The sequence below is a fragment of the Ruminobacter sp. RM87 genome (genome assembly GCF_000701925.1).
Lineage (GTDB): Bacteria > Pseudomonadota > Gammaproteobacteria > Enterobacterales > Succinivibrionaceae > Ruminobacter > Ruminobacter amylophilus.
On the sequence record NZ_JNKD01000006.1, the window covers coordinates 1 to 57,671 of the forward strand.

Annotated in this window: 41 protein-coding genes (1 of these 41 running past the window's edge); 10 read left to right on the forward strand and 31 right to left on the reverse strand. The window is 42.2% G+C overall.

The genetic code is table 11. The features are described 5' to 3' along the window. Positions 1–518: 518 nt before the first annotated feature. The 3 genes from ettA (at position 519) to T489_RS0102760 (ending at position 3,043) form a co-directional block, all read left to right on the forward strand. On the forward strand, positions 519–2,183 hold the full coding sequence (gene ettA, locus T489_RS0102750; protein ID WP_031578511.1) for an energy-dependent translational throttle protein EttA: 1,665 nt from the start codon (positions 519–521) through the stop codon (positions 2,181–2,183). Positions 2,184–2,449: 266 nt separating this feature from the next. Continuing rightward, positions 2,450–2,638, forward strand: coding sequence for a hypothetical protein (locus tag T489_RS0102755; protein WP_157608039.1), 189 nt, complete (start codon positions 2,450–2,452; stop codon positions 2,636–2,638). 21 nt (positions 2,639–2,659) lie between these two features. After that, positions 2,660–3,043 carry a tetratricopeptide repeat protein gene (locus tag T489_RS0102760; protein ID WP_051621731.1) on the forward strand — a complete coding sequence of 128 codons (384 nt, stop codon included), beginning with the start codon at positions 2,660–2,662 and terminating at the stop codon, positions 3,041–3,043. A gap of 181 nt (positions 3,044–3,224) precedes the next feature. On the opposite strand, the gene purL is transcribed toward T489_RS0102760, so the two are convergent. After that, positions 3,225–7,109 carry a phosphoribosylformylglycinamidine synthase gene (purL, locus tag T489_RS0102765; protein ID WP_031578514.1) on the reverse strand — a complete coding sequence of 1,295 codons (3,885 nt, stop codon included), beginning with the start codon at positions 7,107–7,109 and terminating at the stop codon, positions 3,225–3,227. A gap of 506 nt (positions 7,110–7,615) precedes the next feature. On the opposite strand from purL, the gene T489_RS14850 reads away from it, so the two are divergent. Both T489_RS14850 and gdhA read left to right on the forward strand, forming a co-directional pair. Then, positions 7,616–7,756 carry a hypothetical protein gene (locus tag T489_RS14850; protein WP_157608040.1) on the forward strand — a complete coding sequence of 47 codons (141 nt, stop codon included), beginning with the start codon at positions 7,616–7,618 and terminating at the stop codon, positions 7,754–7,756. 402 nt (positions 7,757–8,158) lie between these two features. Further along, the gene (gene gdhA, locus T489_RS0102780) at positions 8,159–9,496 is read left to right on the forward strand and encodes an NADP-specific glutamate dehydrogenase (protein WP_031578516.1); all 1,338 of its coding nucleotides are present in this window, start codon (positions 8,159–8,161) and stop codon (positions 9,494–9,496) included. Positions 9,497–9,604: 108 nt separating this feature from the next. Here the strand turns inward: gdhA and T489_RS14050 are convergent, their stop codons facing one another. The 24 genes from T489_RS14050 to queA all read right to left on the reverse strand — a co-directional run bounded on the left by T489_RS14050 (position 9,605) and on the right by queA (position 41,309). Further along, positions 9,605–10,099 (reverse strand): YchJ family protein, encoded by a 495-nt coding sequence (locus T489_RS14050; RefSeq protein ID WP_051621732.1) that lies wholly within the window; start codon positions 10,097–10,099, stop codon positions 9,605–9,607. A gap of 86 nt (positions 10,100–10,185) precedes the next feature. Further along, positions 10,186–11,823 (reverse strand): ribosome biogenesis GTPase Der, encoded by a 1,638-nt coding sequence (gene der, locus T489_RS0102790; protein ID WP_031578518.1) that lies wholly within the window; start codon positions 11,821–11,823, stop codon positions 10,186–10,188. Positions 11,824–11,930: 107 nt separating this feature from the next. Further along, a complete protein-coding gene (bamB, locus tag T489_RS0102795; RefSeq protein WP_051621733.1) occupies positions 11,931–13,136 on the reverse strand; it encodes an outer membrane protein assembly factor BamB in 1,206 nt (401 codons plus the stop codon). Positions 13,137–13,192: 56 nt separating this feature from the next. Then, complete coding sequence (locus tag T489_RS0102800) at positions 13,193–13,966, reverse strand: YfgM family protein (RefSeq protein ID WP_031578520.1); 774 nt, start codon at positions 13,964–13,966, stop codon at positions 13,193–13,195. Positions 13,967–13,980: 14 nt separating this feature from the next. After that, positions 13,981–15,249 (reverse strand): histidine--tRNA ligase, encoded by a 1,269-nt coding sequence (gene hisS / locus T489_RS0102805; RefSeq protein WP_031578521.1) that lies wholly within the window; start codon positions 15,247–15,249, stop codon positions 13,981–13,983. Between the two features lie 160 nt (positions 15,250–15,409). After that, positions 15,410–16,498 (reverse strand): flavodoxin-dependent (E)-4-hydroxy-3-methylbut-2-enyl-diphosphate synthase, encoded by a 1,089-nt coding sequence (gene ispG, locus T489_RS0102810; protein WP_031578522.1) that lies wholly within the window; start codon positions 16,496–16,498, stop codon positions 15,410–15,412. Between the two features lie 3 nt (positions 16,499–16,501). After that, positions 16,502–17,797, reverse strand: a complete 1,296-nt coding sequence (locus T489_RS0102815) for a helix-turn-helix domain-containing protein (protein ID WP_031578523.1) — start codon at positions 17,795–17,797, stop codon at positions 16,502–16,504. A 26-nt stretch (positions 17,798–17,823) separates the two neighbouring features. Then, a complete protein-coding gene (locus T489_RS0102820) occupies positions 17,824–18,627 on the reverse strand; it encodes a hypothetical protein (protein WP_031578525.1) in 804 nt (267 codons plus the stop codon). Between the two features lie 22 nt (positions 18,628–18,649). Further along, positions 18,650–19,750 (reverse strand): dual-specificity RNA methyltransferase RlmN, encoded by a 1,101-nt coding sequence (gene rlmN / locus T489_RS0102825; protein WP_031578526.1) that lies wholly within the window; start codon positions 19,748–19,750, stop codon positions 18,650–18,652. Between the two features lie 419 nt (positions 19,751–20,169). After that, a complete protein-coding gene (locus T489_RS0102835; RefSeq protein WP_031578528.1) occupies positions 20,170–20,904 on the reverse strand; it encodes an NAD-dependent deacylase in 735 nt (244 codons plus the stop codon). 169 nt (positions 20,905–21,073) lie between these two features. Next, a complete protein-coding gene (ndk, locus tag T489_RS0102840; RefSeq protein ID WP_031578529.1) occupies positions 21,074–21,505 on the reverse strand; it encodes a nucleoside-diphosphate kinase in 432 nt (143 codons plus the stop codon). 409 nt (positions 21,506–21,914) lie between these two features. Next, entirely contained in the window at positions 21,915–23,228 is a 1,314-nt protein-coding gene (gene pepB, locus T489_RS0102845) for an aminopeptidase PepB (RefSeq protein ID WP_031578530.1), read from the reverse strand. Positions 23,229–23,331: 103 nt separating this feature from the next. Beyond that, on the reverse strand, positions 23,332–24,501 hold the full coding sequence (locus T489_RS0102850; RefSeq protein WP_031578531.1) for an IscS subfamily cysteine desulfurase: 1,170 nt from the start codon (positions 24,499–24,501) through the stop codon (positions 23,332–23,334). A gap of 199 nt (positions 24,502–24,700) precedes the next feature. After that, positions 24,701–26,407, reverse strand: a complete 1,707-nt coding sequence (locus tag T489_RS0102855; protein WP_031578532.1) for an FAD-dependent oxidoreductase — start codon at positions 26,405–26,407, stop codon at positions 24,701–24,703. 180 nt (positions 26,408–26,587) lie between these two features. Then, the gene (locus T489_RS0102860; protein ID WP_031578533.1) at positions 26,588–27,067 is read right to left on the reverse strand and encodes a transcriptional repressor; all 480 of its coding nucleotides are present in this window, start codon (positions 27,065–27,067) and stop codon (positions 26,588–26,590) included. Between the two features lie 38 nt (positions 27,068–27,105). Beyond that, positions 27,106–27,333, reverse strand: a complete 228-nt coding sequence (locus tag T489_RS0102865; protein WP_031578534.1) for a heavy metal translocating P-type ATPase — start codon at positions 27,331–27,333, stop codon at positions 27,106–27,108. Positions 27,334–27,514: 181 nt separating this feature from the next. Continuing rightward, positions 27,515–32,761, reverse strand: a complete 5,247-nt coding sequence (locus T489_RS0102870; protein ID WP_198020402.1) for a PKD domain-containing protein — start codon at positions 32,759–32,761, stop codon at positions 27,515–27,517. Positions 32,762–33,330: 569 nt separating this feature from the next. Then, positions 33,331–34,110 (reverse strand): RNA methyltransferase, encoded by a 780-nt coding sequence (locus tag T489_RS0102880; protein WP_051621735.1) that lies wholly within the window; start codon positions 34,108–34,110, stop codon positions 33,331–33,333. Between the two features lie 139 nt (positions 34,111–34,249). After that, a complete protein-coding gene (locus T489_RS0102885; RefSeq protein WP_031578539.1) occupies positions 34,250–35,215 on the reverse strand; it encodes a hypothetical protein in 966 nt (321 codons plus the stop codon). Between the two features lie 286 nt (positions 35,216–35,501). Further along, positions 35,502–36,449, reverse strand: a complete 948-nt coding sequence (secF, locus tag T489_RS0102890; RefSeq protein ID WP_031578540.1) for a protein translocase subunit SecF — start codon at positions 36,447–36,449, stop codon at positions 35,502–35,504. A gap of 12 nt (positions 36,450–36,461) precedes the next feature. After that, on the reverse strand, positions 36,462–38,312 hold the full coding sequence (secD, locus tag T489_RS0102895; protein ID WP_031578541.1) for a protein translocase subunit SecD: 1,851 nt from the start codon (positions 38,310–38,312) through the stop codon (positions 36,462–36,464). A 63-nt stretch (positions 38,313–38,375) separates the two neighbouring features. Continuing rightward, the gene (gene yajC, locus T489_RS0102900; protein WP_051621736.1) at positions 38,376–38,759 is read right to left on the reverse strand and encodes a preprotein translocase subunit YajC; all 384 of its coding nucleotides are present in this window, start codon (positions 38,757–38,759) and stop codon (positions 38,376–38,378) included. A gap of 349 nt (positions 38,760–39,108) precedes the next feature. Continuing rightward, entirely contained in the window at positions 39,109–40,218 is a 1,110-nt protein-coding gene (tgt, locus tag T489_RS0102905; RefSeq protein ID WP_031578543.1) for a tRNA guanosine(34) transglycosylase Tgt, read from the reverse strand. Positions 40,219–40,220: 2 nt separating this feature from the next. Continuing rightward, positions 40,221–41,309, reverse strand: a complete 1,089-nt coding sequence (queA, locus tag T489_RS0102910; protein ID WP_031578544.1) for a tRNA preQ1(34) S-adenosylmethionine ribosyltransferase-isomerase QueA — start codon at positions 41,307–41,309, stop codon at positions 40,221–40,223. 502 nt (positions 41,310–41,811) lie between these two features. On the opposite strand from queA, the gene T489_RS0102915 reads away from it, so the two are divergent. Next, on the forward strand, positions 41,812–43,338 hold the full coding sequence (locus T489_RS0102915; protein WP_232218273.1) for an ABC transporter substrate-binding protein/permease: 1,527 nt from the start codon (positions 41,812–41,814) through the stop codon (positions 43,336–43,338). Further along, a complete protein-coding gene (locus tag T489_RS0102920; RefSeq protein WP_031578546.1) occupies positions 43,328–44,077 on the forward strand; it encodes an amino acid ABC transporter ATP-binding protein in 750 nt (249 codons plus the stop codon). The genes T489_RS0102915 and T489_RS0102920 overlap by 11 nt, the downstream gene beginning before the upstream one ends. Before the next feature lie 128 nt (positions 44,078–44,205). On the opposite strand, the gene T489_RS0102925 is transcribed toward T489_RS0102920, so the two are convergent. The 5 genes from T489_RS0102925 to malE (T489_RS0102945) all read right to left on the reverse strand — a co-directional run bounded on the left by T489_RS0102925 (position 44,206) and on the right by malE (T489_RS0102945) (position 50,794). Next, the gene (locus T489_RS0102925; protein WP_031578547.1) at positions 44,206–45,342 is read right to left on the reverse strand and encodes an ABC transporter ATP-binding protein; all 1,137 of its coding nucleotides are present in this window, start codon (positions 45,340–45,342) and stop codon (positions 44,206–44,208) included. A 64-nt stretch (positions 45,343–45,406) separates the two neighbouring features. Then, positions 45,407–46,324, reverse strand: coding sequence for a maltose ABC transporter permease MalG (gene malG, locus T489_RS0102930; RefSeq protein ID WP_031578548.1), 918 nt, complete (start codon positions 46,322–46,324; stop codon positions 45,407–45,409). 2 nt (positions 46,325–46,326) lie between these two features. Next, positions 46,327–47,967 (reverse strand): maltose ABC transporter permease MalF, encoded by a 1,641-nt coding sequence (gene malF, locus T489_RS0102935; RefSeq protein ID WP_051621743.1) that lies wholly within the window; start codon positions 47,965–47,967, stop codon positions 46,327–46,329. 219 nt (positions 47,968–48,186) lie between these two features. Then, the gene (gene malE, locus T489_RS0102940) at positions 48,187–49,368 is read right to left on the reverse strand and encodes a maltose/maltodextrin ABC transporter substrate-binding protein MalE (RefSeq protein WP_031578550.1); all 1,182 of its coding nucleotides are present in this window, start codon (positions 49,366–49,368) and stop codon (positions 48,187–48,189) included. Between the two features lie 241 nt (positions 49,369–49,609). Continuing rightward, entirely contained in the window at positions 49,610–50,794 is a 1,185-nt protein-coding gene (malE, locus tag T489_RS0102945; RefSeq protein ID WP_031578551.1) for a maltose/maltodextrin ABC transporter substrate-binding protein MalE, read from the reverse strand. 815 nt (positions 50,795–51,609) lie between these two features. Between malE (T489_RS0102945) and T489_RS0102950 the strand changes: the two genes are divergently transcribed. Continuing rightward, positions 51,610–53,466, forward strand: coding sequence for a DUF3413 domain-containing protein (locus T489_RS0102950; RefSeq protein ID WP_031578552.1), 1,857 nt, complete (start codon positions 51,610–51,612; stop codon positions 53,464–53,466). A gap of 90 nt (positions 53,467–53,556) precedes the next feature. Continuing rightward, positions 53,557–54,408 carry a co-chaperone YbbN gene (locus T489_RS0102955; RefSeq protein ID WP_031578553.1) on the forward strand — a complete coding sequence of 284 codons (852 nt, stop codon included), beginning with the start codon at positions 53,557–53,559 and terminating at the stop codon, positions 54,406–54,408. A 64-nt stretch (positions 54,409–54,472) separates the two neighbouring features. Here the strand turns inward: T489_RS0102955 and T489_RS0102960 are convergent, their stop codons facing one another. Then, the gene (locus tag T489_RS0102960) at positions 54,473–55,918 is read right to left on the reverse strand and encodes a M48 family metalloprotease (protein ID WP_051621737.1); all 1,446 of its coding nucleotides are present in this window, start codon (positions 55,916–55,918) and stop codon (positions 54,473–54,475) included. Positions 55,919–56,345: 427 nt separating this feature from the next. Between T489_RS0102960 and T489_RS14055 the strand changes: the two genes are divergently transcribed. After that, positions 56,346–57,671, forward strand: the 5' portion of a protein-coding gene (locus tag T489_RS14055) for an AI-2E family transporter (RefSeq protein ID WP_051621738.1). 108 nt of this gene lie beyond the right edge of the window; the window shows 1,326 of its 1,434 coding nt (coding positions 1–1,326); it begins with the start codon at positions 56,346–56,348; its stop codon lies beyond the right edge, outside the window.

Sequence of the window (57,671 nt, forward strand, 5' to 3'; positions counted from 1 at the left end):
TATGCTCCAGTAACCCGTGAATACCACTTTAATTACGTTAAGTAATGATGTGACGCAGGTTGAGAGATACCTGGATAAAATAATCTCAAACCCTTAACAATAAAAAAAACAAAACGCGGGGCAGTGTATGAAGTATACATGTTGCATTAAGAAAACCGGCGTGCTTGTTAGACAGTATTTCTAAAGCACAGCAAATGAGCACCCGGTATTAAGGATAATGAAAAATTAATATTGAGGTAGTTTGCTATGATCACATTAAAAAATTCGAAACCAGAAATTCCACTTCCGAGCGAGTCCTCCGGAAAAAGAAACCCACCACCAAAGATTTAATATCACCACCCTCTTGAATTTTATTTAAGAGGGTTTTAAATTTTCTAATCATCTCTGCAGCTGCATAAGCTGTAAAATTCACAGTCCCGTGTCACGACATTCCACAGACACAGCTCTCTTATGGAGGAAACAGACCGTTTATGATAAAATAGGCATGTTTTTTTCATTAACCAACCCATAGGAAAAATATGGCACAATTCATCTATACAATGAACCGCGTAGGCAAGATCGTACCGCCTAAGCGCCACATTTTAAAAGATATATCATTATCATTTTTCCCGGGAGCAAAGATAGGTGTATTAGGTCTTAACGGTGCAGGTAAGTCAACACTGTTAAAGATTATGGCCGGTATTGACACCGACATTGAGGGTGAAGCACGTCCTCAGCCTGGTATCAAGATCGGTTACCTTCCTCAGGAACCACAGCTGGATCCTGAAAAGACAGTTAAGGAAACTGTTGAAGAAGCCCTCGGTGACGTAAAAAAAGCCCTTGCCCGCTTAGACGAAGTATATGCTGCCTATGCGGATCCTGATGCTGACTTTGATGCTCTGGCAGCAGAACAGGCTCAGCTCGAAGCCATTATACAGGCCGGCGACGGACACAACATCGACAACCAGATTGAACAGGCTGCCGATGCTTTAAGATTACCAGATCCTGATGCAAAAATTAAAGTTCTGTCCGGTGGTGAAAGAAGACGTGTAGCCTTATGCCGCCTTCTTCTTGAACATCCTGACATGCTTCTTCTGGACGAACCTACCAATCATCTGGATGCTGAATCAGTAGCATGGCTGGAAAACTTCCTTAACCAGTACAGCGGTACCGTAGTTGCCATTACCCACGACCGTTACTTCCTTGACAATGTAGCCGGCTGGATTCTGGAACTTGACCGCGGTGAAGGTATTCCCTGGGAAGGAAACTATTCCTCATGGCTTGAACAGAAGGAAGCTCGTCTCGCTCATGAACAGGCAAGTGAAAACGCCCGCCAGAAATCAATTCAGAAAGAACTTGAATGGGTCAGACAGTCTCCGAAGGGAAGACATGCCAAATCCAAAGCCCGTCTTGCCCGCTTTGAAGAACTTAACAGCGTTGACTACCAGAAGCGTAATGAAACCAACGAACTGTTCATTCCGCCTGGACCAAGACTCGGTGACAAGGTTCTTGAAGTTACCAATCTTACCAAGGGATATGAAGGCAGAACTCTTATCAACGATTTAAGCTTCACTGTTCCAAAGGGAGCCATCGTCGGTATCATCGGTGCCAACGGTGCCGGTAAGTCTACTCTGTTCAGAATGATCAGCGGTACCGAACAGCCTGATTCAGGCAGCATTACTCTCGGCGAAACCGTGGTTGTTGCCAACGTTGAACAGTTCCGCGACAAGATGGATAACAAGAAGACTGTTTTTGAAGAAATCTCTCAGGGACAGGATATTCTGCGCATCGGTAATTACGAAATTCCAAGCCGTGCATATATCGGACGCTTTAATTTCAAGGGCACCGATCAGCAGAAGCGCGTAGGCGATCTTTCCGGCGGTGAAAGAGGCAGATTACATCTTGCCAAGCTTTTACAGACCGGCGGTAACCTGCTGCTTCTCGACGAACCTACCAACGATCTCGACGTGGAAACACTGCGTGCTCTGGAAAACGCATTACTGGAGTTCCCTGGCTCTGCCATGGTTATTTCCCACGACAGATGGTTCCTTGACCGTATTGCCACCCATATTCTGGACTACCAGGATGACGGCAAGATCACCTTCTTCGACGGAAACTTTACCGAATACGAAGAATGGAAGGTGAAGACCTACGGTGAAGATGCAGTGAAACCTCACCGCAGAAAGTTCAGAAACATTGCCTAACGCGATGATTCATCAGCTTTAATTTCAAACTGCAAAACCTGAATGATCCTCATTCAGGTTTTTTATTCCCAGAAAACCAAAAATTCTTGCACAGCAGTGGCAACATAAGGCTTAATACTTAGCGTCAGCAGTTCAGGAAACTGCAGTATTCCGAACCGGCAACACACCCTGATTATAAAAAACATCGGAGAAGAAACCTCAATGAAATATCGGACTTCCGACAAAAAACATATTGTTTTCATGATGTCATTTCTTGCCCTGCTTATATGTCGTCCTTTGGCGTATATGCTCATGCAAATGAAGCCTGCATCAACGCTTCAGACTGTCGTGAAGTGGTTGACAGCTTTATTGGCAAAAATGATTATGAAGGAGCCTTACCGTACCATGAAAGCGCATGCAGACCTGATGACGGCATGAGTTGTTTTCCTGTGGGCCTTCAGTACGAAACGGGATAAGGCACTGCCCAGAACTATGACATGGCGAGAACATACAACGAAAAAGCCTGTAATCTAAATTTTACCGCAGGTTGCGCAAACCCAGGTTACATGTACACTCAGTGTTTGGGCGTCAGCAAGGATTTATCCATTGCGGAAAAATATTTTGAAAAAGCATTATCCCTTAATGACGACAAAGGCTGCGATAATCTGAGTCAGTATTATTTTGATAAAAAGGAGATGGATAAATTCTTACCGTTTGCAGAAAAATCCTGCCGACTAAACAATGCCAGAGGCTGCCTTAAAGTCGCAGTCACATACAAGTATGGTCTCGGAACAGCAAAGGGTAATGCAAAGGCCCGGGAATATTTCAAAAAAGTCTGCCAACCGGAAGATCATACAGGGTGTAACAGTTCAGAAAGATAAATCACTTCCCGGGTTCAACGGAATTTTATGCCGTTGTTCTTCAGTAACCGCGAACAGATTAAAAATTTCTTCACACACAAAAAAATGTCATACCGACCGGTATGACATTTTTGTTTTTTTATCCTGATGCCGTACTCCCCTTCCGGAAAGCACGGCATAAACATTTCAGAAAAACCCGCGGTTAGCCTAAAGCCTTACGTGCGTTTCTGAATGCTCTCAGCCATGCACTGCCTTCACCCCAGTCATCAGGATGCCAGCTGTTTGCAACAGTTCTCATGCTGCGTTCAGGATGAGGCATCATGATGGTTACACGACCGTCGGTAGTGGTGAGACCGGTAATACCTTCAGGTGAACCATTAGGGTTTGCAGGATAACGTTCAGTAATATTACCGTAGTTATCAATGTAACGAACGGCTACAAGACCGCTTTCTGAAACCTGCTTCAGATGAGCTGCATCGCGGTATTCTGAACGGCCTTCACCGTGAGAAACTGCAATCGGCATATGAGAGCCGGCCATATCAGAGAAGAACAGTGATGGAGACTTCTGAATTTCTACCAGACTGAATCTTGCTTCAAATCTTTCTGATTCGTTACGTACGAAACGAGGCCATAATTCAGCACCAGGAATGATATCTCTTAAGTTTGACATCATCTGACAGCCGTTACAGATACCTAAAGCAAGAGTATCATTACGCTTGAAGAATGATTCGAATTCATCACGTGCACGTGCATTGAACAGAATTGACTTGGCCCAGCCTTCACCGGCACCGAGTACGTCACCGTATGAGAAGCCGCCGCATGCAGCCAGAGCATTGAAGTCCTTGAGTGTTACGCGGGCATTCAGAATATCTGACATGTGAACATCGATACATTCGAATCCGGCACGGTTAAAGGCAGCAGCCATTTCACCCTGTGAGTTAACACCTTCTTCACGAAGGATCGCAATCTTAGGAGCGGCCCCCTTGGCAATGTACGGAGCAGCAACATCTTCATGAACGTCAAAGGTAAGTTTAACATTCAGACCAGGATCCTTATCATCTGACTTAGCCTTGAATTCACTGGCGGCACAGGCAGGATTGTCTCTGAGAGCCTGCATGTGGTAAGTGGTTTCAGCCCAGATTGAACGGAAGTAGGTTCTGGTTTCATTGATTACGTCTGCACCGTTTCTTCTGAAGATGATGCGATCTTCATCGTTCAGAGTACCGATGGTGTAGATGTTATTGGCAAGGCCGTGACCTGACAGAATGTTCTGAACGTCTTCAACCTGATCCTTTCTTACCTGAATTACGGCGCCGAGTTCTTCATTGAAGAGAACAGCGAGGTCATCACTGCCTAAGCTGTCGAGATCAACGGTGATACCGGTATGGCCGGCAAATGACATTTCAGCCAGAGTTGTGAACAGACCGCCGTCTGACTTGTCGTGGTAAGAAATGATATAGCCCTTCTTGTTAAGGAACTGGATTGCTTCAAAGAAGCCCTTGAGCTGTGACGGGCTGTTAACGTCCGGAGTTACATCACCGAGCTGCTTGTAAACCTGAGCCAGTGCTGAACCGCCTAGACGGTTTCTGCCGTTACCCAAATCGATGAAAACAAGTCTGGTTTCACCGAGATCCGTTCTTAACTGAGGGGTCTTGGTTAAACGAATGTCTTCAACGCGGGCAAAAGAGCTGATAATCAGTGAAAGAGGAGCTGTAATTTCACGGTTTTCACCATTCTGAGTCCACTTGGTCTTCATTGACATGGAGTCTTTACCGACAGGCACGGTAATACCGAGAGCCGGACAGAGTTCTTCACCTACAGCCTTTACTGCAGCATATAAGCCAGCGTCTTCGCCGGGGTGACCGGCAGCGGCCATCCAGTTTGCTGACAGCTTGACTCTTTCGATGTCACCGATGTAGGCGGCAGCGATATTGGTAATTGATTCAGCTACAGCCATGCGTGCGGAAGCAGCATAGTCAAGCAGAGCAACAGGAGTTCTTTCACCCATTGCCATGGCTTCACCGTAATAGGTGTCATAGGAAGCTGCTGTTACACCGCAGTCTGCTACAGGAACCTGCCATGGTCCTACCATCTGATCACGTGCAACGAGACCGGTTACAGTACGATCACCGATGGTGATGAGGAAGGTCTTTTCGGCAACTGCAGGAAGACGTAAGATACGTTCAGCTGCTGACTTAGGAGTTACGCCGGTCAGATCCAGCTTCTTACCTTCAGCCTTCAGAGTCTTAACATTCTTGTGCATGCGTGGAGGCTTGCCGAGAAGCACGTCAAGAGGAAGATCAATCGGCTTGTTGTTGAAGTGTTCATCATTGAGAACAAGACGGCGTTCTTCAGTTGCGGTACCTACTACGGCGAAGTTTGCACGTTCGCGCTTACAGATCTTTTCAAAGGTTTCGTACTGTTCGGCACTTACTGCGAGAACATAACGTTCCTGAGATTCATTACACCAGAGTTCATATGGTGACATGCCAGGTTCATCATTAGGAACCTTACGTAATTCAAAGATACCGCCACGATTACCGTCATTTACCAGTTCTGGAAGAGCGTTTGAAAGTCCGCCTGCACCTACGTCATGGATAAAGAGGATAGGGTTATCAGCCCCCATCTGCCAGCATACGTCGATAACTTCCTGACAACGGCGTTCCATTTCAGGATTGTCACGCTGAACAGATGCAAAATCGAGATCTTCTGCTGACTGACCGCTGGTCATTGATGAAGCTGCACCGCCGCCGAGACCGATGTTCATTGCAGGACCGCCGAGAACAATAAGCTTGGCACCTACAGGAATAACACCCTTCTGAATGTGTTCGTTTCTGATGTTACCGAGACCGCCGGCAAGCATGATTGGCTTGTGGTAACCGCGGATTTCACGACCATTATGGCTGTCTACAGATTCTTCATATGTTCTGAAGTAACCATTGATGTTTGGACGGCCAAATTCGTTGTTGAAACCTGCTGCTCCTAAAGGACCGTCAAGCATGATGTCCAGAGCGCTGTCGATACGGTTTGGCTTGCCGAAGTCAGTTTCCCAAGGCTGTTCAAAACCAGGGATACGTAAATTGGATACGCTGAAACCGCACATACCTGCTTTTGGCTTGGAGCCAACACCGGTAGCACCTTCATCACGGATTTCACCGCCTGAACCAGTTGCAGCACCAGGATACGGAGAAATTGCGGTTGGGTGGTTATGGGTTTCAACCTTCATTAAAATCTGAACAGGTTCCTGATGATAACTGTAGGTATGACTTACAGGATCCGGGAAGAATCTTCCGGCAACGGAACCTTCCATTACGGCTGCATTGTCCTTATATGCACTCAGCACGTAATCATGATTCTTTTCATAGGTGTTCTTAATCATCTTGAACAGTGATTTTTCCTGTGGAACACCGTCAATCACCCAGTCTGCATTGAACACTTTGTGACGGCAGTGTTCAGAGTTTGCCTGAGCGAACATGTAAAGTTCAACGTCGTTAGGATTGCGGCCTAAAGCAGTAAAACTCTTTACCAGATAGTCCATTTCATCGTCTGAAAGAGCAAGACCGAGTTCAACGTTTGCCTTTTCAAGAGCTGCTTTACCCTGACCTAAAATATCAACAGAAACAAGAGGCTTTGGTTCCTGAGTGCTGAACAGCTGTTCAGCGTCATTCAGGTTGGTGAACACCTGTTCCATCATGCGGTCATGAATCAGAGGAAGAATTTCTTCCGCACAGTTACTGCTTTCACCTTCGATGTAGTAAGCAATACCTCTTTCAAGTCTGATAACCTTTGATAAAGCACAGTTGTGAGCAATATCGGTTGCCTTTGATGACCATGGAGAAATGGTTCCCAGACGTGGAGTAACCACATAAAGAGTACCCTTGGTTTCACTTTCATTAATATGAGGACCGTAAGTCAGAAGCTTAACCAGAACATCCTTTTCATGATCTGTTAAAGGAGCACTGACATTTGCAAAGTGAACATATTCCGCATATACGGAATTGATCTTTAATCCCTTTTCTGCAAAACCGGATAAAAGCTTTTTGGTACGGAATTCAGAAAGAGCCGGAGCACCGCGTAAAATTTCCATAAGACTTCTCAATTTGAACGTTTACAACAATCTGTGCATGGCACAGATTTTCAGAAAAAAGTTTGTGACAAAAAACAGGGTAATTATAGTGAAAAATGTGATAAAAGTACACTATTGATTTATTTACACACAATATTCATCGCATGCTTTTCCGTGATTATGTTCCGGTTCTGTATTTACGCACACGGAACGTACTGATTTCTTCCTTTTTATCTGATATCAGGCACTATACCGGCATCTCCCGATCGGTAACGGTCTTTACTCTCAACCACTGCCGTATTAAGGCAAACGGTGTAAATTTAGCAATTTTGTTTAACAAATCAGACCATTAGTAGTATACTCTGTCACCATATTTGCAAAGAGACAGCTAAATATCCTTTTCCGAATCTCAAAACAACAGGGATATGGCACAGGCTACAACGGCGAGAGACGAGAGGAAGCATCTTCGTAAGTCAGCCAGTCTTATTTTTTGGTAATAAAGAATAGTCAAAACAAAGGATTACACCATGAAAAGAGGTTTGAAACTCTCAAGATTTACAGCAAGCAGACTGTCCAAGCACAGAGTTCCATCACTTGTTGCCAAGCGCAGAAACAGACAGCGCCGACATGTGCTTTATACCATTCATTTTGAAAAAACCGAGGTTTAATGTTTTTTCTGAAAACAGCGCATCTCATATCATATACGGAACCGGAAAATTTTAAGTTTTCCGGTTTCTTGTTTTCACCTCTGATTCTTACAGGAAAACAGAAAAAAAAAGCCTTGATTCTGCTGTATATTATTCAACCACCGGTGTATAAATATTCATATTTACGCATAATTATTCATTTTTCAAATTTCAGTATTTTCAAGTAATATCAAGGCTTCTCCATCATTTTAGCTCAGAATTTAAACAGAAAAATTATCGATTTTTAATTATAAATTCTTGACATTTTTACCGTTTAAAAAAATAATATGTATTTGCGTGTATTTTGGTTATTGCCAGATGTTGTTGCACACAAATTTTAGGTATTAACAAAATCCAGATAAATAACTTTTAGGATAACAAAATATGAAATTATTAAAGCCTGTAATGGATAGCGTATTAGCTCGCAATCCAAACCAGCCTGAATTCCACCAGGCAGTTCAGGAAGTTTTAGAAACTCTTGAACCAGTTTTAGAAAGACACCCTGAATGGGTAAAGGCTGGCATCATGGACCGTTTAGTTGAACCTGAACGTCAGATCATGTTCCGTGTACCTTGGGTTGATGACAACGGTAATGTACAGGTTAACCGCGGTTTCCGTGTTCAGTTCAACAGCGCTATCGGACCATACAAGGGTGGTATCCGTTTCCATCCTTCAGTAAACTTAAGTATCATCAAGTTCTTAGGTTTCGAACAGATTTTCAAGAACAGCCTTACCACTCTTCCTATCGGTGGCGGTAAGGGTGGTTCAGACTTTGATCCAAAGGGCAAGTCTGACCGTGAAATCATGGCTTTCTGCCAGAGCTTTATGACCGAATTATCAAAGCACATCGGTGCTGATACCGACGTTCCAGCTGGTGATATCGGTGTTGGTGGTCGTGAAATCGGCTTCATGTACGGCCAGTACAAGCGTTTACGCAATGAATTCACCGGCGTATTAACCGGTAAGGGCCTCGGCTGGGGTGGTTCTCTTGCTCGTACCGAAGCTACCGGTTTCGGTCTCTGCTACTTCATGAGAGAAGCTCTCGCTGCCAACGGTAAGAGCTTCAAGGATGCTACCACCGTTATTTCTGGTTCAGGTAACGTAGCTATCTACGCTGCTGAAAAGGCTACTGAATTCGGCGCTAAGGTTGTAGCTATGAGTGACTCAAACGGTTACATCTACGATGCTAACGGTATTGACCTCAAGTTAATCCACGAACTCAAGGAAGTTAAGCGTGCTCGTATCAAGGAATACGTAACTGTTCATCCTGAAGCTAAGTACGTTGAAGGCTGCCGTAACATTTGGGACGTTAAGTGTGATATCGCACTCCCATGTGCTACTCAGAACGAAATTGACGAAGAAAGCGCCAAGAAGCTCATCGCTAACGGTACTTGGGCTGTTGGTGAAGGTGCTAACATGCCTTCTACCAACCAGGCTATCGCTGTTTACCAGAACGCTAAGATCATCTTCGGACCAGCTAAGGCTGCTAACGCAGGTGGTGTAGCTACTTCTGCTCTCGAAATGAGCCAGAACTCACAGCGTCTTGAATGGACCTTCGAAGAAGTTGACGCTAAGCTCCAGCAGATCATGAAGAGCATCTACAACGCTGCTGCTTCTGCTGCTGAAGAATACACCGGTGATAAGAACAACCTCGTTGCTGGTGCTAACATCGCTGGCTTCGTTAAGGTTGCTAAGGCTATGTACGCTCAGGGTATCGTTTAATACCTAGTTCATACATGGTGCTTTAGTCATCATAAGCAGAAAGAAGGCCTCACATTTTTGTGAGGCCTTCTTCTTTATCTGCATTCTGAAAAATCATAAGTGTTTCAGTTACGCCTTAATACCGATAGCAGCAAGTTCACGAAGCACTGAATCCTTAGAATCAAGTTCTCCGGGTAGCTGATTATTATCTGCTGAATCCACTTCATCCGTGTAGAACCATTTTCCATCTTCGTATACGAAGCTGGATATACAGATGCTTCTGCATACGCCTCCGGCATCTCTGAATGTCAGCTCATACTTTATCATGGCTCTGGTACGATCCTCGTTTAACCATACACCAAGAACCTGAAGCTTTAGCCATTTACCTCCGTTTTTGATTTCTCTGCTGAATTTCTTGGCTGAAATATCAGGTCTGAAATCTTTATGCCAGGTTTTCAGGAGATAGTCAGCTTTACCTTCACAGAACGCGCTGTAACGGGTCATTAGTACCTCAAGCGGAGATTTTTCCGTATCCTTAACACCTGTATGATATCTTCCGCAGCAGTTTCCATAGTCTTTACCGGACAGCCCGCAGTGACATATATTATTCTTTCCGACAGCCATATAAACATCCCAATTGTCATACGTAATCGCTGGTGCAAAAAAAGTCCCGACTCAAAAGTCAGGACTCTCATTCAGTTGCTCAGGACCTACTTCTTCTTTTTACGGTCTCTCTTAGCCTTCTTAACAAAGTCCATCATGCGCTTGCGCTTTCTGATCTGGCTTTGCGTAAGCTTGTTCTTCTTACCTTCAAACGGATTTTCACTGTCATGGAATTCCAGACTGATAGGAGTACCGATAATATGCAGACTCTTACGGTAGTAGTTATTCAGATAACGCTTATACGCATCCGTAAGATCACCGGTCTTGTTTCCGTGAATAATGATGCGTGGAGGATTGTAACCACCGGCATGAGCATACTTAAGCTTAACACGTCTGCCGTTTGAAAGTGGAGGCTGAAGCTCCTGAGTAGCCATGGTTAAGATACGGTTGAGCTTGGAAGTGCTTACTCTGGTGGTTGCTGAGCGGTAGGCACTCAGAATTGATTCAAACAGGTGACCTACTCCGGTACCGTGAAGTGCGGAAATAAAGTGAATTTCAGCAAAATCCACAAAGCCGAGACGGAGTTCAAGATCCTGCTTAACCTTTTCCTTCACCTCTTTATCCAGCCCATCCCACTTGTTAACAGCTATAACCAGAGAACGACCGCTCTGAATAATAAAGCTTAACAGACTTAAATCCTGATCGGTAACACCTGCATTGGCATCAATAACCAAAATGGTTACGTTACTGTCTTCTATCGCCTGCAGAGTCTTAACAACAGAAAACTTTTCAACAGCTTCATTAACCTTCTTGCGCTTACGCACACCGGCGGTATCGATAACAATATATTCCTGATCATCTTTCTTGAGCGGAATATAAATGGAATCTCTGGTTGTACCAGGCATGTCGTAAACGATAACGCGGTCTTCACCCAGGAGGCGGTTTGTTAAGGTTGACTTACCCACATTAGGACGACCTACGATCGCAAACTTTACCGGAAGATCAGAGAATGAACCGTCATGTTCCTTTTCACTGTTGTCAGCAGTTTTCTTTTCTGAGGCTTCTTCAGAACCTTCGGCTGACTCAGAATTCTCATCCTTATTCTGATGACGCTTTTTCCAGGCATGCCAATCAAAGCCGCCGGCCTCCTTGTCCATCGGAACGTTTTCCAGAAAGTCAAAGCCCTTTTCCCACGCAATAACGTCAGGATCATCGAAAGGACCTGCTTCAGGAAGAAGATGTTCCTCACCGTCAGATAAAACAGGAGCCAGAACCTCGTCCAGAAGAGAGCTTAAGCCACGGCCGTGACTTGCAGAAATAGGATATACCGCGCTGATGCCGAGTGCATACAGTTCAGCCGTTGCCACGTCTGAATCCAGGCCGTCAATCTTGTTTGCTACAAGGACGGTCTTTTTCTGATGGCGGCGTACATAATCAGCAATCATGTAATCACCGGAGGTCAGACCGCTGCGGGCATCAACCAGGAAAAACACAAGATCAGCTTCATCTATTGCCAGCAGAGACTGTTCGGCCATATGAGTTTCAATACCTTCCTCACTGCCGTCAATACCGCCGGTATCAATCAGAATATACTCGCTGTCATTATACATGGCGCGACCGTATTTTCTGTCTCGGGTAAGTCCCGGAAAATCCGCAACCAAAGCGTCCCTCGTTTTGGTCAAACGATTAAACAGTGTGGACTTACCCACATTAGGACGCCCTACTAAAGCAACAACCTTGGACACAATTCAGTTCCTCTTAATAATCAAAAAACAGGCTTATCCTCAGGATAAGCCGGTTCGGTTAATTCATTAACGGAATCAGCACTGACGGCACACGGGTATCGGCAGTACTAATCCTCTTTATTTTCATCATCAATGTCTACGGCATAGAGAGTTCCGTCTCTTGACTGGAAATACAGATAGTTATCATCTGTCACCGCAGCAGTATACATGCCGCTGCTGTCAAGCTCACGCATTGACTTAATCTCTCCGGTAGCATCATCCAGGAAATAGATAAATCCTTCATAGTCGCCCACAACCACATGACGTTTGAAGTACGTAGGAGCAGTTACATTGCGATATGTCAGCTGGGTATTTGCCCATCTCTGTGTTCCGTCGACTCTTATAATCGCATAAATATGACTGGACACGTCAGTCAGTGCAATATCAGTAGAGTCGCTGGCAAGATCAAGACATGAAGAATACTGTCTCTTCCACATGGAGCTGAATTCAGGAATTAAAAATCCCTGCAGATTACCGTTGAAAGCAACAGAATACACCTCGTTCATAATACTCAGCGGAGTACTGTTAACATCATTCAGACGGGCAATTCTGGTAGCACCGCTGGAAACATTGACATTGAGCTGATGTATCAGCACACCTGTTTCCTGAGAAACAATATTGATTTTGCCGTTGGCGGTACCGTAAATCACAACCTTGTCGGCAATGGCCACGGGATTACTGTCTCCGCGAAGCGATATCATGTTACCGTCATTACCGTTGGCCCACACCTTTTCTCCGTTATCTGAATTAAAGGCGAACATCTGACCGCTGATTGTAAGAACAAACACCTTATCGTAACCTACGGCAGGAGTTGCAAGAACTTCCTGACCTACATTGGCCTTCCATTTCAGTGTTCCCTCTTCTGCATCAATGGCATACAGATACCCGTTTTCACTGGCAACATACAGCACACCGTACTGAAGCACAAGTCCTCCGGACAAACGGGTGGAACGACGATCATCATTCTCATCCTCGTCATCCAGATCCAGATGCCACTCACGTGATCCGTCATCCTTGTTCATGGCATACACATCACCGTTTCTTGACGCGGCATAAACCTTTACTTCATCAACAACCGGAGAAAGACGGGTGAAGTAATTTCCAACGCCGGAACCTACAGAACGGCTCCATACAACCTTGGTAGCCACACTGTTTATAACCTGAGGAGAACTCACGGGCTGATATACGTCCACATCATTGGAACAGCCGTTCAGTAATACTGATACGGCCAGGGCCATTCCTGAAATTAGCTGCTTCTTGCAAAAGCTGAACATCGACAAATCTCTTTACTGTAAAACCATGCTATGAACAGAATACATGTTTATTTATGCTATTTAGCTGCAGATTCTTCCGCTGCTACGGTTTTAGCAGCAATATCTTCAGCCTTCACTGCTTCTTCAGCCTTAACATCAGCTGCAGGCTGCTGTGAAGCGCCTTCCTGCTTTTCAGCTGCCTTTACCGCAGTCACACCCTTAACGGTTTTAAGAGAATCTCTCTTCATCTTAACCACATTGGTATCATCGTCAGCCTTTGCTGATGAAAGAGCTTCCTCATAGAACTTAAGAGCAGCCGCATTATCCTTATTGGCATATGCCGCATCACCCTTGAGTGAAGCAACTTCAAACTTGAATGCTTCCCTGTTGGTAATGGCATCTAAAACAGCATTGGCTTCATCAAACTTCTTTAACTCAATATTGAGTCTTGCCACTCTCAGACGGATTACGTCATCAAGAATATTGTCACGTGATGCACCGATACTGGCCTTTAAGAGATCGGCAGCCTCCTGGTACTTCTTTTCGGCAACATACTGCTTGGCAAGTGAAAGAGATGCAAGCTGACTGTACACGTCACTGCTGTGGTCACCGATGAATTTCTTAACGTCATTAACACTGTTGGCGTCAGACAGGTCACTGTTCATTACAATGGCATAGAAATCAACAGCATTCTGATACTTCACTTTTTTAGTATAGTCTCTGTACATGAAAACCACTGTAATAATGGCAATTGCCAGAACAATTCCCATAACAATGCTTTTCCAGTTTTCCTGCCACCATCTGTGAAGTTCTTCTTCTCTCTGTTGTGCATCAGCCTCAAAAACGTCCATTTATTTCACTCCTGTTAAAATACGCTCTTAAAATAAGCAGCTGCTGCCGCCATTTCTATGGTCTGCTGTTCACCTGAACGCAGATCCTTAACACTTAATACATTGTTGCTGATTTCGTCATCACCAATAATCACGGCAAAGCGTGCACCAGACTTATCAGCATGAGCCATCTGCTTCTTGAATTTGCCACCGCCACAGTGAGTCATGATTCCGAGACCCGGCAATGCTCTTCTGAGTTCAAGAGCAAGCTTGAGCTGCTGACGTTCAGGTTCTTCACCCATGGCGCAGATCATAATATCCACTGCAGGCTTGCGCTGAACCAGCTGAAGAGTCTCAAGAAGAAGAATCATTCTTTCCAGACCGACTGCAAAACCAATGGCAGGAGTACTCTGACCGCCAAGCTGTTCAACAAGACCGTCGTAACGTCCGCCGCCACAGACAGTTCCCTGTGAACCAAGAGCATCTGTAACCCATTCAAAAACCGTGAGATTGTAATAATCAAGACCACGAACCAGACGACTGTTCAGTTCATACTTTATTCCAAGTCCTTCAAGACGTGAACAGAGGCCGGCAAAATGAGCTTTTGTTTCTTCCCCGAAGTAATCACTCAACTTAGGAGCATCCTTCAGAACTGCAATAATGTCTTCATTCTTGGTGTCAAGAACACGGAGAGGATTGGTATACATCCTTCTCCTGCAGTCTTCATCAAGAACATCCTGATGCTGTTCCAGAAATGCAACCAGAGCATCTCTGTAGGCTGCTCTCTCTTCAGATGAACCGAGAGAATTCAGCTGCAGGGTAACATGTTCTGTAAGACCGAGCTTTGCCAGAACTTCAGCGGTGAATGCAATGATTTCAGCATCAATGTCAGGTCCCTTTAAACCGAACACCTCACAGCCGAACTGATGGAACTGACGATAACGTCCCTTCTGAGGTCTTTCGTGACGGAACATCGGACCGGTATACCAGAGTCTCTGTTCCTGTCCGTGGATAAGTGAATTTTCCAGACATGCTCTTACGCATCCTGCGGTACCTTCAGGTCTTAAAGACAGAGAGTCTCCGTCACGATCATTAAAGGTATACATTTCCTTTTCCACAACATCGGTAACTTCACCGATGGCTCTGCAGAACAAACCGGTCTTTTCCACTACCGGAAAACGGATTTCACTGAAACCAAAAGAGGCTGCGGTTGACTTGAGAACCGCTTCTACCTGCTGCCACATACTGCTGTCCTGAGGGAGCAGGTCATTCATACCTCTGATTGCGTTAATTTTAACCGCCACTTTATTTAGCTTCCTTAAAAAAACATTAACTTAAAAACAAAAACACCGACCGTCACATCAGCACTGACATGCTGTCAGCGGTCAGATAAACGGGAACTGTTTTTATTTTTTCTGTTCGTCCCGCCGCCGCTGAATACCGGTCTGTCACAAATTCATAATCCTATTTACGGTTTCTGGCAAGATAAGCCCTGATTCTTTTTTCCAGTTCATCAATGAGCTGTTCATTAGGGATTCTATCAAGTCTCTCGCCGTCTTCATAGTAATAACTCTTTTCAGCCGCACCGCAGACACCGAGATTGGCTCTTGATGCTTCGCCCGGACCGTTAACCACACACCCCATAACGGCGACATTCAGTGATTCGGTAACATCACCGAGTCTCTTTTCAAGTTCATTGACGGTTCCGATAACATCAAAACCGCGACGTGAACAGGTCGGGCAGGCTATGAAATTAATACCTCTTGTGCGCAGCTTAAGCACTTTGAGAATATCAAAAGCCACTCTAACCTCTTCTACCGGATCTGCAGCCAGGGATACACGCATGGTATCACCGATTCCTTCCTTCAGTAACCATGACAGACCGATGGCGCTCATTACTGAACCTTTTCTGAAACCACCGGCCTCGGTAATGCCCAGATGAAGAGGCTGTTCAATTTTCTGGCTCAGGAGTTTGTATGCTTCATAAGCCACAAACACGTCAGATGCCTTTACACTGATTTTGAAATCCGGAAAATCAAGATGTTCCAGAATTCCGATATGATGCATTGCAGATTCGACAAGTGCTTCAGGTGTCGGTTCACCGTAGCGTTCAAGTATTTCTTTTTCAAGGGAACCGGCATTTACACCGATTCTAATTGGAATCTTATGCTCTCTCGCTGATGAAACCACGGCCCGAACCTTTTCATCACTGCCGATATTACCGGGATTGATGCGCAGACAGTCTGCACCGTAATCAGCGACCTTAAGGGCTATGCGGTAATCAAAATGAATATCCGCAACAACAGGAATCGGAGAACCGGCCTTGATTTCCTTAAATGCTTCAGCGGCCTTCAGTGTCGGTACGCTCACACGCACGATATCGGCTCCAGCTTCGGCAATGGCTCTAATCTGTGCAATTGTGCTGTCAATATCAGTAGTATCGGTATTGGTCATGCTCTGAACCGATATCGGGGAATCCCCACCTACCGGTACATTGCCAACCATGATTTTTCTGGTTTTACGTCTTTTTATCTGTTCGGTTAGAGTAATCATGACTTATTGTACAGCCTCTGTAATCACAACCTGACTTGCACGTCTTTTGATTTCGGCCTGATCGGTAATCTTCGGACCGAGACTTCCTGAGTTATTTGCCTTAGGCTTTGAAGCAGGTGCAGGAGCCTTTACTGCAGGAGTTGTTTTGGCAGCGGGCTTCCTGTATCCCATTTCATCAGCAAGAGATACAACCTGACCAGATTTCAGATTTCCGGATTTGGCTGCAGATGAGGCATTTGTACTGCTTACTGCAGGCTGTGCGGTCTTTTTCACGCTCTGATTTCCCTGCTTAACGGGAGCAGTCTTCTGCACACTCTTCTGCTGAGCGGCTTTTGAAGGGGAAGCTGACTTCTTGTATCCCATTTCATCTGCAAGAGATACCACCTGACCTGATTTCAGACCTGATGACTTTGCAGGAACCGAGGTTCTTGTCGGAGAAGAGGATGCCTGAGGCTTCTGGTTTACGGAACTGTTTCTTGCAGGAGTGTTCTGAGCCTTCTTTACAGGAGCTTCTGCTGGAACACTCTGAGGCTTCTTTGCAAGTGCTTCGGCCGGTTTAACATTATCAGTCTGAGCTCTGTTCGCTGCCGGATTTTCCATTACCACCGTGTTCTGAGCCTGAGCAGACGGTCTTCTTGCCGGAGCCGGAGTGGCAACTACAGGAACATCCAGAGGGTCTGCATCAGGAAGACTTTCGAACTGAATTTCTTCTTCAACGATTGTATCTTTACGCTCAGGCCCCACAACAACTCCCTGTTCAACATCCTGTTTCAAAACCGGGGCTGGGGCCGGCTTGACACTATTCTCAGGCTGAACGTTCTGAGAAGCAGGAACAGGTAATTCAACGTCAACCAGCTGATTTGCCACAGGCAGCTCAATTACCCCTGAAGCCTGCTCCTGCGGAAGCTGCAGAACTCCGTTATCGCTGACCTCTGTCTTATCTTCCTTTCCGGACAGGGCAAAGAACAGAACGGCAAGGGCAACAACTCCGATAACCACGCCACCGCCGACAACAACCCTCTTATCCAGTTCATATGAGTCTTCAGCTCCGCCCTGAGCCTGACGAATGGCGTTCAGTTCTTCAACATTAACATCAGCAGACAGGTACTTAGCATATGCAAGGCAGTCTCCAAGCTTAAGATGACCGAAACGACCTTTTTCCATATCATTAAGCAAATAACTTCTAATCTTTAACTGCTCTGATGCCTGAATAAGGGATACGTTGTTCTTTTCGCGCGCTTCCCTGTATTTGTTTCCAAGCAACTGAGCTGCTTCACTGCTTGCACTGTTGTTTATCATTTTTTCTTTATACCTCGATCCAGTAATTAATATTCACCGGCTTTATATTTCTTCGCTTCTTCACTCTTAGGAAATCCTTTAAGGAGTTTTCTTCCATAGATTTCAGATGTAGCATATTCACCCATTTTCTGGGCAATCCTTATCTTTAAATAAATGGTCTGGGCTGTATCCCTGTGCTGGTACATGTCATAGCTGCGCATCAGTTTATCGGCTTTTTCATAATCCCCGTTTTCAAAGCTGAACATTGCATAATTAAACAGCAGTGATGGGCTGTTTCCACCATAGCTCATGGCCTTTTCAAAATAAATTTTTGAATCATCCATTTTTCCCGCTTCATATGCACAGGTTGCCGCGGTTTCATAAGCAACACTCATCTGAGCAAACTTAGGCAGGGAAACAGCCTTCATCAGATTGGCAAGTCCTTCATCCCTTCTGCCTCTTGTGCACAGAAAATCTCCGTAATGAGTATAGCTCATGCCTGACTCAGGATTTTCCTTTATGGCAAGAAGATATTTCTGTTCCGAATTCGCATAATCACCAACGATGCTGAAATAACGTCCCCAGGCAAGATGCAGAGCTTCAAGATCCGGAGCATATGATTCTGCGATATTCAGATTTTCCTTGGCAGCACTCATTTCCTTCTGCTGCATAAAACTGTAGGCCAGATTTATACGTGCCTGAGCCGCCTTGTTGTAATCAATATCATCAGCCTTACGCACTATTTCGTTGCCGTTTTCATCACGACCCACAATTATTTCCTTGGAGGTTATACAGCCTGTAAGCACCCCGGAAACAACAGCCGCCAGTAATAACTTGTTCATCATGTTCATTAGTTAAAGTCCCAATTATTTTTTATAAATCAGCACCTTTAAACGATGCTATTTTTTTGATTTTATTTTTAACTTCACCCGCCAGCTGTCCACAGGCAGCCTTAATATCATCACCGCGGGTTCTGCGAGTAACCACAGTATAGCCGTAATCCAGGAGAATTCTGTAGAATTTATCTATATCTGCGGCCTTAGGCTTGCTGAACCTGCTTGCCTCATGCGGATTAAAAGGAATAAGGTTAATCTTGCATGGCGTATTGGCCAGAAGTTTTGCCAGCTCATGCGCATGTTCCGGACGATCATTAACACCGGCAAGGAGAATATACTCTATTGTTACCCTGCCGCTGTTGGCATTAGATTTGTCCACATATCTTTTAACTGCAGCCAAAATACTGCTGATATTATACTTATCATTCAGCGGTATGAGACTGCTTCTTAATTCATCATTAGGGGCATGCAGGGATATTGCCAGAGCCACGTCTATGGCATCTCCCAGTCTGTCGATTCCCGGTACAACACCGGCTGTCGAAATGGTTACTCTTCTCTTTGACAGACCAAAGCCGAAATCATCCAGCATAATCTTCATGGCTCTGACGGTATTCTCAAAATTCAGAAGAGGTTCCCCCATTCCCATCAGCACTACGTTATCGATTGCCCTGTACTTCGGATTCGGGGTAAAACCAATAACGGAAGCAGCTCTCCAGACCTGGCCGATTATTTCGGAAGTGGTAAGATTTCTGTTAAATCCCTGAGCGCCGGTGGCACAGAAAGCACAATTGATGACACATCCCACCTGTGTGGATACACACAGTGTGGCTCTGTCACCGTCGGGAATGTAAACCGTTTCAATCAGCTGACCGTCTCCGGCATCCAGAGCCCATTTTATGGTACCGTCGCCGCTGCGGTATTCAGCTTTTATTTCAGGAGCCTGAATATAGGCGCATTCAGAAAGCTTCGCCTGCATAACCTTATTGATATTGGTCATTTTTGTAAAGTCATCAGTACCGAAATGGTATATCCATTTCATAATCTGATCTGCTCTGAACGGCTTTTCCCCCATATCTGCGACAAAAGCCCTCAATCCGTCACGATCCAAATTCAATAAATTAATCTTACTTTCTGCCATTATAACAATGAATAACCCAAGTCTGATATAAACACAATTATTTGCGTGATTATATCAGAATACACAATACCTGTCCTATTTTTATTTGTTTCAGAAAACAGCTTTTAAACAATCATCCGACTGGTGCTGACATTGATATTTTCCGGTAATGATTTCCGGAGCCGCTCGACTTTAATTCATCAGCTGACAGTCTGAATTCTTTATCGGGATGAACGAAATACGTTTGATACAGAAAGGAATTTAACAAATCGGACCGGCTGAATAAATTCATATTGACATTCAGAACGGAAGCCACCACGGATTTTCTGCGAGGAATCATGGTGTACTGCACAAATACAACATATTCCAGCCCCTGCTGTCATCAGGGGCTTCCAGTCAGGAATTTTCTCTTTTAAACAGATTTTACTTTCCAATGAAAACTAAATACTCTTTTCTATAAAGTCCAGATTTCCGTATTTAAGCAGATTGTCCACGAATTCAGGCAGAGTAGTGCCGGCCTTACCGTAAATTCCTTTATCAAAATATCCTGCGGTAGCGGACTGCTCCAAATTAAACTCAATATTGAAAGCTCCTCTGCCGTGAGTCAGCCTTGCAAATCCCGCAGCCGGGTAAACAACACCAGAGGTACCGATGGATATGAACAGATCACAGCCGCACAGCAGATCCTGAATATAATCCATGTCATACGGCATCTCACCAAACCATACTATATGAGGGCGCATGGATTTCTTTCCGCATTTCGGACAGACGGTATCAATGGAAGAATCATCCTTCCAGTCAAAAACACCTCCGCAGTTTTCACAGCTTATACGCATCAGTTCACCATGCATATGAATCACGTTTTCCGAACCTGCGGCTTCATGCAGATTATCAATATTCTGAGTAATCAGAGATACACTGCCCTTATTCCATTCTCTGGACAGACGTACCAGAGCTTCATGAGCTGGATTGGGCTTAACATTTGCAAGGTTACGGCGCATTCTGTTGTAGAACTCGTGAACCAGAGTCTTATCCCTTAAAAAACCTTCGTAGGTAGCCACGTCTTCAACACGGTGCTGTTCCCAGAGTCCGGTCTCGGATCTGAATACAGGTATACCGGATTCTGCGGATATTCCTGCTCCGGTCAGTATTACTATGTTTCGAATCTCTCTCATATCTGAATTCTCCGTCAATAACGCTCTCTCCACACATTAAGTATAATATCAGTACGCTGAATTTTTTCAGAACCTTAATAAACAAAAGCCGATTATTAAAACCGGCTTTTGACTGATTCATAAACTTAAAAGATCGAGTTTTCTCTTATCTTCCAATATATCGGGCTGACTATCTTGTACGAGGACACAGCTCTTCATCAGTAAAGAAATAAGCGATTTCCTTTTCAGCTGATTCCACACAGTCAGAGCCGTGAACGGCGTTCTGATCAATACTGGTCGCATAGTCAGCTCTTATGGAACCGGCACGGGCTTTTTTAGGATCAGTATCACCTATAATCTCACGATGACGTTTAATCGCATCCTCGCCTTCAAGCACCTGAACCATTACCGGACCAGACATCATAAACTGAAGCAATTCCTCAAAAAAAGGCTTTGAACGTAAATGACAGTAAAAACCTGAAGCCTCCTCTCTGTTCAGATGAACCATTTTGGCAGCCACAATACGTAAACCGGCATTTTCAAAACGGTGATAGATATCCCCGATAAGATTACGAGCAACCACATCCGGCTTGATAATGGAAAATGTTCTTTCTAATGCCATATGCCCTCCTTGCTGAACTACATACAGATATCCACAATACAGAGATTTCCGGAACAATCAGCATAAACCGTTTCATCCGAAACTCCATGCAGTTCCTGGCTAAAAACAATAAAACTCACATACCGACAGGTAAAACTTAAAACAAGAATAATTCCAAAAACCATTACAGGTAATGCGGCATTTTTCAAAATGTGATCTTTGAATTCTGCTTACCGCCGATTTTTGATGTATATCTACATTAAAGGCTGATTTTACGCCCGGATAATTATGTTCACGGCAATCGTGACAAAACAGAACAGAACCTTTCGGTTAGGCATTCCGTATTCAAAAGATTCGTATATGCAAAAGCCCGGGATTGTTCATAAAGATCCAGTCCCGGGCTTTCTCTGACTAAAAGAAAAATAAAAGCCTATTCTGCCAGCTTTTTCACAAATGCGGCAATGGATCTTGCTCCATGCCCCATGGCTCCCACCTGATAAATGTCATTCGGAGTTTTTCGATAACTTGCGGCCAGATCAATATGCAGCCAGGAATCATGAAGTCCTGAAGGAACAAATCTGCTCAGAAACGCCGCTGCAGAAGTAGCTCCGGCAATACCGTCCCCTGAAGCTGAGTTTGTTATATCGGCTAAAGATGATGACACTATTCCCAAATGGAATTTTTCCAGCGGCAGAGCCCATGCCGCCTCATCCACAGATGCAGCACTCTTCACAAAAGCATTGCTTAATCCGGTATTAAGACTGAGTGCCGCATTGTAATCACGTCCCAGAGCGACTTTGGCAGCTCCGGTCAGTGTGGCGGCATCAATTATATACTTTGCTGAAGTTCTGCCTGCTCTGATTAAACCGTCAGCCAGAACCAGACGGCCTTCGGCGTCAGTATTGTCCACAACCACGGTAACTCCGTTAGGATAGCTGATGATATCTCCGACTCTCATGGCCTTTCCGGATATCATGTTCTCAGCACAGCACAGATATGCCTTAACACGTCCAGTAAAACCCTGTACAGCCAGTAAAGCAAGTGATGCAGCGACAGTAGCCGATCCCCCCATGTCAGAATGCATGGAACGCATCAGATCAGACGGTTTGAGACTGTATCCGCCTGTATCAAAGGTAATTCCCTTGCCGACCAGTGCCGCAAACACCGGAGCATTCACGTCTCCCGTAGGATTGTAATCCAGTTCATACAGACAAGGAGGATTATCACTACCGCCGCCTACGGTCATAAGTCCGACAAGAGACTCTGAATGAAGCTTGTCCCCTGTATAGGCCTTTACGGAGAAAGAATTGCCTGCAATGGTACTGAGACTGTTCAGAAACACACTGTAGGACACAGGATTCAGAGATGAGGCCGGAGCGTCAATGGTATCACGGAGCCAGGTAATAATATCCCTTTCCGTTCTGAAATCATCAGTGTCAATATCATGAGGGTATATTATGTCAGCGCCGTTTTTGATACTGCGGAATCCGAGAAAGAATACATAAGCTTCTTCTCTTGTCCATTTCATAGAATCACTGTCGGCAAGTTCAACCTTTTTGTATCCTGCTGAAGAAAGAGTTCTGGCCGCGGCCTGAATTGTTCTCAGATGACTTTTTCTGTCACTGTCGTCAGCATGTATCAGAGCTCCTTCACCGGAATAACTCAGAGTACAGTCCTTTAGGTAAGGATATGCAGCAGTTCCGGGAGCTGCCTTAAAAACCTTGAGTATCTGTGTATTATCCATTTTAATGTTCCTAAAACTAATTTTTCCGCAGATTATCACATACGAATTCTGTCGGAATCATACCTCAGTCTCCGTATTTTCAGACTGCGAACTAGAAATACCGTTATACGCTCCAAAGATTACCGAGTTTTCTCTGTTTAAGATATTCAGACGAAATAATTTCAATGGCGTAGTCAATTTCCTCTTCGGTGGTAAAACGACCAAGACTGAAACGAATGGAACTGTGGGCATCAGCATCACTTAACCCCAGAGCTTTAAGCACGTATGACGGGTTAAGGGAAGCGGAGGTGCAGGCAGAACCTGTGGAAACCGAGATGTTTCTCAGTGCCAGCATAAAGTTTTCCCCGTTGATTCCTCTGAAGGTGACATTCAGATTGCCAGGCAGCCTGTGTTCCATAGTTCCGTTAACCGAAGTTTCCGGCAGTTCCAGCAGTGCCCTGGCGAGTTTGTCGCGCAAAGCCTCAATTCTGGCATTTTCTTTTTTCATTTCAGCCTTCGCTAAAGCAAAAGCCTCTCCCATGCCAGCAATCTGATGCGTAGCCAGAGTACCGCTGCGCATTCCCATTTCATGTCCGCCGCCCCTGATGACAGGATTAGGCTTCGGAGCCCCCTTTCTGACGTAGAATGCTCCTATTCCCTTAGGACCGTATACCTTGTGGGCACACAGTGACAGGTAATCCACAGGCATGGTATTTACATCTATTTCCACTTTACCCGCACTTTGTGCACAGTCACTGTGGAACAGAGCGCCATGTGCTTTTGCAACCTTGGCCAGCTGTTCAATATCCTGAATCACACCTATTTCATTATTGGCATGCATCAGACTTACGAGAAGGGTATTATCATCAATTACCTGCTCCAGCATTTCAGGTGTTATAAGACCGTCCTGATTAGGCTGCATGAAAACCACCTCAAAACCAAGTGTTTCAACATAATGACAAGGATCCAGCACTGCCTTGTGTTCTATGGCTGAAGTTATGATTTTTTTTCTGTTTCCCTTCATATGAGCCAGTGCAACCCCGGTAATGGCAAGATTGTCACACTCGGTGGCTCCTGAGGTAAAAACAATCTCTCTGGTATCAGCACCGATAAGCTCCGCTATCTGCCCTCTTGCTATGTCAACAGCTTCAGCAGCCTGCCAGCCGTACACGTGAGACTTTGAAGCCGGATTTCCGAAAATACCTTCAAGGCTCAGGCAATCAGACATTTTTTTTATAACTCTGGCATCCACCGGTGTTGTGGCGGCGTAATCTAAATAAACAGGAAGCTTCATGGATATTTCACCTAAATATAAATCAGAACAGGATAATTAAAAAAAACTGAAAAAAACAAATTCAAACGCAGTGATTATATCACTCTGCGTCAAGGTTTTATAGAACGGCGCTCGGCTGATGTCTTGCCGCTTTTTCAAAACAGCAAAACACAGAGGGATTCGACACCGAATCCCTCATATTGAAGTTACCCCCGGAATTTTACTTCACATACAGTGAATACATTGAAGACCCGCCTGATAAAACTGTTGTTCTGTAGCCCTTTCCTGCCAGAATTCTGGCGGCATTCCAGGCTCTCACCCCAACTGCACAAGTAATAAGCACCAGTTTATCCTTTGGAATCTCTCCGAGATTATCTCTTAAGGTTCCCAGCGGAATATTGATGAAGTGAGGCAGTCTTAAAGCAGTTACCTCGGAAGGTTCCCTCACGTCAAGCAGATAGTAACCGTCATCAGCTTCAGGATTTTTATCTCTTCCTTCGGCAATTTTCAGGTATTCGGCAATTTCCACCTGATTTTCAAGACCGAGGAAGATGTTTTCAGCTGTAAATCCCAGCATATTAAGCGGAGATTTAGGAGCATTGAACTGAGGTGCGTAGGAGAGGTCAAGATCAGTCAGATCCTGAAATGTTCCTTTTTTCAAAATCAGCGCCGAAGCCACGTCAATGATCTTGTCTACGGATGATGAGCCTACTGCTTCGACACCTAAAATTCTTCCGGTCTGCTTATCGAAGATACCCTTTATGAACAGGAATCCTGCTCCAGGGAACCAGGCCACATGGGACTTCTGAGAAACAAAAGCCGTAAAATAATCCCTGTCTTTTACAAGTCCAGTACCAGAAAGATACTCCTCTCCGAAACCTGTAATGCCTGCCTGAAGATTAAAAGCCTTCACGATACCGCTGCCGGATGTTCCCGGAAAATCAGATGCTCCGTCAACACCTGCAATGGTATTGGCAATTATTCTGGCTCCTCTGGCAGCAGGACCTGCAAGAGTGCTTGAAACACTGTTTCCGGTTACCAGATGATTTACAGTAACATTATCACCTGCGGCATATACGTTTCTGACGCTGGTTTCAAAAACCTGATTTACTTTAATAAAACCTCTGGAATCAATTTCGATGCCTTTATCTCTTACAATGGCTGTATTAGGCTTTACACCTAATGCCATTACTGCAAGACCTGCCTTGATTTCTGTTCCGTCAGACAGTTCGACATTAAGTACTTCTCCATCTTCTTCATTTGCGGTGGAAAAACCCTTAATCCCAAGACCTGTTCTGACATCAACTCCGTTTCTTGTCAGTTCATTGGTCATCAGTCGGCCAAATTCCTGATCCATAATTCCCAGGACTTCAGGTTTCAGTTCCACAAGAGTAACCACAACGCCTGCATGGACAAGATTCTCAGCAAGTTCCACTCCGATGAATCCACCACCGGCAATTACAACCGATTTAATGTTCCCTGTGGTTACCGCCTGTCGGATTTTTTCTGCATCTTCAATTGTTCTCAGTGTTTTTACCTGAGGAAGCGAGGCCCCCTGAATACTTTCAGGTACAAAAGGAGAGGCTCCGGTAGCAATTACCAGACTGTCATAGGTATCCGTTATCACCGTATTATCCGCAAGACGCTTTACGGTTACGGTTTTGTTCTCAGTGGAAACAGCTGTAACCTCATGCAGAGTTTTTACGTTTACATTGTATTTGCCGACAAAGGCTTTTACGGGAGTAACCACCAGTGACTGTCTGGAAGGAAGAACACCGCCGACGAAATAAGGCAGTCCGCAGCTTGCATATGAAACATCAGGACCTTTTTCATAAATGGTTATCTCCCGGTGCTCATCAAGTCTTCTCAACCTGGCGGCAACGGCGGCTCCGGCGGCAGAGCCACCGATAATGATTGTTTTTGACATAAAAATTTCCTTACTATTAGTTGTACACAGATACTGAAACCTGCTTTGAAGGTAATCAGCATTAAAACAGAACCGATAGAACAAGCAGTGCTGATTTATATTTATTGATGTTATTATTGTTGTTTTATTATACAGGATGCCTGCAGCAGACAGAAAATTTTTATTCAGAACTTTTCGATGTTACTGTTTTTTGTTTTCATCCTCATGAACAGAGATATATACTGAATCATCAAGCATTTTGATATCAATCTTTTCGTCGGATTTAATCAGACCTTTCACTACCATCCCAAGTCTGAGAAGCTCCTGCAGATCAAGTCCGTCCGCCTTAAGCTCCTGTCCCTGATTGTTCTTGAGGGAAGCCAGCTTGAAATTACAGTTTGAACAGTTCACGTCCAGCAGCTTGTTATTGGAAATCACCCCGATATCATAAAGCACCTTCAGGAAACGGTACACGGTTGACATTCCAAGCTCGGGATTTTTGGCCTGAGCTTCGTAGTAAAGCTCTTTTGTGCAGTTAAAGGTTCCTGAAAACAGCAGATCAAGAAGTTCAAGACGCTGTTTAGACATTCTGACCTTGGCTTTTTTCAGCTTTTCAAGACATTCAGCCTTGGCATTATGGAGAGTGAAGCACTCATTTAAATTTTTGTTTATATCAGTCATTGCGTATTCCGGTTTCATGTTTAACACGATCAAACTGCCTAGGCTGCATCCATGAATTTATATGTGAGCTGTCCATGAGCAGAAAAAGCATTGTTGCCTAGAACAATGTCCAGCTCATTCTGATCCAACCAAGTGTATATTATCAGATCATGAGTCATTATATTTAAATTTACTGACTGAAAATCCTTTATCTGTCTGAGCATTCTGGAAAGAGCGAGCGCACACATAGGACAGTCAATTCCCAGAACCTTGTAATGATATCTCATTGTTAATATTACCGGATATGTTAGCAACAGCTTACACAATATAATAATGATATTTGCTTCAAAAAGCAATATCACGACGGCCCCAAATCATCCGTATTCCGACAAATACTGACACCATAAAAACAAAGCGGAAGACAGGATCAGAACCATCTTCCGCTTTTCATTAGCCTAGGTTATTTTATTATTTTCTGCGTCTTCTTAAGAAGAAGCCGGCACCAGCCATAAGGATAAGATCAAAGATGCCGATGGCACCACCGCCCTTACCGCCTGATGAAGACTTACTGTTTCCATCATCAGTTGATCCTTCGTCAGGTTCTTCAGTAGATTCAGATGTTACGGTAAGAGGAATGTAACCGCTGAAATCATTTTCTGAAAGGTTCTTACCTGAAATTCTTACCTGATATGAACCGGTCTGAATAAACTTCAGATAAACCTTGGTGTCATTTGAAACCTGGAGGTAATCAACACCGTCGGTAGCCGAACAGTCTACAGCACCGCCACTGAAAATCTGACATACCTTCTCAGAACCGGCAGCCTTTGTATTATCGGCAAGCTTTACAACCTGAACAGTAGCTTCATGAGAAATATTGGTAATAATGAAGCTTAAAGGCTTACGCTCTGTCAGTTTGACCGGAGTGGTATCGTCAGATGAAGACTGAACAAAGTTAATCTTGTTGCCTTCAGTCTGATTATCGCTTTCTGCGTCAATGCCCACAGGAGTGTTTACATATGGATCTGACACTGTTACCAATAATGAGGCTCTGTGTTCTTCATTGTTCTTATCAGTAACAACAGCCTTAACTTCATGTGAACCGACAGTGGTAAACACATAGTTAAGTGAACTGTCTGAACCGGTTACCTTTTCACCGTCAATGTACCAGACATAAGATGCAGCTTCTGCATTTACAAGGGTGGTGGTGAACAGTACGTTCTTGTTAAGATCAACGATGGTATCACCACTTAAGGTAAATTCAACAACAGGAACATTGACACCAACAACCCTAACTGATACTGATTCAGTTCCAGAGAGACCTTCTTCATCGTAAACAGTCAGAGATACCAGATACGTACCTTCAGTATTGAATGTATAGGTCAGACTGCTGTTGGTACTTACTCTGTTTCCGTTCACAGACCATTCATAGCTCTTAACGGCCTTGTCGTCAGTAGACCTTGAACCATCAAACACTATATTGGAGCCCACGGATACTTCAGTCTGGCCTGTACTGATTCTGGCTACCGGAGCCATATTTTCAGTAGCAGGAACAACGGTAATGGTTGCAGATCCCTGGGTGGTGGCTCCATTGCTGTCGGTTACGTTAACAGTGAAAGTAGTGGTTTCATACAGGGTTTCAGAAATGCTGGAAGAAGTCTTCTGATTTGACCATAAGTATGATAATTCATCACCGTCTTCGTCAGTTGAACCTGAAGCATCAAGAACTACGGTAGTACCGCTCTTAACAGTTCTGTTACTGTTATCTGCAGATGTTACCAAAGTAACCTTCGGTGCATGATTTTCAACATCGGTAACTGTAATGGTTACGCTTGCCTGTTCTGACTTGTTACCGTTCTTATCTACAACCTGCAGAGTGTAAACGCTTGTTGCATCCGGAGTTACGGTAATAGAAGGAGTGGTTGCACCGGTGTTCCACTTGTAGGTAATATCGTCACCGGTTGAAGCAGAACCGTCAAGAGTTACGGTTTCACCCCTGGTGATTTCAGTCTTTGAAGCTGAAATCTTGGCAACAGGTAACACTACAGGTGCAGAAACATCAACAGCAACCTTTTTGGTGGCTATACGAACATTTTCAACAGAATTTCCTTCGTAAATCTTCAGCACAACATCATATGTACCGGATTTTTCATATGTATGAGATACATTGAAGGTTTCATCTGAAGTGGTGCCGTCGCCGAAATCCCACTTGTAAACAAGGCCGCATGAATTATTTGCAACTGAACCGAATTCGTAAAGACACTGATCCTTAACCTTAATTCCGGTTGAAACAACTTCTGAATCACAGTTATCTCTCTTACCGAAGGTTGTGCTGTCGGACAGAGTTACTGTCGCACCGTTTACAGAGCTGTCAAAATCAGCAAAAAGATACCAGAAAGGATCCACTTCACATTCAGTACCACTATCCACATTAATGGTAACTGACTTGGTAGCTGTTGCACCGTCGTTATCGGTTACGGTTACGGTATATTTAGTGGTTTCTTCAGGAGTTACGGTAATCTTTGCGGTAGTTTCACCGGTGCTCCACTTGTACGCAACAATGGAACCGTCAGGGTCTGATGAACCTGAAGCGTCAAGAGTTGCGCTTTCCCCCTTTTTGATTGAAAGAGCAGAAGCAGAAATCACAGCAACAGGAGACTTGTTGCCGGTATCCAGTTCAGCAGGGATACCTGATCCCATCTTTGTACCGTCAACCCAAACATCTCCAACAGTAGCAGAAGTGAAGTTTCCTCCGCTTGATGACTTGAACCACTGACTGCCACAGTCGTTGAACAGGAATTCAAGACCGGAAATTTCAGCACCGAAAGAGGTACTGTCAGTGTAACTCCACCAACCGTTCTTCACAGCAGACATTTCAACACCAGGAACAGTAGTCCATCCCTTATCACCTGTCTGCGGAGTACCGCGATAATGAACACATACCTTTGAAAGTTCACTTGCAGGCTTAAAGAAGAAGGTAACCGGTGTTACGATATCCTGAGGAGCCCCTTCAGTGATGGATCCGTCCTTGTTGATTATGTAAGTTCCCTTGGACAGACAGTTACCGTTTGCTCCGTTATAGTAGGAAGAACTGCCGTTTTCCTTAACTCTGATGTCCGCACAGGTTGCATCACGGGTGTAGGTAATACTGGTCTTGAAGTATTTGGTTGTACTAACCTGCTTCATTTCCTTACTGTTCCAGTCTGATGCCCCCTTATCCTTGTATTCAGCATATACGGAGGTTACTGAATCATCATCAGTCTTTGCATAAAGTGTTACGGTATCGGTACTAACCACTGAGCCGTCTGTGAAGAACATGTGTGAACCTTCAATTTCACCGTCAACATCTTCAATATAAGCTCCGTCCACCAGATTATATCTGCCTGCACCTACATAAGTATGGTTGATTTCACTCTTGGTTACATTACCGAGGTTATCGGTTGCTTCCATATAGTAGTCAACCAGCTGATCACGGTAATCACTGATGTATGCGTAGTATGTGCTGCCAATCTTCTTTGCAGGAAGCACTTCATAGTTCTTGGTTTCAATCTGAACCTGCCAATCCACGCCGTTCATGTCAGGAGTAAGATCTCTTACCTTGGTTGGATATTCCTTCCATTCACCTACCTGAGATGCATCAGCACCGCTTATGCTCTTAGGATTATATACCCTTGGAGCTATGTCGGTAGGCTTCATGCTCTTGGCCTTGTGAGGACGTACATAAACCTTAACATCCTTGATGCCGCTTACGTCATACGCATATGTGTAGATGGCAAAAACATTATCGGCATACATCGGAGTCCAGCCTTCTGCCTTACCGGAATTTGCTGAACCTGGATTTGTAGGATAACGCTGAACCCACCACATTGAAGGTCCGGTCTTGTCCTTGCTAATGTTTGCCTTAACGTACGGCTCGGTGAAATAAAGAGACTGATTAAAACCTAATGAAGGCTTAACATTATCATCAGTATTTTCATCATAGTAACCGAAACCTGAGTCAATTGATGAAATCAGGAAGTACCAGCCTAACTCTGCAGGGTTTGCGCCCCCCTTGTAGTCATTTGATTCATCGCCCTTAACAGGGTATGACATCATGTACGGATTCAACTGATTTCCACTGTAAGTAACCTGTTTTTCCGCTTCGGTTGAAGGAGACCAGTAGTTAGGATGGTCATCAAGCCAGATCTGTTCTGCTGTTTCGGCATAGTTTTCAGCCGCCTGCAGCAGAGCAAAGTTTCTTTCGAGATAATGATAGCCGTATTCCATGGAAACAGCATGTCCTACAGAAGTTCCGGCGAAGTTCTTAGGTGCTTCGAAATCTGTACCCAAAGACTTGTTGAAAGCAGCCAGCTGTCCCTTTGTCCATACCCCCATAGGAATATGCCAGTGGTACCAGTCAGGATCTGATGATGAGTCACGGGTATCAACCCAGGAACCATCCTGAATATGCTGAATATCATCTGCAGGAATAGGATATGCTTTGAGATATTCCTCAACACCCATGCCTACCACACCTGCAGTGCTGTATTCCTCACCTGAAGCCAGCCAGGTGGAAATTGAACCTGCACGACCTTCACCATTATCACCGTCATGAGCAATAACAAAGTACATGGTTCTGTCACCTGCAGCGGTATTATAACTAGGACGGTCAATTTCCTGAGTTGCTACGGCAATACCTTCCCAGCCTTCTGTCCATGAACCGTTCTGATCTACAGGAATTGCGGCAATCTTGTCGGCCTTACCGGTATTAGGATCGATATACTGAACCCAGTGAGGAATGGCACAGAACGGATACTGATTAAGAATGGTCTGCTGTTCGTGATTCATTCCGACATATTCCCAGCCCCCCTTACTAAAGGTGTTCTGGAGATCAGCTCTGTTTGGAGGAGAAACAAGAGTATCGTATGAAGGGTTGGAATAATTGTAAGGATAATCGGTAAGAGCTCTTGAGAAATGGTTATTACCTACTACTGACCATTCAATACCAAGCTTGGCAAGTGTAGGAATAAGTCTTTCAGAAAAGCCCAGTTCTGTCGGGAAGAATCCCTTTGATGATTTAAACTGTGAACCTAAGAAGTAATCCTGCTGCAGGGTTACGTTCTGATAAATAAGATCCTTGAGAAAATATTTTGGTCCGACTAAAGGTCCCATGGAATGGTGACCTGTGAAATGAATTGGTTCAAGAGCATTGAAACCGTTGGTAGTCTTCAGACTGCCTACTGTTGACTTCCAGTCGTTTGACCAGCCGGTTTTGTAGAAATCAAAAATGTTGAGTTCGGCAAAGCTCTGTACATTATTGATAACAGCAGCAGACATGGTTACCTGAGTCTGACTCAGAGGATGAGCAGAGTGATTTGCATTAGCTGTCTGAGCCGGCCAAACGGTGTATGCGTTTCGCTTTGCATCTCTGTCGTAGTACTGCTGCAGATTATCATGAGGCATTGGCTCACCTGATTTCGGAAGGAAATAAGGATAATCTGCAGGTGGATTGTTCTTAATATTGAAAACCTGACCATCATAGGTATATCTGATAGGAGTTCCTACAGCAGCCTTTTCGTACTCACTGGTATTGTAGTATGGCCAGAAATTTGGCATATGATTATGATAGATATGGGTTGCAGCTATCACGTCACCGGCATAGGCATTATCTGCCAGTACCAGACTTGGAATAGCAACTGCCAAACCAACAGCTAATGAAAGACTATTGATTTTTAACATTTTGTTACTCATATGAATTCACTCTGAATAGTTAAACAACATATAATTTGACATTAAGATCATGACAGTGATTTCGTGATCAAAAATCATTGCCGATTTGATTAATTTTAACAAATTTAAAACATTAAGAAAACTTTTTCACAACAAACAACTCTAATTTTTTTATAATTATGCTTGTTTTTACCATATATGTGATAATTGTCATATAACATATTAATATATTCAATTTTAAAAAACTTTAGTGATAAACGAGTTGTTTTTTCACAATAAGATTCCCTTATTTCTGTCATTCTTTGGCCATATGATTATAATGACAGCCGTCACACATGCCATATAAACAATATAGGCTGAAAAATCAGATACAGGACACCGCATAGAACCATGTTCCAGTACAGATAAAATCGAGGAATTATGAACAACCACCATGCCAATCTCATTCAGAAAGGTCCGGAGTCTTACAGACATAAAAACAGGAAACTCTGGAAAAAGTAACACAATCTTTTTCCAGAGTAATAGTGAAATGTTCCGGAACTGGCTGATGCCCAGAAACATTGAATAATCAATAAATATTATTTTTCTCCATGAGCTTTGTACTTAAGCATGGAGGCCAGAGTCCCGTAAATGATTCTAAGTTCATGTGCACTCATATCAGACTTGGCGTAAACACGTCTGATCTGCCCCATGACGCTACCGTTATGATTCTTTTTCAGAAAACCGCACTCACACAGATTCTTTTCAATAAAGCTGTAGAACTGTTCCAGATCTGAATGCTTCGGTTTACGCAAACCTTCATCAAAACTTTCAGGAACATCAGACTCCGCTGAACGCAGACATGCCTGTCTCAGTTCATATGAAAGCACCTGCACACTCATTGCCAGATTAAGTGAGGAATATTCCGGGTTTGCATCTATATTGACATGAATATCACATCTCTGCAGCTCATCATTTGTAAGTCCGGTCCTTTCTCTTCCGAACATGATGGCGCACTTCATGCCATTGCTGATATGCGGATAAATCTTTTCAACAGCCTCTCTCGGCTGGTACAGTGGTAATTCTATACTGCGGTGACGAGCGGATGTTCCGGCTACAAATGTAACATCAGCCAGAGCTTCATCCAGAGAGTCATAAACACGGGCACTTTTCAGTACATCGGCAGCACCTTTGGATAAAGCCAGGGCCTCATCGGTAATTATGTCTTTGTTGGCAGAAACTATTCTTAATTCAGAAAGTCCCATTGTTTTCATTGCTCTTGATGCTGAACCGATATTACCGTAATGGCTTGGATCAACAAGTATTATTACCATGTTATTCAGACAAGAATATCTGTCTGAACCAAAATTGTCTGACATCTGCGTTCTCCGATTATCAGTCACCTTACAAATTTCAATGGTTATATTAGCAAAGATATACCGACAAAAAAAGCCGATACACATAATAGTTATGTATTACCGGCTTTATTCGTTTCAATTCAATGTTTTATTTCGGAACCTATTTCTCCGAATCCCTGTTTTCAGATTCAGTATTCAGCACCTTGTCTTCAAAACCAATATCATCATATTCATTATTGACGTCAAGCATGTGAAGTTCCAGTAACGAATTGCTGAATTCCAGAAAATAAGAAACATTTGTGGTTCTTGACAGCTTGAAATAATCCAGAGCTCTGGTCTTTTCTCCCTTCAGAAGATGCATTTTTCCCATATAGAAATATGCTTCACAGAGTCTTTCATTTCTTTCCAAATAATTCTTTGTCCCGTCAAACACGTGATCCCACAGTTCCTTTTCGGTCTTCATTCCCAGAAAAACCTCAATAATTCTGGTTCCGAAAACAAGCTCCTTCACGTTTATCATACGATATCTGTCATGAAGATTCTTTATGGCTTTTTCAGGATCAGAGGCATTCTCGGCAAAATACAGCCACAGCTGGAAATAAGGATCCTGACGGTCACTTAAATAAACTTTATAGAAGTCCTTTTCAGCCATCTTTTCTCTCTTGCCGTAATAAAGAGCAAGACCACGATTGAAATATGAAGCATTGTCATTAGGACTTAATTCAATGGCACCATCAAGAGCATCGTAAGCCTCAAGGAATTTGGCATGAGAATACAGAGACCCGCCGTAATCACGGTAACAGTCAAAATTCTGATTATCTTCATTTACGCAGGCGAGAAGACTCATTATGGACAGATAATCAAGCCCCATGCGATTGTATAGTTCTGCTCTATGCCACATGATTCTACTCAGCTGAGCATGATTTAAACGCTGATTGCCCAGAAGCTGAGCCAGTTTTACCATATTCAGCTGTTCATTGGGAGTTATCACCCTTGGGAGCTCAATTTTAACAAAATCAGGATCAATATGACCGTCAACTGAATTTTCAGAACCGGTTGAAGCACAGGCTGAAAGTCCTGAAATCATTACAGCCATACAGGCTGTAAGAAATAATTTTTTAAACATTATCTATTTTCCGAGATGTTTACTACCTTTCGGTAATACCGGAGACACCTACAAACACATAAACAGACTGATTAACCAGACTTATCTCAATGCTTTTCAGTACTCCTTATTATTAAACAAGGCCTACCTGTCGATTATAATATTTAACCACTTAATCCGCTGTATGTTATACATAAAAATTGAGACATGCAACCACGATTATAAAGCAATTCCGCAACATGCATCCCATAACAAAAAAAGCTGTTCACGGAGAACAGCTTTTCAAATAAATCAGCGTTTCTGATTATTAATAATCAGCTTCTGAAATTTCTTCATGATCCTTCTTTATTTCCTTAACAAGGAGATTTTCTCTGGTTATACCCAGTAAAAGAGGCCATGTTGAAGCTACGTAGATTGATGAAATGGTACCGAAAATTATACCGATTAACAGAGCCAAAGAGAATCCGAAAATCATTTCGCCACCCAATAATAGCAGTGAAATTACGGTAATCAGAGTAGTACCTGAAGTAATAATTGTTCTTGACAGTGTTTCCGTCAGAGAAATATTAAACAGGTCAACCATTGCCATCTTGTGAAGTCTTCTTGCATTTTCACGAATACGGTCGAATACGACGATCTTATCGTTTAATGAATAACCTATAACTGTAAGTACCGCAGCAAGTACAGTCAGATCATATTCAATTCCGTAGAATGAGAACACACCCAGTACAATAATAACGTCATATGCCAGAGAGATTATTGCACCTGTTGCCATTCTCCATTCGAAGCGGGCAGCAATGTACACGAGAAGGATTACCAGTGACAGAAGAACGGAAATAACACCGCTCACAACAAGCTCCTGACCTACAGCCGGTCCGACATATTCTGAACGTGTTACCACCGCATCGGCATTTTCAGATGAAATAGCCTGTTTTACCTTTTCGGTAATATCCTTCTGATTTTCATCCCCCTTCGGCTGAATACGGATTGATACATCCCTAGGTGTACCGAAATTCTGAACAACGGCATTGCTGATACCTATTTTGTTCAGATCCTGACGTATAACATCAAGACGGGCTTCCTGAGGATACTGAACTTCAATAACCACACCGCCAGTAAAATCCAGGCCCCAGTTCAAACCTTTATAGCAGAGACAGCCAATACAGAAAAGAACTGCTGCAATACAGAGCACTTCTACCAGCTTGGCTATGCTCATGAAAGGAATTACTGTTCCCTGTTTTATAATCTGAAACATTTTTATCCTCCGCTAAATCCACAGGTTCTTGATATTGCGTCCGCCCCAAACGATATTAACTACCGCACGACAGCAGGTAACTGCTGTAAACATAGAGCAGATCAGACCAATCATAAGTACAAGAGCAAAGCCCTTAACCGCACCGGTTCCAACCGCAAACAGAATGAGAGCAACCAGAATAGAGGTAATGTTTGAGTCAAGAATGGTAACAAAAGCTCTTTCATAACCTAGGTTGATAGCCTGCTGAACACCGCGATTGTTTCTGATTTCTTCACGAATACGTTCAAAAATCAGAACGTTGGCATCCACGGCCATACCTATGGTCAGCACAATACCGGCAATACCAGGCAGAGTCATGGTGGCACCAGGAATCATGGACATAACACCAACAAGAAGAATCATGTTGAAAATAAGAGCAAGATTGGCAACAAGACCAAATGCTCTGTAGTATATGAACATAAATAAAGCAAGGAATGCCAGACCATACAACATTGCACGCATACCGTTTTCAATGTTCTGTTTACCTAAACTTGGTCCAATATTTCTTTCTTCTACAATCTGAATCGGAGCAATCAGAGCACCTGCTCTAAGAAGCAGAGCCAGATTATGAGCTTCTGTAGGACTGTCAAGACCGGTAATACGGAACTTGTTACCAAGACGGGCCTGAATTGTGGCAACATTGATTATCTGTTCAACCTTTCTGAACTTAACTGTCTTGTCACCGCTGTCCTGAGCATCAACAACCTTATATTCAATAAAGTTGGTTGCCATAGGCTGACCGATATGATCCTTGGTGAAGTTGGACATGGTGTTACCACCCTTGGAATCAAGGCTGATATTCACTTCAGGACGACCGTTTTCATCCATACCGCTCTTTGCATCGATGATATGATCACCGGTAAGGATAACATGTTTTGTTACAACAACAGGTCTGCCGTTCTTGTCAGCAAGAACTTCATCATTTGCTGATACGGTACCGCTGGCGGCACTCTGAATATCAGCGGCCTGATCAACAAGACGGAATTCAAGAGTTGCGGTTGCGCCGAGAATTTCCTTTGCTCGAGCAGAATCTTCAACGCCAGGAAGTTCAACAATAATACGATCAGCGCCCTGTCTCTGAACCAGAGGTTCGGCCACACCGAGTTCATTTACACGGTTTCTGATAATATTGATGTTCTGTTCTACGGCATAAGTCTTAACTTCCTTAATCTTTTCAGGCTTCATGACTGCCTTGATTTCGAATGATGAAGAGTCCTCATCAGTGAAGACCCAGTCATTGTGCTTTGACGCAAGCAGTCTCATTGCACTGTCACGGGTATCTGCATCACGGAAAGAAATTACGACATCCTGCCCCACACTTCTGATACCTGATAAGCGGATTTTTTCTTCTCTGAGTTCAGTACGAATATCCTGAATCATCTGGTTCACAATCTTTTTGATTGCTTCATCCATGTCAACTTCCATTAAGAAGTGAAGACCGCCTCTAAGGTCAAGACCCAGCTTTAAAGGCTTGGCTCCGATTGACTTTAACCAGTCAGGAGTTGCAGCTGCAAGATTAAGTGCAACAACATAATTGTCACCTAATTCTGAAACCAGCTTTTCCTTGATACGAAGACGTAAATCATTATCCTTGAAACGGATAAGCGCCTGCCCCACATTTCTTTCTACTTTGCAGTCTGGGCAGTCCTGCTTAATCACATTTTCAATTTTTTCGTAGTCTTCCTTTTCCAAAGTTATACCTTTGGAACCACTAATCTGAATAGCCTGATCTTCACCATATATATTAGGCAAAGCATAGATGGCACCTACAATCAGTACTACAACTATCAGGATATTCTTCCATAAAGGATACTTGTTTAACAAAACCTATACTCCTTGAATTCCTTTGTAGGTTCTAAATACCCACACACATATAAGGACTTAACATTATTTTTTCTGACGGTTTGCTTCAACCTTATGTTCATCATAAGTTCCCTTTGGCAAAGGACTTACAACGTACTGTCTGTTGATCTTTACCTGGGTTCCCTGTGCGATTTCCACAGTAAGAATTCCCTGCTCTTCATTAATTTTTACGATTTTACCGACTAAACCGCCGTTTGTTAAAACCTCGTCACCCACTTCAAGCTTCTTAAGAGACTCTGCACGTTCCTTATTCTTCTTGTTACCAGGTCTTAAAACAAATAAATAAAAACAAACAAAGGCCAAACCCATTAACAGGAAGAAGGTCATATCAGGAGCGGCAGGAGCCACCTGAGAAGGATCAGCTGCCGGAACACCTTCTTCTGCAAAAGCAGTTGGAAATAAATTCATCTTTATCAACCTCGAATTTTAAAATAAAACACGATTTTGCATTATATATGAAATATGTGGTTTTAACAGAATTATTTATGAAAGGTGTCCAATAATGACTGAATGATCATTTAATACAGGCACTTTTTCATAAAACGAAAGAAATCATTTGATTGTTCTCAAAAGATTATCGGTGATATCTCATAAGTGCTGATTTTTACATTTTTTTTGCCGTAAATCATTAACAGAAAGTAAAAAAAACATTCCGAATAAACAAATAAAAAGAAACCAGGGACTTGCCCTGGTTTCCAACTTTAACCGCCAGCTATCACTGTTAAATACACATGTAATTCACATGAGTAGGGAAAACTTATTTGTCTGCCGGGTACAGCTTAAAGAACTCCTCAGCGAACTCATTCAGAGTACCATCTGCTATATGAGCTCTAATCTGTTCCATCAGACGCTGATAAAATCTGAGATTATGGATAGTATTGAGTCTTGCTCCCAGCATTTCTCCACATTTATCAAGGTGATGCAGATACGCTCTGGAATAATGACGGCAGGTGTAGCAGTCACACTTTTCATCAAGAGGACGTGTATCCTGCTTATATTTGGAATTACGCAGTTTAATCACGCCTTCTGATGTGAACAGATGTGCATTTCTTGCATTTCTCGTAGGCATAACACAGTCAAACATGTCCACACCGCGAAGTACTCCTGACAGAATATCCTGAGGCTTCCCGACCCCCATTAGATATCTAGGTTTGTTTTCAGGCATTCTTTCGGTTATAAAATCAAGAATCTTATGCATATCCTCTTTCTTTTCACCTACTGCCAGACCACCGATGGCATAGCCGTCAAAACCTATTTCCATCAGACCTTTAAGCGACTCTTCACGAAGATCTTCATACACACTGCCCTGAATAATACCGAAAAGAGCATTTTTGTTCTGCAGTCTGTCAAACTCATCGCGGGAACGTTTTGCCCATCTCAGGCTCAAACGCATTGACTTGGCCGCTTCATCATGAGTTGCAGGGTAAGGAGTACACTCATCAAGAATCATTACAATATCAGAACCGAGTGCTTCCTGAATCTGCATGGAAACCTCCGGTGATAAAAACACCTTGTCTCCATTAATCGGATTCTGGAAATAACAGCCCTCTTCCTTGAGCTTGCGCAAAGCTCCCAGACTGAATACCTGGAATCCGCCCGAATCTGTCAGAATCGGTTTATTCCACTGCATAAAACCATGAAGATCACCGTGTAGACGCATAATGTCACACCCCGGTCTTAACCATAAATGAAACGTATTGCCCAGAATGATGTCAGCTCCGATTGCTTCAACTTCCTCAGGACTCAGGCCTTTAACTGTACCATAGGTTCCAACAGGCATAAAAGCAGGTGTTCTTACCACGCCTCTGGCAAATTTCATTTCACCGAGTCTTGCCTTTCCGCACTTGTTCTTTAAAGTAAATTCCAAAATCAGTGTCCTCTAAGTTTCTTTTCAATGTCTTCGGCAGTTTCCGCATTATCATTACGGGTGATAAACATGGCATCTCCGTAACTGAAGAAACGATATCTGTCACTTACGGCGTGTTCATAAGCCTTCATGGTATGATCATAACCGGCGAAAGCACTCACAAGCATGATTAAAGTAGATTCAGGCAGATGGAAATTGGTAATCAGTGCATCCACGACTCTGAATTTGTAACCCGGATAAATAAAAATACTGGTATCTGCAGCAAATGGTTCTATCAGTTTGCCGTTCTTTTCTGCTTTCATTGCCGCACTTTCAAGTGAACGTACGGAGGTTGTTCCAACTGCAATTACTCTTCCGCCTTCAGCCTTGGTTTTTAAAATACGGTTAACCAGCTCTTCAGGTACCACTGCGTATTCAGAATGCATGTGATGCTTGGAAATATCATCTTCCTTTACAGGCTGAAATGTCCCTGCACCAACATGAAGGGTGACAAATCCAGTATCCACACCAATTTCTCCAAGCTTTGCAAGAAGTTCGTTATCAAAATGCAGTCCCGCAGTCGGTGCGGCTACAGCCCCAGGAATTTTGGAATACACGGTCTGGTAACGTTCACGGTCAAATTTTTCATCAGGACGATCGATATATGGAGGGAGCGGAATATGCCCTATTTCATCCATAATGTTAAAAATTGTTTTGTCACCGGTAAATTCCAAAATGAACAAAGCATCCTGTCTTCCGAGCATAACTGCTTCATAACCGTTATCAAACTTAAGGATTGCTCCTTCCTTAGGAGACTTTGATGATTTCATATGAACAAGGGCTCGATGCTCATCCAGAACACGCTCAACCAGAATTTCAATTGCACCGCCGGTTTCCTTGTGTCCGTACATTCTGGCAGGAATTACCTTGGTATTATTGAATATAAGTAAATCACCCTTTTTCAAAAATTTGACTACATCGTAGAAATGATAATCAGCCAATTCACCGGTTGTACCGTTCAGAGCCAATAATCTGCTGTGAGTCCTTTTATCAGCAGGAAATTTAGCTATAAGCTCTTCAGGGAGATTATAGAAGAAATCTGATCTTAACATCATAATAAACAACAGCCTAACTTACAGTAATGTAAAGCGTTCATACACAAACAAAAAAAGTATCCTGAAAACAAAATTCGAAATACTTTAAGTTAATCTCTGTAATTAACTTCACTGAATAAACAAACATATCTGTTAATTCAGTATGATTTCACCAGTAAATAAAAATAAAATCAATATAAGCCAACAGACCTGTAATATTCTACTTACTTAATATTACATGTCAATTTTATAATTTTATTAAAAAATATTGACATATTTCACATTTTTAATATAATAACGACGTTCATTAGTCCTATGGTTATTAATCATTGATAACACCAGTCCTCATCAGCACATGCGTGAGTACTGGTTTCTTTTTTTATAGTCTCCTCAAATTTTACATACGATTTAAACTCATTACATACTGTTCGAATCAGTTTTAATCATTTATATACAGCTGCATCGAGCGTATAATAACCACATTTTTGTATTTGAATATTATTGAGGGAAGTACTACTTTATGAGCTCCCAAACCATAAACATGACACTATCGATTTTAAAAAAAACTGCATATGCAGTATTATTTCTGGTAACCGCACTTAATATTTCAGCCTGCGACACCGACAGTCATTCAAATCAGGTCAGAGCTATTGAAGATCTATGTAAAGCCAGAGTCGGAGTTCAGATAGGTACAACTGTTGAAATAGCAACCAATGAATATCTTGAACAGCATAACTGTCCACCGGTTGAACGCTTCAACAGTTCCCCCGATTCAATTGCAGCTCTTACTCAGGGAAAACTTGATGCTGTGGTAATGGATGAACTTCCTGCCGTAAAATTCGTAGAAAAAAATCCTACGCTCAAAATTCTAAACACACCGTTTAAAACAGAGTCATATGCAATTATTCTTCCCAAGGAAAACAATGAACTGATGGAAAAAATCAATACAGTCATTGATGATATCCATAATGAAAAGCTGTACGAAAGAATATACAACACATATGTAACTCATACAGATAACTACCACTACACAGCTTTAAACAATGACGGGCCTGAATTTATTATCGCCACAAGCCCAGATTTCCCGCCGTATGAATACTACGAAAACAATGAAATTGTAGGCATCGAAATTGAATTAGCAAAAATTATTGCTGACCGTCTGCATATGAAACTAAAAATCGAAAGCATGGAATTCGACAGTATTATCAATGCGGTGAGCAGCGGTAAGGTTCATGCCGGTTTTTCAGGTTTTTCAAAAACAGAGGAAAGAGCCAAGGTTATAAACTTCACTCATACCATCTGCTCATCTCAAATTTTTGTAATAGTACCTGACCATTCCAAAACATCCGTGCAGAATCATTCTTCATTTACAGACAAGTTCTACAATAACTTCATTAAAGAAGATCGCTGGAAAATGCTTGTTTCCGGGCTTATGACAACCATTATTATATCGGTGTTTTCCGCCATTATAGGACTCCTTGGCGGAACCGTTATGGCGGTAATAAGAATAATGAATTACAGAACCGGAAACTTCAGAATTCTTAATTTTCTGATAAGAATGTACGTTAATATAATCAGAGGAACACCTGTAATGGTTCAGCTTCTGATTATCTACTACATAATTTTTGCCTCAGTTGATATAAGCAAGATTGTTGTAGCCATTGTCGCATTTGGTCTGAACTCTATGGCATACACTGAAGAAATAATCAGAGCCGGGATGAAATCAGTACCGACCGGACAGTTTGAAGCCGGATATGCATTGGGATTAAAACCATTTACCATTATAAGACACATAATATTACCGCAGGCTTTCAAGAATAATCTCCCAGCACTAGCTAATGAAGGAATTTCATTAATCAAAGAAACCTCAATCTGCGGTTACATAGGTCTTATGGATCTGACCAGAGGAGGTGTTGTTATCAGAAACACAACATTCGAGGCATTCATGCCACTTCTTGCGGTTGCTTTAATCTATTTAGCTATTATAGGCACACTGTCAGCATGTGTGGCCCGTCTAGAAAGGAATTTAAAGAAAAATGAACGATAACATACCGGTTATGCGGATTGACGGCATCTGCAAAAAATACGGAGATCACGAAGTATTAAATAACATTTCCATTGACATAAACAAGGGAGATGTTATCGCAGTTATCGGACCTTCAGGGTGTGGTAAATCAACGTTTATCAGAATGCTTAACCTGCTTGAAAAACCTACATCAGGCAGAATTTTCTTTGGAAACACTGAATTAACATCGCTCAACGAAAAAGAACTTACCGAAATAATTCCAAAAATCGGAATGGTATTCCAGCAGTTTAATCTGTTCCAGAATATGACGGTAAAACAGAACATAACGCTTTCTCCTGTTCTTCATAAGATATACAAAGAGGATGAAGCAGACGCATGGGCTATGAACATGCTTGAAAGGGTAGGGCTGGCACAACATGCACACAAGTACCCTGCACAACTGTCAGGAGGCCAGCAGCAGCGAGTAGCAATTATAAGAACCATTGCAATGAAACCATCTATAGTACTGTTTGATGAACCAACAAGCGCACTGGATCCTGAAATGGTGAACGAAGTACTGAACATGATGAAAGAACTTGCTGACGAGGGAATGACAATGGTTGTAGTTACTCACGAAATGAAGTTTGCCCAAAACGTTTCAAACCGCGTGTTGTTCTTCAATAATAAAGGGATTCAGGAACAGGGAAGTCCTGACGAAATATTCAACCACCCTAAAAATGAAAGGCTGAAAGAATTTTTAAGTCAGATTGAAGCAAAATAATAACTAAAGTCTCTAATAAAATATAAAAAAAGTGAATCATACTGGTATGGTTCACTTTTTTTTGAATGACGAAACGATAAAAAAAGCGACACACAGGTGTCGCTTTGAAATAAATTACAAGCTAATTATTAGGTTCTGTTATATCTTGCAGTTCTCTTAAATGCCTTTTCCTGTGAATCGAAGAGGTAGCAAGCTTCTGCAGGAATACCAACTTCAAGAGAGTCACCGGTATCAACAGGGATTTCAGATGCAGCCTTAACAGTGAAGTCTTCACCATCTACATCGAGGTATACGAAGCTTTCAGCACCTAAGTGTTCAGCAACCTGTACCATACCTGATAAGCGGCTCTTTGAATCAGGGTGTTCAACTGGAACTAAGTGTTCAGGACGAATACCTAATTCAACCTTATCACCAACGCTAGCGCGACGAGCATCAACACAAGCAGTAATTACGTCACCGGTGTTAAGCTTAACCTTACAGGTTTCTTCACCGATTTCAATTAACTGCCCCTTGAGGAAGTTCATCTTTGGAGAACCGATGAAGCCAGCTACGAACTTATTGGTTGGGTTATGATAAAGTTCAAGTGGAGTACCGAACTGTTCAAGATTGGTTTCTGCAGATTCCTTTAACGGACTTAAAACAACAATCTTGTCAGCTAAGGTCATAGCTTCAACCTGGTCATGGGTTACATAAATAATGGTTGAATTTAATTCCTTGTGTAACTTAGCAATTTCGATACGCATCTTTACACGGAGTGCGGCATCGAGGTTTGATAAAGGTTCGTCGAAGAGGAATACGTCTGGCTGCTGAACGATAGAACGACCGATAGCAACACGCTGACGCTGACCACCTGACAGAGCCTTTGGCTTACGATCCATTAAAGCATCAAGACCAAGGATCTGAGCAGCATTATTAACACGCTTTTCAATGGTATCCTTATCGAATTTCTTTAATTTAAGACCGAATTCCATATTCTGGCGAACATCCATATGTGGATAAAGTGCGTATGACTGGAACACCATACCTACACCACGATCTACAGGAGGAACGTCGTTCATAACCTTAGAACCGATTTTTAATTCACCTGAAGTGATATCTTCAAGACCGGCAATCATACGAAGAAGAGTAGACTTACCACAACCTGATGGACCAACGAATACGATGAATTCGCCGTCTTTGATGTCAAGGTTGATATTACGTAAGGTATCTTTTAATAAACTTGGATTATAGTTCTTAAGAACGTTTGTTAAAGTAACTTCAGCCATTTAAAGCTCCATAAAAATCTTTTATAACATGCGGTGCGCTAGACACCGCATTGCAAAATATCAATTAACCCTTTACACCACCGGCAGTCAAACCACCAACTAACCAACGCTGAGCTAACATAAATACGATGGTAATTGGTAAACCTGACATAACAGCCGCTGCTGCGAAGTCACCCCAGAGCTTGTTCTGAGATGCAAGGTACTGCTGAGAACCTACAGCAAGGGTGTAGTTATCTACGTCATTTAACAGAATACTTGCTACTGGAACTTCAGTAATAGTACCGATAAATGCAAGGATGAATACTACTGCGAGAATTGGCACTGACAGAGGTAAAAGTACGAGTCTGAAAGCCTGCCAAGGAGTAGCACCGTCGATTGCTGCAGCTTCTTCGAGTGAAGCATCGATGGTTTCAAAGTAACCCTTGATAGTCCAAATATGAAGTGCAATACCACCCATATATGAAAGAATCAGACCTGCTCTGGTGTCAAGACCGATGAAAGGCAGATATTCACCGATGTTATCAAACAATGCATAGATAGCAACGAGTGCTAGCACTGAAGGGAACATCTGGAAAATCAGCATACAGTTTAAAAGTGTAGTCTTACCCTTAAAGTTCAAACGAGCAAACGCATAAGCACTGGTTGTTGAAAGCAGTACGATAAACGCTGCAGTGAAGAACGAAATAATGATAGAGTTCCATAACCACTTTAATACAGGGAATGGAGGCATATGTTCTACACCATCAGCATCTACATATGAAATACCGAATGCAAGTTTCCAGTGATCCAGTGTTAACGAATCCAATCTTGGTAAAAAGAGGTCGTAAAAACTGTCTGATACGTTGGTTGCAAAGTTACCTTCACGGAATGAAATCATCACAACCATGTATAACGGAAACAGAACAGCAAGTAAGAACAAACACATTACAATGTGAGTAGCAATAATGCGATACTTTATTGACTTAGGTTGTACGATTGCCATAATTAGTCCCTAGCCCCCATCTTAGAAAGCTTTAAGTTAACTATAGATAAAGCACCTACTAAAATGAAGATAGTAGTAGCAATTGCAGATGCCAGACCGTAGTCATTACCACCAGCACCACCTTCGAATGCTAAGCGGTAGGTATAAGATACGAGCAAGTCAGTAGAACCTGCAGTAGTAACCACACCGTCTTCTGGTAAGAAGTCAGGACCACCGTTAGTTAACAGCATAATTAACACGAAGTTATTGAAGTTAAATGCAAATGAAGCAATGAGTAACGGAGTTAAAGGCTTCATTAAAAGAGGAAGAGTAATCTTCAGGAAGTTCTGAAGAGGACCTGAACCATCCATTGCTGATGCTTCATAGAGATCATCAGGAATAGCCTTTAACAGACCCATACAAAGAATCATCATGTATGGATAACCTAACCATGCGTTAACGATAAGAATCATTGAACGAGCATAGCCGGCTTCATTGTACCACTCTGGTCTCCAACCAAAGAAGAAGTCTAAAATACGGTTGATTTCACCAAAGTTTTCATTGAACAAACCTTTAAATACCAGGATTGAAATGAATGATGGTACTGCATAAGGAAGAATCAGAATCAGACGATAAATTGATCTACCCTTTAAGAATTCCCACTGAACAAGACAAGCGAGAACCATACCGATAGCAAGAGTAATGAATACGGTTAAAGCAGCAAAACAAACAGTCCAAATGAAAATCTTAAGGAATGGAGTAGAAATACTCTTATCGTTCCAAATTCTCTTGAAGTGTTCAAAACCGATACCAACGCGGAAACCTGGAGCCATTCTTTCTCCAACTGGCTTACCAGTCTGAGTATCAATAGTCTTGTAATAACCATCTTCCATATCAGGAACGATTAAAGAATCATTTGAAAGATCCTTAAGCATGTGTGGATTGCTTAATCTTTCCTGGTTGCCAAGAACAACTTCCTTCTGACGAACGTATCTGTTCTTAACAGCACTGAAAGTCTTAAGACCAGTGTAAGTAAGTTCCTGATTATCAATCTTAATCTTAATAGACTTTAAGTAATCTCTGAACTGAGTCTTACACTTAATACCACAATCTTCCATATCCTGAGTATAAGAGTTATCTACCTTAGTAACATGGATAACAGCCTTTGATGCAGTTGCCTTGTTTGCAGGCTTTTCCATCTGTTCCTTATCAAAGAACACAGTTTCTGGAGAAGCATAGGTGCGAACTTCAGCAGGATTGCCGTCAGCAAGCATAGCTGGCTGATTCTGAAGTACGATTACGTACTTGTTGCCTTCCTTTGCATAAAGCTTAAACTCGTAGTCACCACCTTCTACTCTATAGGTCTGACTGAGGAAGTAATTCTCAGCTCTTTCAAGAGTGAAGAGGTTTTTAGCAGAGTAGTTTGTGAACGCGATGTACACGGTGTAAACCAACGGGAATATAATGAAAACCACCATACCCGCAACGGCAGGGAATATATATCTGTGAGGATATAATCCCTTAAGCCATGCTACAAGTAAACCACCTGCGATGACTATTGTAAATAAAATTGCGAAAGCGTACTGACCATGAGTAAACATAGAGCTTATCATGAATACACCAAAGAGTAATACTGTTAAAGATATTAAAACTTTGAGTATCATTAAGCCAGGCGCTCCACCTCCAGAGGTTTTACCTCTCTTACCAACAGCGATAGAATCCATGCTAATACCCTAATAACTTATTCTAAATTTAGCTTGTAAAACTGTAATAAAAAAACTTTTTACTACAAATAAAAACTTTAATATTTTCATATTAAAGCTTTTAATTCTAGTCTTTCATAAAAGAAGCTCCTCTCAGAGCTTCTTTGTTAGAAAGTTATCTTACTTTTCGATACGATCTTCAGCAGTCTTAAGAGCTTCTTCTAAAGTCTGACGACCAGTAGTAGCATTCTTAAGAGCAGTCTGTAATGAACTCCAGAAACGATTCATTTCTGGTACGCTTGGCATTGGGTCACCAATCTTAGCGTTGCTCATGGTTACAGCAATTCTTGGGTCCTTTTCAAGCTTAGCTTCGTAAGACTTAAGAGCAGCAGCACCTAATGGCTTATCCTTATTCATTTCATCCAGACCTTCATCAGTGAGGAGGTAGTTGAGTAAGAATTCCTTAGCTAAGTCCTTGTTAGGAGAAGCCTGGTTGATGGTCATACCCTGAACACCTACGAATGGCTTACCTGGGTTACCCTTAAGGGTTGGGATTGGGTTAACGCTGTAGTTAAGCTTGCTGTACTGACCCCATGACCATGGTCCGTTGATGATACATGCAACCTTGCCGTTTACGAAGCTAGATTCCATGATACCGTAGTCAGCGCCCTTCTGCATGTGATCATTCTTAATTAAGTCAACGAGGAACTGAACACCAGCCTTAGCACCATCGTTATTTACACCTGAATCCTTAACATCGTAACTGCCGTCTGCATTTCTCTTGAATGCATAACCGCCGTTAGCAGAAAGTAATGGATAGCTGAAGAATGCATTATTGTAATCCCACATAATTGCACGCTTGCCGTCCTTCTTTAACTCGTCATCAAGAGTTACAAGTTCTTCGAATGACTTAGGAGCATCCTTAACGATATCCTTGTTACAAATTAAAGCAATAGCTTCAATAGATACTGGGTAACCGTAAATCTTGCCATCTACAGTCATAGCCTTCCAAGCAACGTCCTGGAACTTGTTTAATTCTTCCTTGGTTGGTTCAATTGGAGTTAAAAGACCAGACTTAACCCATTCACCATAACGGTCATGAGCCCACATGAAAATATCAGGACCATTACCAGATGCAGCATTCTGCTGGAACTTAACTTCAACCTGGTCAGGGTGAGCAACAGTTACCTTAACACCGGTAGCCTGTTCAAACTTCTTACCAACCTTAGCAATACCGTCATATGACTTATCGCCGTTAACCCAAATTGTTAACTGACCTTCTTCAATACCTGATGCAGAAGCAACCTGTGCAAAACCAAAAGCAGCCAAGCCTACAACAGTAGCTAAAATAGTTTTTTTCATTAGTCTATTTCCTTACTTAGTATTAATAAACATCGGCCTCAAACCGAATTTAACGATAACATAATAGAACATATGCATTTTTTTAAATAATAAAAAATTGCATTTTTTTAACATGTATCTCATTATGAGTGCATTAGTTGCGTTTTTTATGTGATTCTGACCTACTGAAAGCAGTTTCGAACACACGCAATTACATGTCTCCACCACATAATGCAGCACTGCAGACACACTCACAGCTCTACTATTTCTTTAAAACTCTTTCTTCAGCTATTTTCAAAGCCTTCTTAGCTGACTGACGACCAGTTGTCGCATTTTTTAAAGCCGTCTGCAGAGAACTCCAGTATTTATTCATTTCAGGGATATTCGGCATCAGATCCCCGTGTTCCGCGTTATACATTATTGTCGCTATTCGCGGATCCTTCTCAAGCTTTGCCTGATACGACTTCAATGCAACAGCGCCTAACGGACGATCGTTATTCATTTCTTCAAGACCTTCGTCAGTCAAAAGGTAGTCAAGCAGAAACTTCTTTGCAGCTTCCTTGTTAGGTGACGCTTTATTTATCGTCATCCCCAACACACCGACAAATGGTTTACCAGGTTTACCATCAAGCGTAGGGAACGGATTAACAGAATAGTTAAGTTTACTGTATCTTTCCCAGCCCCAGGCTCCATTTATAATGCAGCCTACATTACCGTCAATGAATTTCTTTTCCATTTTTGGAAATTCTTCCCATGTCTGCATATGTTCATCTCTAATGAGATTAACTATGTATTCCAGACCTTTAACTGCACCAGGACTATTAATACCTGTTTTGGTAACATCATATTCGCCATTTTCATTTTTTCTGAACGAATAACCGCCGTTTGCTGAAAGAATAGGATAAGTAAAGTAACCATCGTTATAATCCCAAACTATGGCGTGTTTCCCTTCTCTCTGTAATTTTTCGTCAAGCTCTACAAGCTCCTCAAAAGTCTTCGGAGTTTCCGGCACCAAATCCTTGTTACACATAAAAGCGATTGCTTCAATGGAAACAGGATAGCCGTAGTACTTGTCTTTTACTTTCATAGCCTCCCAGGCAACAGACTGAAATCTGTCAAATTCTTCCGGCGTAGGTTCAACAGGTGTGAGAATTCCAACCTGAACCCACTCACCAAATCTGTCATGAGCCCACATAAACAAGTCCGGGCCATTGCCTGAAGCAGCATGTTGCAGAAATTTGATAACCGGCTGTTCCGGGTGTTCAACAATTACTTTAATCCCGGTATCCTTTTCAAATCTCTCACCGACCTTTTCAATCCCCTTGTACGACTTATCGCCATTAACCCACACCGTAAGATGTGTCCCCTCAATACCTTCCGCAACCGCAGAACCGAAAGAGCCCATGGCTACAGCAGTCACAATAGCTGATAACAATATCTTTCTCATAATCACTGTCCTACTGGCGTAAAAACAAATTAATTCAAACAGTTCGCAGGATTAATTCAAACAGCGAAACAATTGTTTATTATATGTTAAACCACAAACAATGACGTTAAATCATACCATTACTCAAATTTTGAACAGCATCTCTAATTAGTAAACCCATTAACTTCTTGTTTACTTTTCGAGGGCACCGAGGTAACAAAAATATTTTAATAGATCAATATCACAATTCATACTCTAACAGTGAAAGTGTTTTCACACAATTAAAAATGAATTATTTTATTTCGTTTGATTACTTTTTCATCATTTTTAAATAAATGACCTGACATCAAAATAATATTTATTTCGTCTATTACAGGCATTCTTTTTAAAACATTAAATTATTTGAATTGTTTTTCATTGAAATACAACATAAATAATTCACCGATATAACTAGTATTTGCTTTACAAATACTATTTCACCTATATTTATATCTCTTTATTTAGAAGCGGGATATACGTTATACAAAAACACTTTTCACAGGATTAATTCAGACATCATAAAAAAATCTTAATCATGCACCAATATCTAAGTATTAAAATATTATGCAAAAGCATAAATCTAAAATATTACTTAACTGCACCAGCGCATTCTCTAGACGCAATACTGAGCAACCTGCACAAAGAGTTATTCTGGTCTTTATTCCCATTTATAAACTTTAAATCGCCCAATTTTTAATATATGTAGTAAAATATGTAAAACGTACGGGATGACAGATATGATTATTTTCAGATAAATCCTGTATTATACTTTATGGTTGTGCTTTGGTATTTCTGAAATGAACAGTATTAATTACAGTAGCTATTTCACATACAAAGATGAAGTTTCCCGTTCAATCAGCTGGGGACACTGGTTTGTTCTGCTGAATATTTTTCTTGCTCTGCTTATCGGTTGTGCATACCTTTATAACGCCCCTACCCCATCAACAGGATTGGGAGCAACCTATCTTATAATCAGTTGGCTCGGCCATTTCAGTTTTCTAGTATTCATCATCTACATCTTAATTTTTTTCCCGTTAACGTTCCTGTGCAGATCCACACGAACTTACAGAGTTTTATCCATCATACTAGCTACTGTCTTCATGACGGTTATGCTGATAGACGTAAAACTTTATCAGGCAATTAAAATCCACCTTAATCTGTCTGTTCTGCAGATTTTCTTCTCGCAGGAAGGTTTTTCCACAGGTCTGAATTACAATTTTCTGTATATAGCCACACCAGTCGTAGGTTTCATAGAATATCTTTTCTCTAAACTTGCATGGAGAAATCACTACCTTCACAGATATCAGAAAATTACAGTGTTCCTCACGTGTATTTTCATTGTTTCTTTTCTGACTACACACATCATGCATATCTGGGCAAATGCATACAAATACGTCCCAATTACGCAGCAGAAATCAATATTTCCTGCTTACTACCCAATGACAGCCAATACCTTCCTCAAGGAACACGGACTTCTGGTATATTCCGGTAATAGTGAGAGCACTCAGATTGAGAGAGTTGTCAGCCAGACATCAGAAAAACTAAAATACCCTCTCAGTTCAATAAAAGTAACCCCTTCTGAAAATCCTTACAACGTGCTCTTGATTACTATTGATGGGTTAAATTTCGAGCACATGACTTCAGAATATATGCCAAATCTGACCGATTTTGCCAAACAGCATGACTCATATATCAAGAACTACCTAGGAAATGATACTGACATTTCCGCAAGTTTCGAGATGATTTACGGAATTCCTGCTCAATACATAAAGACTGTTCAGGCGGAAAAGTATTCTCCTGTAATTATTACCGAAATGTTGCAGCAGGATTATAAAATCACCGGATATATAACCGGCTCTGCAAGCTCAACCGGAAAACAACTGGCTTCTATCAGCGGGGTCAGACCCAAGAATATCAAATCTTATTCAACCGACATTCAAACAATTCAGAATGCTGTAAAGTGGATATCTGCAGACGAATGGGGATATCGTCCACAGTTCACCACCATAAAACTTACATCACCTAGCACACTCTATCTTGACTCTGATGCTCAAATCATATACAGGCCTCAGATAGCCTCAAGAAATATCAATCTGGATTCACTTGATAAAGACAAGGATGACGAGCATCTGCACAACAGATATCTGAACTGTCTGTATCAGACAGACAGATTACTTGGACAGCTGTTCAAAACAGTGGTTGATTCAGGATATGCCAAAAACACGGTAATAATAGTAACCTCCAGTTCTGGTTACAATATCAGCAAGTTCTTTAAAGACAGCAGCAGTAAGTACAGTCGTGAATATCACCATGTTCCGCTTGTCATCAGTTGGCCTGACGCCGTTATTCCGGCCAAAATTTCTGCAATAACATCATCACAGGATATTGCTCCTACCATTGCCCGTGAAATTCTCGGTATCCAGAATGAAGAAGCCGATTACACGACAGGTGCCAACCTGAGAGAAATTCAAAACAGGCCTTGGGTAATTAGTGGCAGCCAGGATGAACTTCACATCATAAGTCCGGATCAGACCACTATCTTTGACAAACACGAAAATACAATAATCTACACGGACAATGATTCAGAAAGAGTACAGCCAAACATGAGTACTCTCATCAAAGCCAGAAAGCTGCTTAACAAATTCTCAAACTAAGGTACTTGAATATACTCTCTTAGACACTATGTAATAGACTGTAGAGAGTATATTTTTTTCACCTTATCCAATACAAAAGGATAAATGCCCATGATTATAGAAGTTAATCAATCAAATATTCAGGAAGAACTTGTTGCAAAATCCGCTGAAAAAACAATCCTTTTTTATGTTTACGATCATAATAATCAGCAGACTCAAGCTGTTACTACAGCTATTGAAAACACCGTTGGCCAACAGAATGAATTTCTGACTTTAGCTAAAGGTAACGCGGCAGATCCTGTAATCCAGTCAATATGCATGCAATTGCAGATATCATCACTGCCAAGTATCTGTGTATTCAAAAACGGGAGACCTGTAGACATTATAAGCAGTGCTGAATTATCAAATCCAGACAGTGCCTCCGCAATTGTTGCCGGACTGATGCCAGCCAAAGAACAGATTTTACTTCATGAAGCAACCAAGTTACTCAGCGAAAATAACGTCAATGGCTCTTTTGCAAAAATCGCAGATGCATTTGCTCTGGCACCAAACGATATCAATATCAGATTTGCATATGTAGAAATTGCCATTAAGGCCAAAAAATTAAGTGAAGCCAGAACAGCACTGGAAGGAGTGGATCCTAACAGCAGATTAGATAAAATCTACACCGATCTTGAAGCCGCACTTACTTTGGCTGAAAAAAATCAACAGAACCCTGAAATTGATATTCTTCAGGAAAAGCTCAAACAAAATCCGAATGATTTGGACAACGTTGAAAAGTTATGTACTGCACTCAGTCAGTCCGGAAAAGCAACAGATGCTCTGGATCTGCTGTTGGGATATTTGAGAAAAGATCTCAACGCTGGAAACCTTAAGCAGGTTTATCTGGACATCATCTCAACCATGAACGGAGATCCTAAGCAGTCAAGATATCGTAGCAAACTGTACACAATCATGTATTAATCCATACTGCAAATCAAAACAGGCAACCTTCACGAAACGGCTGGTTGCCTGTTTGTTTATAAGACTACTGAGCTATGAGCTTGTCGTAAAAGTCACGTTCTTCAACAATTCTTGAAGCCAAAGCCTTAAGTCGAAGAACCGTATTCTTTTCATTGCAGTATCTGAGGGCTTCATTTACACTGTTAATAGCCTGATTCCACTGTCCTTTCGATTCCAGAATATCAGTGTTAATCTGGTACAGTTCACAAGTCTTATTCTGTTTCATGTAGGCTGTTTTCAATAATGAATCCGCTGTAACTGATTTAGCATTGCGACGATATCTCTTCAGAAGATTTTCAGCTTTTGCATAATTTTTTGATTCTATATAAACATTTGCAAGATTGACTATAAAAACTTCCTGTTCACCCTTGCTTTTTATCATTTCTTTAAGAAGAGATTCAGCTTTAGCATATTCACCTTTTGCAACATAAAAATCTGTTAAGGTATCAATGACAAAAAGATTTCTGCCGTAATCAACCTTCAGCTTGTTCAGAGCCTTTTCTGCCGTTGCGTAATCATTAAGCTCCAGAGCCGCAAGAGCCATCATGTACCAGGAACCGTAATCATTCTGAGATTTGGTAAGACGCTGTTTTGCAGCTTCCAGGTTAAACTTTGGGCTTATATTGCTGTACCTGACCTCAACTCTGCTTTTGGCAAATGAAAAATCAATGCTTTCATAATATGGTTTAACCTTATAGAATCTGGCTCGGTTTTCAGCTTCAGCCACACGTTTTGAAGATAACGGGTGGGTAAGAAGCATTTCAAAAGCAGGATTAAAATTTTCACCTCTTACCTGAAGCTTTCTCATCATATCGGCCATTGCATTGGGATTGAACCCCGAATTATAAAGCAGATCTATACCCAGTCTGTCAGCCTCGTATTCGTTCGCCCTGGTATAATTGATATTACTCTGAGCCATTCCTCCAATGGAAGCGGAAACACCGGCCATACCTACGGCAGGGTTTATCACTCCCAATATAAGACTCCCTACTATACCTGCAATCCCCGTGACCATGGCATCCTGTCTGGCTTCCATACTTCTTGCAAGATGTCGCTGAGTGACATGAGTCATTTCATGAGCAAGAACTGATGCCAGCTGACTCTCGTTGTCGGTTGCGACTATCAGTCCGCTGTTAAGCATGATCTTTCCACCAAAAAATGCTGCGGCATTTATGGTGTGATCTTCTACAATTATAGGTTCAAAAGGATATTTGACTCCGTCAGCCCTGGCAGCCATTCTGGACAGAAGAGAAGCAACATACTGTTCCAAAACGGGATCGTATATAACAGGAAGCTGAGACTTTGCAACTGTAACGAACAGTTCCCCCATTTCCTTCTCTTTTTCTACTGTTATGGCTCTTACCCCTGCTGTACCAAAATCCGTTATTCCGGCCACGTCATCTGCACAAACAGACGAACTCATCATACATACGGCAAGAACAGCCATTAAACCGCTTAACTTAAATTTCATTTTCGTATTTATCCACAGGTATCCGAGCTTAGAATTAGACAAGAGAAACTACTTTAAATTCAGTCATTTCATACGTTAATTTAGCCATATTCGGAAGATCCCTGTCATTCCACAATATTCTTCTTTGATTTAAGATAAAACTATCTTAATTTGCATATTTTTAGATATTATTTTCACGTTTTTAATCTTAAATGTGTAGTCATTTACGTACTTTTTTATTATTACTGATTAAATATTGAGTATAATACCTCGCGACACGGTGAATTATTTATAAATTAATCATACCAAACAGGCATCGATAAGAATCTATTTCCCCCTGATTTTAAATGCCTGTATCCTCATTTGTTAATTAAAAATAAGCCACATCGCTCAACTGTTAAAAATTTTTAGGAATAATACCATGATATCGTTTTTTAAAGATTGGTATATGAGAAACCTGTCTAATCCGGCAGCTATAATACTGATACTGCAGTTTATTACCGCATTCGTGATTCTGTACTTTTTCTCAAATGTATTCGGAACACTGGTGGCGGCACTGGTATTGGCATTCATGCTTGAAAGACCTGTAAGTTTTCTTATTAAACACGGAGCCTCAAGACTAGGAGCAACCATTCTGGTAATGCTGTGTTATATCGTATTCTTTATATGTCTGTTTGTAGCCGTAATACCACCAGCTGCCGAACAGCTGACAAGAATTTCCACAAGCATTAGTGAAACTCTTACAGAAATTTCAAATCATGGCGAGAATGCAAACATACAGGAAATTCTCAAAGAAAAGATCGTCATGTCTTCTAAGAATACATCTCCGGAATCAAATGATATTCAACGGAATAATCTGGAAACTGACACATTGGCTCATCAGAACGACCAGGCTTCTTCTGAAACAGAAATATCTGAAAATGCAGAAACCGCACTGACAGTTGAAGAGACCTCCCCTATCATCCAAAATTCAGATATTAACGCCAATAATGGATCTGTAGCTGTAAATGAGCCATCATCAGCACAGGAAGAGAAAAAATCAGGTTATGAACCAAAACGGATGAATGACGAAGACAAACAGGAAAGTACCGCAACAATAAGCTGGCTGTCCGCAAAACTACAGCAACTCACTGACAAGTTGCCTAAAGCCTATAAAGATCTCCTGTCCGATCAGCAGATGAAAGAATACGCCATTTCCTTTATGCGCACAGTCAAGGGATGGGTTACACCATTCATCACCACCAAAATCGCTCCGTTATTCATGGATATGCTGTCCTTCGTTGTGTACTTTATCATAGTACCGATTTTTGCCTTCTACATGCTTAAAGACAAGGATAAATTTCTCTCTCTATCAAAAAAATATCTTTGTTCTCATGAAGAGGTAACATCTTTCTGGGCAGAAATGAATATTCTTATTTCAAAGTACCTGAATGGTAAATGCATTCATGTGATTATCATTTTTCTGGTTAACTGGATCGCTTTCAGTATTTTGGGGCTTAACTATGGTCTGTTACTGGCTATAGGAGTCGGTTTAAGCGTGATTATTCCATATGTTGGTATGATTATTATTACAATACCTATTGTCATTATCGGTCTGATTCAGTTCGGTCTCAGTGGCGATATGGTATGGCTGATTGCAATATATACCATTATTCAGATTCTTGATGGTTATGTGCTGACACCTATGCTGTTCTCAGAAACACTAAATCTGGATCCGTTCTCAATTCTCGTAGCCATAGTTGTTTTTGGCGGTCTGCTTGGTTTCTGGGGGGTT

What these genes read in the sequence shown, in the direction of transcription:
- ettA (WP_031578511.1), top strand. Translation starts at nt 519, where the DNA reads ATGGCACAATTCATCTATACAATGAACCGCGTAGGCAAGATCGTACCG.
- T489_RS0102755 (WP_157608039.1), top strand. Translation starts at nt 2,450, where the DNA reads ATGTCGTCCTTTGGCGTATATGCTCATGCAAATGAAGCCTGCATCAAC.
- T489_RS0102760 (WP_051621731.1), top strand. Translation starts at nt 2,660, where the DNA reads ATGGCGAGAACATACAACGAAAAAGCCTGTAATCTAAATTTTACCGCA.
- purL (WP_031578514.1), bottom strand. Translation starts at nt 7,109, where the DNA reads ATGGAAATTTTACGCGGTGCTCCGGCTCTTTCTGAATTCCGTACCAAA.
- T489_RS14850 (WP_157608040.1), top strand. Translation starts at nt 7,616, where the DNA reads ATGAAAAGAGGTTTGAAACTCTCAAGATTTACAGCAAGCAGACTGTCC.
- gdhA (WP_031578516.1), top strand. Translation starts at nt 8,159, where the DNA reads ATGAAATTATTAAAGCCTGTAATGGATAGCGTATTAGCTCGCAATCCA.
- T489_RS14050 (WP_051621732.1), bottom strand. Translation starts at nt 10,099, where the DNA reads ATGGCTGTCGGAAAGAATAATATATGTCACTGCGGGCTGTCCGGTAAA.
- bamB (WP_051621733.1), bottom strand. Translation starts at nt 13,136, where the DNA reads ATGTTCAGCTTTTGCAAGAAGCAGCTAATTTCAGGAATGGCCCTGGCC.
- T489_RS0102800 (WP_031578520.1), bottom strand. Translation starts at nt 13,966, where the DNA reads ATGGACGTTTTTGAGGCTGATGCACAACAGAGAGAAGAAGAACTTCAC.
- ispG (WP_031578522.1), bottom strand. Translation starts at nt 16,498, where the DNA reads ATGATTACTCTAACCGAACAGATAAAAAGACGTAAAACCAGAAAAATC.
- T489_RS0102815 (WP_031578523.1), bottom strand. Translation starts at nt 17,797, where the DNA reads ATGATAAACAACAGTGCAAGCAGTGAAGCAGCTCAGTTGCTTGGAAAC.
- T489_RS0102820 (WP_031578525.1), bottom strand. Translation starts at nt 18,627, where the DNA reads ATGAACATGATGAACAAGTTATTACTGGCGGCTGTTGTTTCCGGGGTG.
- rlmN (WP_031578526.1), bottom strand. Translation starts at nt 19,750, where the DNA reads ATGGCAGAAAGTAAGATTAATTTATTGAATTTGGATCGTGACGGATTG.
- T489_RS0102835 (WP_031578528.1), bottom strand. Translation starts at nt 20,904, where the DNA reads ATGAGAGAGATTCGAAACATAGTAATACTGACCGGAGCAGGAATATCC.
- ndk (WP_031578529.1), bottom strand. Translation starts at nt 21,505, where the DNA reads ATGGCATTAGAAAGAACATTTTCCATTATCAAGCCGGATGTGGTTGCT.
- pepB (WP_031578530.1), bottom strand. Translation starts at nt 23,228, where the DNA reads ATGGATAATACACAGATACTCAAGGTTTTTAAGGCAGCTCCCGGAACT.
- T489_RS0102850 (WP_031578531.1), bottom strand. Translation starts at nt 24,501, where the DNA reads ATGAAGCTTCCTGTTTATTTAGATTACGCCGCCACAACACCGGTGGAT.
- T489_RS0102855 (WP_031578532.1), bottom strand. Translation starts at nt 26,407, where the DNA reads ATGTCAAAAACAATCATTATCGGTGGCTCTGCCGCCGGAGCCGCCGTT.
- T489_RS0102860 (WP_031578533.1), bottom strand. Translation starts at nt 27,067, where the DNA reads ATGACTGATATAAACAAAAATTTAAATGAGTGCTTCACTCTCCATAAT.
- T489_RS0102865 (WP_031578534.1), bottom strand. Translation starts at nt 27,333, where the DNA reads ATGAGATATCATTACAAGGTTCTGGGAATTGACTGTCCTATGTGTGCG.
- T489_RS0102870 (WP_198020402.1), bottom strand. Translation starts at nt 32,761, where the DNA reads ATGTTAAAAATCAATAGTCTTTCATTAGCTGTTGGTTTGGCAGTTGCT.
- T489_RS0102880 (WP_051621735.1), bottom strand. Translation starts at nt 34,110, where the DNA reads ATGTCAGACAATTTTGGTTCAGACAGATATTCTTGTCTGAATAACATG.
- T489_RS0102885 (WP_031578539.1), bottom strand. Translation starts at nt 35,215, where the DNA reads ATGTTTAAAAAATTATTTCTTACAGCCTGTATGGCTGTAATGATTTCA.
- secF (WP_031578540.1), bottom strand. Translation starts at nt 36,449, where the DNA reads ATGTTTCAGATTATAAAACAGGGAACAGTAATTCCTTTCATGAGCATA.
- yajC (WP_051621736.1), bottom strand. Translation starts at nt 38,759, where the DNA reads ATGAATTTATTTCCAACTGCTTTTGCAGAAGAAGGTGTTCCGGCAGCT.
- queA (WP_031578544.1), bottom strand. Translation starts at nt 41,309, where the DNA reads ATGTTAAGATCAGATTTCTTCTATAATCTCCCTGAAGAGCTTATAGCT.
- T489_RS0102915 (WP_232218273.1), top strand. Translation starts at nt 41,812, where the DNA reads ATGAGCTCCCAAACCATAAACATGACACTATCGATTTTAAAAAAAACT.
- T489_RS0102920 (WP_031578546.1), top strand. Translation starts at nt 43,328, where the DNA reads ATGAACGATAACATACCGGTTATGCGGATTGACGGCATCTGCAAAAAA.
- T489_RS0102925 (WP_031578547.1), bottom strand. Translation starts at nt 45,342, where the DNA reads ATGGCTGAAGTTACTTTAACAAACGTTCTTAAGAACTATAATCCAAGT.
- malG (WP_031578548.1), bottom strand. Translation starts at nt 46,324, where the DNA reads ATGGCAATCGTACAACCTAAGTCAATAAAGTATCGCATTATTGCTACT.
- malF (WP_051621743.1), bottom strand. Translation starts at nt 47,967, where the DNA reads ATGATACTCAAAGTTTTAATATCTTTAACAGTATTACTCTTTGGTGTA.
- malE (WP_031578550.1), bottom strand. Translation starts at nt 49,368, where the DNA reads ATGAAAAAAACTATTTTAGCTACTGTTGTAGGCTTGGCTGCTTTTGGT.
- malE (WP_031578551.1), bottom strand. Translation starts at nt 50,794, where the DNA reads ATGAGAAAGATATTGTTATCAGCTATTGTGACTGCTGTAGCCATGGGC.
- T489_RS0102950 (WP_031578552.1), top strand. Translation starts at nt 51,610, where the DNA reads ATGAACAGTATTAATTACAGTAGCTATTTCACATACAAAGATGAAGTT.
- T489_RS0102955 (WP_031578553.1), top strand. Translation starts at nt 53,557, where the DNA reads ATGATTATAGAAGTTAATCAATCAAATATTCAGGAAGAACTTGTTGCA.
- T489_RS0102960 (WP_051621737.1), bottom strand. Translation starts at nt 55,918, where the DNA reads ATGAAATTTAAGTTAAGCGGTTTAATGGCTGTTCTTGCCGTATGTATG.